Origin of the sequence: Pedobacter caeni (assembly GCF_900129215.1) — a bacterium.
Taxonomy (GTDB): domain Bacteria; phylum Bacteroidota; class Bacteroidia; order Sphingobacteriales; family Sphingobacteriaceae; genus Pedobacter; species Pedobacter caeni.
The window spans coordinates 1-57,671 of the sequence record NZ_FQUQ01000008.1 but is presented as its reverse complement, the minus strand read 5'-3'; the positions used below and the strand labels follow the sequence as shown (position 1 = coordinate 57,671).

The window sequence follows — 57,671 nt, the reverse complement described above, 5'->3', positions numbered from 1 at the left end:
TTTTCATTGCCGTGGTATAGTCTTTTATGTGTTCAACGTTTCTTCCTCTTTCCAGAAGTAAAACTTTTAACCCTTTTTCTGTCAATTCTTTTGCAGCCCAGCCGCCACTGATTCCTGATCCTACAACAATCGCATCATAAGTATTCTGCGCCGTTGCCTTTGTATTTAAATTGCTCATTGTCTAAATTTATAAAAGATTTATGCCCAAACTTTTTGACCCGGTTTTAAGTCCACACAACCGTCGTAACGGCCAGGGATTTCTACATAGGCCAGGGCCTTGGTAGCACCGATCTCTGAAGTGAAATAACCCAGTAAGGTTAAATCCCTGATGATTGCAAAGAACTGAGGAGTTGTTTTTGGCTTGTCCTTAGGGGTCATTGCATTTCCTGGAGCTTCTTTTTCAGACTTTTTCTCAATAACGTTTTCTTTTTGTTTTTCTAAAGCATCTTTTTCCACTTTATTTGCTGCAATGGTCGCTTCGCGAACTTTGTTTAAAAGCTCCTGACGCTGTGCTACAGAAATTTCAAGGAATGATTTTTTAAAGGTGTCTTTGGATTGTTTTTCAAGATCTTCCAGACCCTTGGTGAATGCTTTTTGAGCATCTGAAGGGTAGCAATCTTTGACCATCATGGCGATGAATGGTCCTACTCCAGCTTCTTTAGCCCCTGGTGTACTTGTGGTGGGGATAATGATGTCTGCTACTTCGGTAATTAGTTTTTCCTGATCTGCGGAAAATAAACTACCGGCAGTTGATGTGGATGGTGAATTGCAACTCTCTAAAAATACTCCGATCGTAGTTGCAGATAATGCGGCCCCCATTAAAAAGGCAACACTCTTCACTGCTTCTCTTCTGTCCATATTAGGCGGTTTAGGTGTTTATATGTGGTTAAAGTGTGTTTTGTTTTGTAATAATAAGCAAAAATTAACGGTTAGTGTCATAAATACACAGTATTTATAAATATATAATGTTTTTGTTACTTAATCAATTTTTCCTGTTATTCTTTCAGGGCTTGAAGAGGAGGTTCTGAATAATTGTGCAGGAGTGTATTTACTTTATACGCAGATAAAAAGCAGATAGGTTCTTATAAATCATAAACATTTTATATAGGTTTGTTACGTTTTTTTAACTTTGTCAAAATCCAAATAATTCATGATTGAGAAAATATTAGTATTGGGCTCTAACGGTCAGATCGGGACTGAACTCGTAACCGCCTTACGTAAGAGCTACGGTGAAAATAATGTGGTTGCCTGTGACATTCGCAGACCTGATTATGACATCAAGAACTCAGGACCATTTGAGTTTGTGAATGTGCTTGAAAAAGACATTCTGAACAACATTTTTCAGAAATATAAACCTACACAGGTTTATTTACTTGCGGCATTGTTGTCGGCCACAGGAGAACAGAATCCTAAACTGGCCTGGGATCTGAACATGAATGGTTTGCTTAATATTTTAGACCTTGCCATCACTTACAAAACGGCTAAAGTATACTGGCCAAGTTCTATCGCTGTATTCGGACCGAATTCACCTAAAGATGCTACGCCTCAATATTGTGTGATGGACCCTAATACCGTATATGGTATCAGTAAACTTGCCGGCGAGCGCTGGTGCGAATATTATAACCAGAAATTTGGTTTGGATGTGCGCAGCATCCGTTATCCGGGATTGATCAGCTGGAAAGCTGCTCCGGGTGGAGGAACAACAGATTACGCCATTCATATTTTCCATGATGCGTTAACTAAAGGAAGTTATGCTTCTTTCTTAAATGCAGAAACGGAATTGCCAATGATGTATATGGACGATGCGATCCGTGGAACCATTCAGTTAATGGATGCGCCGTCAGATAAAATTTCTATCCGTTCGAGTTATAATTTTGGCGGGGTGAGCTTTACTCCGGAGGTTTTGGCAGCAGAAATCAGGAAACATATTCCGGATTTTACCTTAACTTACAAGGATAATGATCCACGTCAGGCGATTGCAAACAGCTGGCCACGTTCTATCGATGATAGTTTTGCTCAGAAGGACTGGGGATGGAAGCCGGAGTTTGACTTGTCGAAAATGACGGAAGACATGTTGAAAAACTTACAGAATAAATCATAAATAAGGGAAATCCTTAAATAGCATATACAATGGGAAGAGCATTTGAATTTAGAAAAGAAAGGAAATTTAAGCGTTGGGCTAAAATGGCCGTACAATTTACCAGGATAGGTAAAGAGATTGTAATGGCCGTTAAAGATGGTGGTCCTTCGCCAGATACGAACTCCCGCTTACGTACCGCAATCCAGAATGCGAAGGCAGTAAATATGCCTAAGGACAGGGTTGATGCTGCGATAAAAAGGGCATCGAACAAGGATGAAAACGGTTATGAGGAGTTTGTTTACGAAGGGTACGCACAACATGGTGTGGCGATTCTGATCGAAACAGCTACAGACAATACGAACAGAACGGTAGCCAATGTGCGCAGTTATTTCAATAAAACAGGTGGTACTTTAGGGAAGACAGGATCTTTGGATTTCATTTTCAGCCGTAAGTCTATCTTCCGTTTCTTACCGGGAGAGAAAGATCTGGAAGAACTGGAGTTTGAACTGATCGATGCCGGTCTGGAAGAATTATACCTGGAAGCAGATGAAGAAGGAAATGATATTGCAGTGGTTCAAACTGCTTTTGAAGACTTTGGAAAGATGCAAAAAGCTTTAGAAGATACAGGTGTGGAAATGAAGAGTGCAAAGTTAGAACGCATTTCTCAGTCTACCACCCCAATCACTGAAGAGCAGGCAGTAGATGTATTTAAATTAATTGATAAACTGGAAGAGGACGATGATGTTCAGGCCGTTTATCACAATATGGCAGAATAGTTAACGCTGTTTCTGATTAGAAAATAACCAGGGCAATAGTTTGGGATCTGCAAATGCAGCGTCCCAACTGTTGTGGTTGGCATTCGGATACAAAGTGAGCTTCGGTGTTTTTCCCAATACCTTTAGCTGATCGGAAATGATGGTAGAAAATACTACCGGCACCACATCGTCTTTCTCTCCATGAAAGATCCACAAGGGAACTTCTTTATATTTCTGAACATTGGCTACATGGTCGCCGCCGCAAATGGCAAAGGCTGCAGCAAAAAGTTTCTTTTTACGTCTCAGTAATTCATAGGTTCCCATTGCACCCATGGATAAGCCCCCAACGTATACCCGTTTCTCATCTACAAAAGGTTTATCCATAAAATTGTCAATCATGCCTAGTAATGCATGCATTGCCTTGGTGGGTTTTCCTCTCTTCTGAAAATTAAATGAACGCTTTCCCTGTGGATCGGTACTGATTTCTACATTGGCCCAATAGCTGCTTTCTGCACATTGTGGAAAAACGACAATCGCAGGGAACTGTTTGCGGAAATCGTCTTTAAGGAATTGTTTTGCCCCATGGGTCAATTGTTTCTGGTTGTCATTGCCGCTTTCTCCTCTTCCATGTAGAAAGAACAGGATCGGGTATTTCTTTGTGGCATCAAAATTCTCCGGGAAGAGGATGCGGTAATAAATACTGTCCTTGCCTTTGATAAAGCTTCCTTTATCATATTTCTTTAAATCCTGGGCTTGAGTGCCCATGCTACCAGTCAGCAGGAGCATTGAAATGAGTATTGTCAGGCGGTTCATTTGCCAAAATTAAACAATTTAAGAATCATTTAAAAAAAATAAACCCTGACGGCATTTCTGCGGTCAGGGTTTATAGGGAGTAGAAAGGATTATAAGGTCAGCTGGAAAGGAGCTTGCGCATTATCTCTCGAGTTGGTTCCAATGAAAATGGTAAAATCACCAGGTTCTGCAACAAACTTTAAATCTGCATTATAGAACTTCAGGTCATTTTCAGAAATTTTGAAACTGATCTCTTTACTTTCTCCGGCTTTCAGGTTGATCTTTTGAAAACCTTTTAATTCTTTCACCGGGCGGGTGATGCTGCCTACCAGGTCTCTGATGTACATCTGAACCACTTCTTTACCCTCCATTGCACCCGTATTTTTAACAGTGATGGTTGCAGTGATGGATTCGCCTGCTTTGAACTTCGCTTTGCTCAGTTTAAGGTTGCTGTATTCAAAAGTAGTATAGCTCAGGCCATATCCGAAGGGATACAAAGGCTCATTGCTGACATCCAGGTAATTGGAACGGAATTTAGAAAACCATTTTCCTGCTTCCAAAGGACGTCCGGTACTTTTCTGACTGTAATAAAGGGGAATCTGACCTACATTTTGAGGGAAAGTAGCCGTTAATTTTCCGGATGGGTTAACTTTTCCGAACAGCACATCGGAAATGGCATTTGCTGCTTCTGTTCCACCAAACCAGACATTTAAGATGGCCGGAACATTTTCATCTTCCCATTTCAGGGTTAATGGTCTGCCGGTGAATAACACCAGTACCACTGGTTTTCCCGTTTTTAACAAAGCTTGTAATAGTCTTTTTTGAGGTTCAGGAATGTCCAGATTGGTACGGCTGGAACTTTCTCCGCTCATTTCAGAGCTTTCGCCAAGGGCAGCAACCACCACATCAGATTTCTGAGCCGTTGCAACCGCTTCATTGATCATTTCTTCTTCAGAGCGGTTGTCTCTTGGGATATCACGGCCAAACATGGTCGCTCTTTTCTGATATTCAGGGTCTGTCAATAAATTGGCACCCATGCTGTGTAAGATTTTAAGATCAGCACCTGCATTGGCTTTTAGTCCTTCCAAAAGAGAAATGGTGTTTTTTAAATCACTGTTTACACTCCATGTTCCCGGCATATTGCTGCCGCTATTTGCCAATGGGCCAATCAGGGCTACGGTGCCGGTTTTTTTAAGTGGCAGAATTTGTCCCTGATTTTTTAACAGTACAAAACTTTGAGTAGCAGTTTCGCGGGCTGCTTTCAGGTGTTCCGGAGTCAGGATTTCGTTCTTTGCGCGTTCCTCACTGCAATAACGGAAAGGGTCTTCAAACAGTCCCAGTTTGTATTTTGCTTCCAGTACCAGGCGACAGGCATTGGTGATTTGTTGTTCTTTAACTTTTCCTTCCTGAACTGATTTTTTCAGGGTGGTTAAGAAACCTTCACCAACCATGTCCATTTCTACTCCTGCATTTAGTGAAAGTGCAGAAACGGCTTGTAAATCGCCTAATCCATGGTCTATCAATTCATTTACGGCAGTATAATCGGTCACTACAAAGCCGTCAAATCCCCATTGTTTGCGCAACAAGTCGGTCATTAACCATTTGTTAGCAGTAGCTGGAACACCATTGATGTCATTGAAAGAAGTCATCACACTTCCGGCACCGGCATCAACCGCTGCTTTATAAGGAGGCAGGTATTCGTTATACATCCTGTGCAGACTCATGTCGGTGGTATTGTAATCTCTCCCTGATTCCGCAGCACCATATAAAGCAAAGTGTTTTACACAGGCCATCATGGTATTGTATTTTGACAAGTCATCGCCCTGAAATCCTTTTACCATTGCTTTTGCAATTTCTGAACCCAGGTAAGTGTCTTCTCCTGAGCCTTCAGAAATCCTGCCCCAGCGCGGATCTCTCGAAATATCCACCATAGGAGAGAAGGTCCAGTTCAGACCATCAGCCGTGGCTTCAATGGCTGCAATTCTGGCTGTTTTCTCGATGAGTGCCATATCCCAGCTGCAGGATAGAGCCAATGGAATTGGAAAAGTGGTTTTATATCCGTGAATGACATCCTGGCCAAAGATGATCGGAATTTTTAAGCGGGTTTGATTTACGGCAATTTCCTGTGCTTTACGGATTCTGGCTGGGGTGGTCAGGGAGAAAATTCCGCCTACCTGTCCGTTTTTAATTTTGCTTTCTACACCTGTGCTTACTACAGAACCGGTAGTCGCTTCTCCACCTGTCAGCAGGTTGAGCTGTCCGATTTTTTCATCCAGTGTCATTTTTGACAGGAGGTTTTTAATAAAGGTATTCATCTTTTGATCGGTCGCTGTTACCGCTTTCTTTTGTTGTGCAAAGCCGGAGCTCAGACTAAAAAGGGCGGCCAGAAAAAATAAGTAAGTCGCTTTTCTCATTATATGTTGTTTTTTTATGTGTTTCAATCTATTTAACCAGGTAAGGAGTGATGGCTTTGATCCAGATGGCATAACCTTCCTGGTTCATGTGTAGCATATCTTCCAGAAAAAGCTCCGGGCGAAGTGCATTGTTTTTTAACATTTTGCTGTTGACATCAAGGAACTGAGCATGATGATAATGACTCAGGTATTCTTTAATCAAGGCATTGGCATGGGTATTTGTTGCAGCGAATCTGGTTCTCGACGGACTGTTTTTAATCGAGAGGTACAATACCGGAACATCAGGGAATTTATTTCTGATGCTGCTGAAAAAGCGGGCAAAGCGGTTTAAGGTTTCCAACGCGCTTACGCCATCCATGGCAATGTCATTCTCGCCACTGTAAATCACGACCTGACGTGGCTGGTAAGGGAAAACCAGGTCAGCCACATAATAGTTGGCCTGGGCAAGTGTAGAACCGCCAAAACCCCTGTTGATGGCATGGTAATTTTTAAAGACTGTTTCCAGGTCTTTCCATTTTTCGAATGAAGAACTGCCTACAAATAAAATCCCGTTTTTTGGAGGCATGGAAATGCTGTCTTTATGCTTGAACTCCTGGATTTCTTTCCAGAAAGCGGGTTTTTCCTGTGCTGTAGCTGTTCCGTAGCCAAGTGTTAATAAAATCAGGAAGTAATAAAATCGCTTCATGCTGTATTGTTTTTTATTGATCTGTGGTATTCTTTATTTAATTAACTGCCTGCACTTTTGTCCGCTCCGAAACGCCGCTCTCATTGATGGCTTCGATGCTGTAGTAATAGGTTTTTTCTTTGTCCATTCCTTTGAACCAGTATTCGTTCGCATTGTGAACCATGATGCAATTGTATAATTTATCAGGGTCTGTTCCCAGGTAAATGTTGTACGCATAAGCATCTTCAGACATTTGCCATCTGATCCAGGCGCTGCGTTTGTCTTTTTCTGTTCTCAGGATGATAAAATCTTTGACCGGTGCTGGTTTGGAAAGATTGCTGTTTCCAAAAACACGCAGTCCGCTGATGGCAAATTTACCAGTAGGCATGTGGACGTTTTCCAGTTTAATAAACCTTGCTTTTACCGGGTTCTGCAGTTCGACATAATCATGCGGCACATCTTTTTTATTGCTGCTTTTATCCGCAAGGATTTTCCAGTTGCGGCCATCCGCAGAATACCAGAGTTTATATTGATGGTAGGTATCTTGTTGTTTTCCTAAAAAGGCAGCATCCTGATCTGCATAATTAATCTGTACTGCGTTTACGGTAGAAAGTGTCCCGAGGTCTGACTGGATCCACTCTCCTTTTTTATCAGAAGCGGCACTCCAATAGGTCCTGATGCTTTCATCAACCGCATTATTGGCATTGTAATTTCCCAAAGTTGAGGATACGCTAACCGGTTTATTGTAGTTGAGTAACATCCAGCCTGTAAAGCCGCTTTTTAAATGATCTGAAGCTTTATTGGGCAGGTAATGGGGGTAATCTCCAAAAGCCGCATCCATGTACATCACATCGTCTTTATCAAAGCCAGCCGGCCAGATACCAATTCGTCTTTCAAAATTGTTTTTAATGCCCAGCACCATGGTAGAAACATGCCAGTAATTTTTCCAGTTGTCCTGGAAAGTAGCCCCATGTCCGGCACCACGGGCGAAACCTCCGGGTTTGTAAGAGAAGGGGAGCGACTGGTGTTCAAACGGTCCGAGTGGGGTTTTTCCAATTGCTACACCATCGGCATAGCCGCTGAATTCTGTTGCCGGGGCACCATATTGCAGGTAATATTTCCCATTGTATTTGGTCATCCAGGCACCTTCCATAAAAGGGTCGAGGAAAGTATTGTCCAGATTTTCCCCGAAGCGTTGCCAGCCAAAACGGTCTGGGTTGAGTAGTAAAAGTTCTTTTCTTGTGCCAATGGGCTGGAAAGTTTTGCGATTGAGCTCTATACCATAGAGTGGGTAAACATTGCTGCTGCCATTGTACATGTACAGTTTTCCATCGTCATCCACAAAATGCGCAGGGTCCCATCCGCCAATGTCGAAGTCATGAACGGCTTCTTTCCATTCGTTTCCTTTAGGATTGGTGCTCATCCAGATAGGGAAATTACGGGAATAGGTAGAGCCGAAAACGAGCATGGTATCCCCCTGGATCCATACAGAAGGAGCGCAAAGGTCGTCGTATACTTTATGTTCGGGTCTTAAGAATGATTTGGATACAAAGTTCCAGTTGCTGAGGTCGGGGCTCCACCAATAGCCCCATTGGTTGGTGGAAAATAAATAATAATCTCCTTTATAATTGACGATTACCGGATCAGCTGTTGCCCGGTGTTTCCCCTGGGTGGCAAAGTTGGGGATAGGGGTATAGCCGTAATCCAGGTTGACCGGATTGCAATAAGTGGTTTGCTTTTGCTGTGCAAATGTCATTAAGCTTTGTAACAAACAAAGTAGGAAAATCGTAATAAGCTTTTTATCAGACATAAGGTGTAGTTAAATGTTTAGCCAGTATCAGTTTAGTTAAAGATTCTTATATCGGCGCAGCTGACACAGGCAAGTGCCATTCCGTTGGCAACTAATCCGGTAACGTTTGTCTTATGCTCCCAGTAGATCCACATGTCATGAGCTCCTCCGGTGGAGGATAGGCTGACGTTATAGATGTCATTATTTTGTTGCAAATATCCAAGTACAATTGGGTTTGGCGTGTTGGGTGGAAGAAAATAAGTGACATGGCCTCCGGAGGTGGTATTCCACAACTGTACATACACGCCATCTACAGTGCTGTTTCTAGCCATCAATGGAATCATTGTCTGTGATTTTTTAACCTTTTTCTCTGACTTTATATTTGTTTTAGACTCGGTTTTTTTATTTGTTTTTGCAAAAGAGTGATTAGAAGGTCCAATCAGTACCACTGCTAGTAAGAGTACTGTTAAAACGGTGAGGGTTCTTTTCATAATTTTAGATTTAGTGTTTAAAGGATATGATATGGCTAAACATTTATAAATTGAATCCCCCGATTCTATAAACTATTTAATTGTGGGCGTGCTAAAACCTAGTTTTTTCAAGCCGATCTGTACTTCCGGGCTACTCATGAACAATTTCCACAATAAGCCGCTTCTATAATTTTCTATCATGACGATGATGGGGCCCTGGTCAATGGCCAGGTGGGATTTCGCCACCCATTTATGCTGTTCACTAAAGGCATCCGCAAACCCGTATTCGGTCCAGAGCTGGTCTCCCATATCCTCGTAAAAATGTCTTAATGCCTGCATGGAGTATTCCGGTGTATAAGGAAATGCAGATAAGGCTGCGGTAGGGGTGATGACGCCCAGATCTTCTGCAGGAGAGTGAGCAGCATAACCCTGCCAGCTGTCGCTCGCCGTTAAACCCCAGCTTTTTGCACTATATCCTTTATAATTTTTAGGATTTTCGATGCAATATGCCCTGTTGATCAGGGTATGGTTTTTATTTTGCTCCCAATAATCTGCGTATTTATCTTTTAATCCTCTTGGATCTAAGCCCAGGTAGGAATAATGAGAAAAGAATAAAGGACCACCACCATCAAAGCCTAGTGGAAGGGTAATGTCATTGAATTTCTTGCCATTGAAGAAGGTATTGCTCATAGCCCATCCTTCGTGGTATACTTTTTTATCAATGGCATATTTTGGTGCGGAAGCAGCAAGAATATAAGTGATCAGGCATTCGTTATATCCCCTGATCTGGTGGTTCATGCTCCAGCCATTATTTGGGCTCCAGTGCCAGTAAAGGACATTCTGGTTTTGAGTGAACCAATTCCATTCTATACCTTCCCACATCCATAATATTTTATTTCTGATGTCTCTTTCTGTGGCATTGTCTGCGGTATAATACTGACGTGCAGTTAATAGTCCCTGGAAGAGAAAAGAAGTTTCTACGATATCGGCTCCGTCGTCTTTAGGACTGAAACGGATGGTTTTTCCGGTTTCTCCGTTAAGCCAGTGTGGGAATGCGCCATGAAACATATCGGCTTTCCAAAGGAAGTCTACGATCTTTTTTGTTCTGGCGGCTGCTTGTTCCCGGGTAATAAATTTACGTTCTGATGCTACGATGGTAGCCATGATGCCAAATCCGGTTCCTCCGGTGGTCACTACTTCATTTCCGTATTCAAAGGCTACATTGCTGCGCTCACGTGCCATTCCGCTTACCGGATGTGCAAAATCCCAGAAATAACGGAAGGTTTGCTTTTGTACGAGATCCAGTAACTGATCGTCGGTTAAATTCTTTTGTATTTTTAGTTCTGGTTTGATACCTTCTGCGGTTTTCTTTTGTGCATTAACAGTTGTAGCCATGCCTGAAATCAGGACAAGCAGCGTTGGAATCAGGAAGTAAAATTTTGATTTTAACATGAAGAAGGGATTGAAAAAAAGGCTGCCGGCCTAACCCCGGCAACCTTTCGATATTGATGTTTTATTATGATTAGTAACCCAGGTTTTGTTTCAATAAACCGCTACTTTGTTCGATTTCTGTTTCCGGGATAGGCCACACTTCATTTTTGTTGGCTTTCCATCCTTTTATACCAAAAACTTCAGTACCTCTGCCTTGGCGGATGACGTCAAAATAACGGTCATTCTCCATCGCAAGCTCTACTTGTCTTTCTTTATAAATAGCATTGCGTAAAGCTGTCTGATCTGTGGTGGTTACATCGGGAAGAACGGTTGGATTACCTCCTCTTGCTCTTGCACGAACTTTGTTTAATGAAATCAGTGCCTGAGAAGGAGTCCCCAATTCATTTGCTGCTTCTGCATTCATTAATAGAATATCGGCGAATCTCAATACCCTGATATTTTGTTGTGCCCCTTCATTGTATCCGGATACTTTGGTGTTAAAAGGAACATAGGATTTTTGGTTGTACCTGTCGTTTGGTACAGTTGCCGGGATAAAATCTCCCTGAGGAGTAGTTTCTCCTTTAAAAATAATGGTTGCATCCCTTCTTGGATCTCCAGGCTCGAATGCTGCAGCCAATGCTGCTGATGGCGTATTAAAGCCCCAGCCCATATGTCCTGCCACACCTTGCACCTGGCTATATTGAGAGTTCGAAGCATCTTTATTGTCAAGAAGTAAAGCGGCCTGAATTTCAAACAGAGATTCTGAGTTGTTCTCGTTTTCTACTCGGAAACCTTTTTCAAAATCAGGGAACAGGGTGTAGCCCATTCCGATCACCTCATTGGTTAGTGAAAGTACTTCAGCCCATTTTTTCTGATAAAGAGCTGCTTTTGCACGCATACCTATGGCAGCACCTTTAGTTGCACGGCCAACATTTTCCGCATTGTAAGATGCAGGGAGAACAGCAGCAGCCTCTGTCAGGTCTTTTTCAATCTGGGCATAAACAGTTTCTTTTGGAGATTGAGGTAGATTTCTTTCTGCTTCATTTTTTGGAATAGTGAGTCTTAAAGGAACATTTCCATAAGCTCTTACTAACCTGAAGTAAGAGAAAGCACGCACAAATTTTGCTTCTGCGAGGAAACGGGCTTTTAAAGCCTCATCCATAGTGATGCCTGGCACGTTTTCTAAGACCTGATTGCAGAGTTGAATATTTTGATATTGTCCAGTCCAGAAGTCCAGGATAGTTCCATGAGTAGAAGTTACCGTAAACGTGTCGTAGAGGTTGAAAAAAGTAGCATCTGTGGGAGTACTTCCTTTGTCGGCCTCATCTGAGCCTGTACTTTCAATTGCTATTGCATTAAAGGCGACGTTATTCCAGCTGCGTAGGTTTGCATACACTGAATTGACTGCTTTGGCCGCATCTTCCGGTGTTTTCCAGAACTGAGTCTCGGGTTGTACACCCTGAGGATCTACATTTAAAAAATCTTTCTTACACGAAGAGACAAGAGTAGCCGCGAGTATTGCTGCGGTAACACACCAGGTTTGTATATTTTTATTTATTAATGTTTTCATCTTCAAATCAATTAAAAAGTAAGGTTTAGACCGAAATTATAGGTTGCATACAATGGATATACATTGATGTCAACACCTGTATTGGTTGGTGTACCTCCAACTTCAGGGCTAAAGCCTCTATAACCAAAAAGATTGACTGCATTTTGCGCATTGGCAAAGAAACGTAACTTCTGAATTTTCCATTTTGAAGTTATCGCCTGAGGCAAAGAATAACCCAATTGGATATTTCTTAATCGAACATAGGCTCCACTTTCTACGTAGAAAGAGTTGGTTGCTGTATTTCTACGGCCAGCTAAATCTGCAGAAGGGTATTCATTTGAAGTCCCGGCGCCATTCCAACGGTTATCATACATTTTTTTAGTGTAGTTCTCATTTCCAAATCTCGCACTGAGGTTTCCATTATAAACGTCCACTCCGGCAACACCCTGGATATCTACGGTCAGGTCGAAATTCCGGTAAGCAAAGTTAGTATTCAGACCATAACTGAATTTAGGATTTGGATTTCCCAGAGCAATTTTGTCTTTTCTGTCGATTGCACCATCACCGTTCTGATCTACATACTTAAAGTCACCTGGTCTTGCATCCTGAGATTGTGCAGAAGCGTTTACTTCTTCCTGAGTCTGGAATATTCCTGCAACCTGATATCCAAAGAACTCGCCAATTGGTCTGCCTTCAATTGTTCTTGTAGCCAGCTCACCACTTGTTAAACCTGCACCTCCCTTATAAATAGGATTTGCACCTGAACTTACATTTAATACCTTGTTTGTGTTGTATCCAACATTTCCACTGATCGTGTATTTTAGTCCACTGCTGGTTTGATCAGCCCAGGAAGCCACTAATTCAAATCCACGGTTTCTAAAATCTGCCTGATTTGCTATAATTGTACTTGTCTCTAGTCCCAGGGATCCGAAAACAGGAATATCAAAGATGGCCTTTTCTGTTGTTCTGTTATAATAATCGGCTTCGATGTTTAATTTATTATCAAGGAAACCCATTTCTAATCCAATGTCTGTTCCTGCACTACGTTCCCAGAAAAGGGCCGGAGGAACAATCATTCTGATATTTGCACCAGTTTGAGTGAAATCTTTTCCAAATACAGCCAGGAGTTGTGCTGCTTGAGATACGGTGAGTGTGCTTGGGTTAATTGGTACGCCTGCGTTACCTACTTTACCCCAGCTTCCGCGTAATTTTAAATTGCTGAAAAGTTTTTGATCCTTCATGAAGTCCTCATTGCTGATTACCCATCCCGCACCTATTGAAGGGAAATAACCCCAAAGATCGTTTCCACCATAGAACTGAGAAGCCGCATCGGCTCTCATGGAAGCATTTAAAAGGTATTTGTTTTTAAAGGAGTAATTAGCCCTGCCAAAATAAGAGGTAGCGGTATTTAACTTACCCGTATTGATAATCGACCTGCCATCACCAAGACTTAAATATAAATCACCTTCACTGCTGTACGGAACATTAAGTGCAGTTCCCTTTAAAGTATTTTCTTTGTAACGTTGTGCAGTCTGACCAGCTAAAACGGTTAGGTTATGGTCACCCCATTTGTTGTCATAGGTTAAGGTGTTTTCCAAAATCCAGTTTCTGGTTTCAATTCGATCAACTGCCAGGAGGCTGTTCGTAGCGCGTTGTGCTAACGTTGCTTCATATTTAGGAGTATAAGCTCTTTTCTCTTCCTGTCCGAAATCACCACCGGCGCTGGTTTTAAAAGTGAAATGTTTAGCGAATTTTAGTTCTGCAAAAACGTTTCCAGTAACCCTGTATTTTGTAGTCCTCTGGTTGAAGAAGTCCAAAGTAGCTTGCGGATTGATATCACTACCGTTACCAAGTTGGAAATCTGCAGGTTCTCCATAGGCTCCATTTGCTTTAAATACCGGAACAACCGGTGAGGCGGCGTATAGATTTCTGAAAATTGCATCGGGAACATCTTTTGAATTGCTGGCTGATCCGGTTACATTGTATCCTATTTTAAGGCCTTTTACAACCTGGAAGTCATTAGCCAGACGGGCAGTGTATCTTTTATAATTGTTGTTCTTTACAATCCCATCCTGGTTCAAATAACCCAGAGAGAAGTTATAGCTTGATTTTTCTGTTGCACCATTTACGGAAAGCTGATGGTTGGTCACCACTGCATCTCTTAATGCCTGTTTGTACCAATCTGTACCAGCGCCTAAATTAGTGTTTGCGAATAAAAATTCTTTTCCAGGCTGTGCCTGAATTTTATAGGCTTCATTTACTGCTGTAGCATATTCGCTGGCATTGGTCATTTTTACTGCATCGGTAATTTTTTGAAAACCCATGGTACCATTGTAATTGATCGTGGCATCTCCATTTTTGCCACGCACTGTAGTTACTAAAACTACTCCGTTTGCAGCCCGGATTCCATAAATAGACTGACTGGATGCATCTTTCAAAATACTGATGTTTGCAATATCAGCAGGATTTAGAAAGTTGATATCATCATACCATACCCCATCAACAACATACAATACATTGGTGTTTCCGTAAATTGTTCCGGTACCACGAATTGTAATCTGAGGTGAAGCTCCTGGTTTTCCAACATTGCTGATCGATACCCCTGCAACTTTACCTTGTAATGCACTTACCGGGTTTACGGAAGCTTGTTTTGAAATATCTTCCCCTTTTACAGAAGTTACAGCACCAGTCACATCAATTTTTCTTTGTGTACCATAACCTATCACCACTACCTGATCCAATTGCTGAGAGGATGAGGCGAGTACTACGTTTACTGTAGTTCTATTGTTTACGGCGATCTCCTGTGTGGTATAACCTATATAGGTAAATACCAGTGTCGCGTTCGCCGGGGCGCTGATGGAATAGTTTCCGTTGACGTCTGTTTGCGCTCCTGTTGTTGTACCTTTTACCTGTACACTTACTGCCGGGATGGTGGTTTTATCCCCCCCGTCGGTAACCGTTCCTTTCACAGTAATGTTCTGTGCGAAGGCTGTGTAATTAAAAAGAAAACAGAGAAATGTTAAAACAGAAAATTTTGTAAAGATTCTTTTCATGCTCGTTTAAGTTTTGTTTAATTGTTTGTTAAATTTCTGTGACTAGAACCGCTATTACAAAAAAATGGCCTATACATTAATACATCAAACCAGAATGTGTAGTGTTTTAAACAGCTTGTCCAAATCAGTTTTTGGACTAAAAACGCGGTTATATGACTTATTAGGCAAAATTATGTATGGTTTTGCAAGCCTTTGGTAAAATGCAGAAATGTGGGGGTAGAATCAGCGTGTGTGTGGTAATGATGTAGTCCTAAAGTTCCATTAAGAACTCAACGAGGTTCTTGTCGTGAGGAATTTCGAGCTTTTTGCGTAGTCTGTAGCGTCTGATTTCTACACCGCGAAGGGAGATGTTAAGTAATGATGCCATTTCCTTACTGCTCATATTCATGTGCAGATAGGCACATAACTTCAGGTCATTGGGTACCAGGTCAGGATGGTTTGCTTTTAACTTTTTGAAGAAACTTTCATGTGCTTCGTTGAAGCTGCTCTCGAATAAATTCCAGTCCCGTTCATCGTTCATTCCTTCATCAATTACCTTCTGAATTTTTCTCAACTGGTCCTCTGCCAATGGTTTTCCATTGCCGTCTTTCAGCTTCAGAATTTCCTGACTTAGCTTTTGCAAGAGCTCGTTTTTATATACCAGGCTCATGGCTGAGTTTGCCAGTTCCCTGTTCTTGCCCGCCAGCTCTACCTGTAGCTTTTCGGTCTGAAGTTTGATGATTTGTCTTTCCGTTGCTTCGGCTTCTTTTTTAAGGTAAGCTTCTTTTTCTGCCTGCAATTTTTTAGAGATGGATTGCTGGTCTTTTTTTAGTTTTTTCTCATAAAGACGCTTGGAAGAGATGAGTAAGACAATGATACATAAGATGTAAAAAGCAATTGCCCAGTTTGTTGCGTAAAAAGGAGGGAGGATGCTGAATTCAAACACCGTCTCTTTGCTCACAAGCTCATCGTTAAGCTTTGCACGTACTTTAAATACATAACTTCCCCGGCTTAAATTGGTGAAATCCTTTTGCGAGGCTGTACTCCAGTCTGACCATTGTTTGGAATATCCTTCCAGGTAGTATTGAAACTTCACTTTTGCCTGCCTGTAGTAGGGAAGGGCGTAGGAAATCCGGATGTTATTCCTGCTAAAAGGGATCTCCACCTCTGCTCCATTGTTTCCAATCTCACTAAGGGTATGGTAAGTGTCGGTAATGTCTTCTATCCTGCGAATGAGCACCGAAGGCAAAGTCGCTTTTTTATTCCCGCTCTGCCCATCTGTTCCATTGTAAATGACGAAACCATCATCTACACTAATCAGATAGATGTCATTGCTGATTTTACTGATGTTTTCATAATACTGAACCATTCTCCCATCAAGAATGCTAAACCTGTTGGAGTCGATGTTGAGCTTCCCTGGTTGGGTGAAGTGGGCCAGTCCCATCTTTCCCCGGTTAATGAACCAATATTTGTTGGGGCCGGCACTAATGATTTTGTTGGAAGTGGAAAATCCTTTTAAACCCTTGTTGAGTTCTTCGTAGTTCTTAAAACGGTTACTGATCTCATCATAAATGAAAAATCCCTGATCAGAAGAAAAGACAAGCTTGTTCGCGATTTTAAAGATATTGATGTTGTAATCATCAGGAAGGCCATTTTTTTCGTTGTAAGGCCAGGAAGAAATGACTCTGGAAAGGTCCGGGCTGAGGGTCAGTTTGTAGAGACCTTTATAAGCATGACTTACCCATATGTCTCCTTTTGCATCTCTCTCCACATATCTGGAGGGCTCATCAAAGCCGGCAATTTTATGGTGAAACCGCCAGATTCCTTTCGCATCTTTCTTATAAATGAGAAGCCCATTGTAAGTTCCCTGGATGAGGCAGTCCTGCCCATCGTCGAGCTTTTTGATGGTCCAGCCACCGTTGGCATTGGATATCTTTTCGAGTTTATTTCCGTCCACCTTAAAAGTGCCGTTATTGTGCCCGCAGATCAATTGCCCATCAATAATGGTCAGGTCCCAGACCTGCCCCTGAGAGCCGGGAATCAATTTAAAATCAAAAGAACTAAAGAGGTCCTGTCCGGATGTCCATGGGCTGTAGAATAAGCCCTGGTTGGTGCCCAGGTAAATGGTATTGTTGTAAATCAGACTAGAATAAACGGTCCCAAATTGCCCGGTTTTATCAAAATAGAAATATAATGGGGAGTTGAGTTCCACACGGTCTATCCCATTGTCCAGACCTGCCCACAGGTTCTGGTCATCATCGGCATAAAGGCTGAGGACGGTATTGTTCTGTAAACCACTTGATTTATTGATGCGCTGAACGATATTTCCCTGTTCATCAATGATGATCAGCCCATTTAATATCGTTCCGTAAGCGTAGTATTTGTTTAATATTTTTACCCCGTTATTTAACTGATATACTTTCAGAAAAGCATTGGCAGGTGTATTTAAAGGGCTGAAGCTATTTCCATCATAGGTAAACAGACCATCTTTACTGGTTCCGATCAGTAAACTTCCGTTTTTGTAAGGAAGAATAGACAGTACATCGGTGGAATTTGCAGGTGTACTTCCTTTTAGTGGGACCAGTTGATCATTAATCAGTTCGGAGAGCCCCTGACTGAGCACTTCCACAAAGAAACGTTTGCCCACCTGATGGAGAAACAAAAAAGGATGTGCCGCTTTGACGACCTTTATCTTGTTGTTTTCGTAGATATAGATCGCGTTAAAAGACTGAAAGATGACCTTTTTTCCTTCCGAACAGATCTTCCAGATCTCATCTTTCAGGGTGTTTGTCTGAGGAACAAGCTTCGTTAAAGAGGTATAGGTTAATTTTCTGTTCTTATTTGACCAATAACCAAGTTCTCCGAAGCCTCCGGTGTAAATGATACCTGAAGGGTCTGCAAGCACTGAACGTACAATCTGCCGGTTGGGCATTTTGTACTGCTGCCAGTATTTACCATCATAGCTGAGCAGGCCCTGTGCATTTCCGAAATACATAATGCCATTCTTATCCTTGGTAATTGACCAGTTTTGATTTCCGGAGAGGTATACCGACTTGGGATAATTCTGCACATAAGGAACCCCAATACTTTTAATGTTTTCTGCTTTGGCGGAAATTGAAATAAACGCAAACAGAAGGTAACATAAAAAGTATTTAAGGTATCCGCTCTTCATTAACGACTAAGGTAGTTATTTTGAAGTAAGGTTTACAGGTTGAGGTACTTTTACATAATATCCGGTTCCATCGTAAGCACGTTTTCGAGGGTTCGTGGTACAGGCTACAGAGCAGCATCCCTGTAGTTCTTCTCCACAGGCATCACATTGCGTAATGTGCTCATTACATTCCGGATTGGCACAATTGATCATTTTCGGTGTAGTCGTTCCACAGTTAAAGCATTTGGAAACGATAGTTGGATTTACGGAATTGACATCAACAGCGATACGGTTGTCAAATACATAACATTTACCTTCAAAATCTTCTCCGCCCGCTTCCTTACCGTATTTGATAATTCCTCCATGAAGCTGGTATACGTCATTGAAACCGTGATGTAGCAATAAAGCAGAAGCTTTTTCGCATTTGATACCACCAGTACAATAAGTGAGTACTTTTTTATCTTTATACTTGGCCAGCTCATTGATTTTATCCGGGAAATCCCTGAAGTTTTCAATGTCCAGCGTAACTGCATTCTTAAATTTACCGAGGTTATGTTCGTAATTAGAACGGACATCAAGAATCACTACATCCTCATCATCGATCATTTTTTGAAAATCAGCGGGTTCAAGGTGCTTTCCTGTGCGCTCATTTGGATTGATGATGCTGGTATCCCTTAATCCTGAATGCACAATTTCCGCTTTATAGCGACAGTGCATTTTGATGAAAGAAGGCTCTTCCACCTCATCAATTTTAAAATCAGTTTTAGCGAACCGTTCATCAGCCTTAATGGCTGCCATATAAGCTTCACATGCTTCTTTAGTTCCGGAAACTGTTCCGTTAAGGCCCTCATTGGCGACAATAATGCGTCCGACAAGGCCCAGAGATTTACAAAAAGTAAGATGATCAGCAGCAAATTGTTCTGCCTCTGCTATGTAACTATAGCAATAGTAAAGTAGGGTCTGGAATTTTTTCATATATTCATTGATACTGTTGCATACAGCGTTTAATGCAGGCGCAAAGTTAAGAAAGATAAATGAGATAGGAAAAAACTAAATGGAGGGTGTGCGCCCGCCATCTACCCTGATACTCGTCCCGGTTACATAGGATGCTGCCGGTGAAGCAAGGAAAGCAATTACATTAGCGATTTCTTCTGCTTTTCCAAACCTGGCCATTGGAATGGTCTTGACCATGTTTTTCTCCACATCGCTGACTTCGGATTGCTGATTTTTTGCCGTCTGCTCCATTAAACTGGTTAGTCTTGCTGTTTCGGTTAGCCCTGGTAGCACATTGTTCACCGTGATGTTGAATTTACCAACTTCGTTGGATAGTGTCTTTGCCCATGAGGCAACTGCAGCTCTGATGGTATTGGAAACACCCAGGTTTGGTAAAGGGGTTTTGACGGAGGTGGAGATGATATTGATGATCCTTCCATATCCCAATTCCTTCATTCCCGGAAGAACTGCCGTAACCAGGATCTGGTTGCCAATGAGGTGCTGTCCGAATGCGGATTCAAAATCAGAAGGAAGGGCTTCGGTAATCGGGCCGGATTTAGGACCGCCGGTATTGTTGACAAGTATGGCAATCTTTAGGGTTGAAGTCAATTGATGTATTGCGGTCTCTATTTGTTGCTTTTCAGAGAAGTCAGCCACCTGATAGCGATGTTGCTGATCCTGATCACAAGCCAGCTGCTGAACCACAGTTTTCAGGGATTCTTCGTTCCTGGCCATGAGAATACAATTTGCGCCCATGCCTGCCAACACTTTTGCTGTTGCCAATCCAATACCTTGTGTACTGCCACAAATTAATGCGTATTTTCCTTTTAGTGAGATGTCCATAGTATGATTTAAGGTTAAAATTATGGAAAATTTTCGCAAAGCTATTCGGTAACAATGTTTTTAAGCTGTTGTTGACTGGAAGGAATATTGTTAAGTTTGCCTCCGTCATTATAAATCATATCCTGATTTGTGAGGCGGATTAAATTTAAACACATAAAATGACTAAAATTTCTTTTAAACCGGTATTGCTGGCTGCAGGCCTTCTATTTACTGCCGGTAGTGGATTTGCACAAGATGATCTTGTGAATTCACTAAAAAACAACCAAAGTACAGACAGTAAAAATAGTTTTGTTTTTACTCCGGTAATCAATGCAGAAGCAACTTCTGTTAAAAATCAAAAATCTTCAGGTACCTGCTGGAGCTATAGCACGAACTCTTTCTTAGAATCAGAAATGATCCGTGCAGGTAAAAAGCCAGTCGACCTTGCAGATATCTTTACCGCACGTAATGCGTATATCGAAAAAGGAATCAACTATGTACGTATGCATGGTGCCTTAACACTTGGTGATGGGGGTGCATGTCATGACGTAATCAATATGTTTGCTTTGTATGGTGCCTTACCTCAGGAAGTTTATAATGGCAGGGATTACGGAACAGCGGCAAACAAGTCTGACGATATGAATAAGCTGACTAAAGCTATTCTTGAAGAAGCGGTTAAAGCGCCTAACGGAAAGCTTGATCCGAACTGGAAAAAGAAATACATCGCTACAATAGATTCATGTCTTGGTGCGGTTCCTGAAAACTTTACGTTTGAAGGCAAAAATTATACTCCTAAAACTTTTGCTAAAGAAGTGGTAGGCATCAACCCGGCTGACTATGTAGAGCTTTCTTCTTTCAATACTGCTCCATATTATACAAAAACGGTATTAATGGTTCCTGATAACTGGTCTTACGATCAGGTGTACAATGTACAGATGGACGACATTACCAAAGTAATTGACAATGCATTGAAAAAAGGATTTACAGTTGCCTGGGCAACAGATGTAAGCGAAAAAGGCTTTAGCTGGAAAAACGGGGTTGCTTTTGTTCCTGAGAAGGATTTCGATGCAATGTCTAAAGAAGAGAAAGCGACAATGTTCAATGGCCCTAAACCAGAGAAAGAAATTACTACTGAATTGCGTCAGGAAGCATTCGACAATTATCAGACTACTGATGATCATGGAATGCAGATTACTGGTATTGCAAAAGATCAGAATGGTAAAGAATATTATATCGTTAAAAATTCATGGGGTGCAACCAACGATTATAAAGGATACCTGTATGTAACAAAGAATTTTGTGAAATATAAAACCACAGCTTTCCTGTTAAATAAAAAAGGTCTTCCATCTGACATTCGTAAAAAGCTTAGTCTTTAATTAGTTACCTTGTCAATAAAGAAGGCGGTATCCAGATTTTGGAGCCGCCTTCTTTATTTTACAGAACATTTGACCCAAAAGGGTTGTTGATTTTTATATATAACAGTATTTATGAAAGTATTTGTAACCAGAGTTATTCCGGAAGAAGGACGAAAATTGATGATTGATGCAGGTATTGAAGTGGAAGAATGGAAAGAAAAGAGAGGGTTGAGCCAGGAAGAGTTAATCGCGCATACCAGAGACTGTGATGCTTTGTTGAGCGTAAGTACCCGGCTGGACAAAGACTTTCTTGAGGCTTCCTCTCATTTAAAAGTGATTGCCCTGCATTCTGTCGGTTATGATCATGTGGATGTAACTGCGGCTACTGCAGTTAAGATTCCAATTGGGAATACGCCTGGTGTGTTGAGTGCCGCAACTGCTGATACTGCTTTTTTGCTGATGCTGGCAACTTCCAGAAAAGCTTTTTATATGCATAAAAGTATTATTAAAGGAGAATGGGGCTTTTTTGATCCTACAGAAAACCTGGGAATAGAATTGAGAGGTAAAACATTGGGTGTTTTTGGCCTGGGGAAAATCGGATTGGAAATGGCAAAATGTTGTGTCGGAGCATTTGATATGAAAATCATCTATCACAACAGAAGCAGAAATGAACCTGCCGAAAAAGAATTAAATGCACACTGGGTTTCTTTTGATGAGTTATTGGAACAAAGTGATGTCCTTACCGTTCATACCGCTTTAACCCCGGAAACTGAAGGAAAGTTTGATTGGTTTGCTTTTGAGAAGATGAAACCCCATGCGATTTTTATCAATACCGCAAGGGGGGCCATTCATAAGGAGGGAGACTTGTTAAAGGCATTACAGGAACAGCAGATTTGGGGAGCAGGATTAGATGTAACCAATCCTGAACCCATGCGTCCGGACCATCCGCTGCTCAATATGCCGAATGTATCTGTTCTTCCTCATATCGGTTCTGCTACAGAAGAAACCCGCGCGGCAATGTCTGTTCTGGCTGCCAGAAATATTATTGCAGGTTTGAAAGGGGAACGGATTCCATTTGTAGTCAACCCGGAGGTTTATAAGTGATTCCCGATTACAAGTGATTCCTGGTTACTTTTCCCTTGACCAGGAACATTCTCTTGATGACTGCCCTTTGAAGCACGGTATCTCCTTTATAATCGGGGTTTAGCGATCGCAAGACAATCTGCTCTGAATTCGGATGTTCAAATAATAATTTTACGGTCGTGATGTTATTCGCCCGTTCATCGGTTACGATCAGGTAGGCTTCGCCCCATTGAATGACATCGCGGTTCCTGATTTCTTTTACAATAATGATCTCCCCACTTGTAAATTTAGGATACATGCTATCTCCATATATAGGAAGGTAAGCGTCACAATCATTGAAAGGGCGGTAATTTACATAGTATTCAGGTGGCTCCTGAAATACCTGAAGTTCTCCAAAAGTCATTTCACTAAAGTTAATGTTAAAATAAGGGACACCTTCTTCCAGATGGGGAAGCTGTTCATTGGGATCATCAGATTTCAGGAACATTTCTCCCATACCTGTATTAAGGTACCTGGGGTTGATTCTGTGGTGTTCCAGAATTTCTTTTGATAATCGTTTTCCGATTCTTCTTCTTCCACTTTCAATGGAAGAGCAATTCCCTATATGTTTAGTAATAGGAGTATAAAACTCAGATAGGGTCATCTGTTTGGCCAGTCTGGCTTCTTTAAGCCTGGCGCCTGTTTTTTCGGTCTCTAAATAAATGTTTTTCCTCATAGTTTTATTTATTTTCTTAATTGATTTGTCTTTTGATTAATAATGCGTAAGATTGCATTAATTATTTAGCTAATATAATGTTTTAAACTATAATTGTTATACTGTTAATTAAAAATCATTATTATGAAAAAACGTCACGAGGGATTAGAAAATCCCACATTCAGGTATTTAGGAAAAGAAGAAATAGAAAACCCTTTATTGGTGGTGGAAGAGTTTTTTGATGTAACTGACCTGGAATTGTTCAGGCAGGAACTCCGGTTGTTGTTAACCCTGTCCTTTACCAATTCGGATTATGGAAAAGAAAAAGTATATGACCGTTCCAGACTAATGTGTGTGCATCAACATATTACCAGGTTTCTTGAGATGGCCTGGTTAATGTTAAATAATGAGTTTGTGGAATTGTATATCGTAGAAGGTGATCCACTTTTCCAGAGTAGGGGGATGTGGAGAGAAACTTCTTTTATAGAGCTGAGGAAAAGATTGTCGAATGATGTAATGAAGTCCTGCCGTGTGCTGGAAGACCAGGAAATCAATAATGTAAAACTTGTATTTGATGATATCTTTCAATACCAAAGTCTTACGGAATGGCAGGATGAACTGGATCTGATTCTGTTCTATAGTGTCCGTTCAACTCCAATGTCTGAGGAACGGGATAACGGACATCTTTCTTTTCCCATGTATGAACTACTGGAGAAACTATTGGAATGTATTCATGTAGTCCATGAATTTAAAATTAAAGGAGATGAGGGCTGGAATGTATTGCCTTTCGAAGCCGAGATTAAAAATAAGGATTACAGTTATTTTCCGGCAGAGCTCATCATGAGTATTTATCACCGGATGATGAGTATGGAGAATTGATTGAGAAGGATCAACAAGGCAACACCTGATTGCCTTGTTGATCCTTTTTTAAAAACCGTAAGAAAGTCTGAAGCCATGATTTACCCTTTTATTGCCATCATAGGCAAAGCCGTATGCTGCCCGGAAGATCAAACGTTGCAGACCAAAATAGAACTCCGTGTAGTTTCTTTTTAAAGGCTGGCTAAGATAGCTGACACCGGCAAGCTCCTCCAGTTTCAATTTTCGGAGCAATGGCACCTTGTTTGTGAAAAATCCGGAAAAGTTATGTTCAAAATGTGCTTCAAAGTATGCTCTGTCTGTGCTGTATAAGTAAAAATCAAGGAAAAGGAATTTTCTCAATTCAGGTAAGCCAAACAAGGAGTTGTTTCCTCTGAAGTGTTGAAATTCGGGGTAGTATACCTGTGCGTTGTTCAGGAATTTCCCTGCACCCACTACAAAGGAGGAATAACCCCATAATCCGGAATTGATCTTATTTTGATAGACCTCAGCAGAGATCAGATCATAGTCGACATCACTGCTCAGGATACCTTTAAAGGCCTTTTTGTAAGATACGCGAATGCTTGGATATTTTGACTCCTGATAAATCTTCCGTTCAGGGCGGGTAATATAGCTTTGTCCGACGGTATAAGTAAGGGAAGCATTCAGTATAAAGGCTTCATAGGTGGGGAACAATGGGCTTTCTACCTCCGGACTAAAAGGGTTATTAGAGCTGAAAGTTTCTCCCTTTAGATCTTTGATCTTATAAGTGGTGGTATTTACCAGATTGGTATTCCGGTTAAATTCAGCAGATATGGTGGCCTGTAATCCATTGGTCAGTTCTCTGCTGGTTTCAATATTTGCAAATTCCTTTTTATAGAATTTAGAGAAGTTGGTTTCGAAGAATAAAGAGTTGAAGGAGTTGGATAGTAAACTCATACTTCCATAATTGTTGAGGTCATAGATTCCGGAGCCGGCGCTGGCACTAATGCTCGCACGTTTTATAGGATCATAAAAATAATTTCCACTTAAGGATCCGGTGAGCAGCTTGTTGGAAAACCCGTACCTGACCTCCGGACGGATGCTATAGAAAGCACCGTATTCCAGGTCTTTGGTATAAGTAACACCGTATCTTGCTCCAAACCCCTCTACTGTGTTGTAAAATAGAGCAGGGAGGATGGGGTCAAGCCTCAGTCGTTTGTGTTCATAGCGGTTATTAATGGTATATCCGGTAATCAGCATTTTAGCAATCCCAAATTTATTATTTGCCTTTTCCAGGGAATCCAGGTAGCGCTTAGAAGTCTTTAAAGCAGCAATGCTATCTTTTCTGATATAATCACGGCTCTCTTCGGGCGTGAGTGGGATGGGTCTGTTGTTCAGCCAGAAAAGAGAATCCTTTTTATTTACGGCTTTGGTGATTTTTAAGATCTCACCATTAAAATAATTCCTGGGGAAGTTGGGATGGATGTTGTAATTGCTATAAACCCCTGCATAGTATCCTTCAAACTTAAAACCAAAAACATTTCCGTTAAACTGGAAGTTCATATTGGAAGGCATATACGTGTCTTCCACTTTCAGAAATTGCTGGGAGATCTTTAACGTATCTATTAGGTTGATTCCTGAGTTTGCGGTAAGGTAAACATTGGCATTTACCAGGTGCCAGCTGTCCTCTTTAATATAGATGATTCCCCTGAATACAGGGTCATGCTCCCTTCTGGGAATGATTTGGATCTTATTAATGGTTGCTCCGTTTTCAATACTCGTACCCAATAATTTATATCGGTAATAACGCAATGCATGATCAGAAATAGGAGACACAAATCCCCGCGCACTCATCGAATTATCTAACAGGATGTTGTCATAGAAGTTAATAATCAGGTCGGAGGCTTTGTTAAAGCTAAACGCATTGTTCCGTCCGGAAATTTTCGAGGAAATCATTTCTTCATGGATTTTCCCCGGGCGTTCAAAGGCAAAAGTAGAGGTGGATTCAGATAAGTATAATATTCCTTTCCTGTTGGTATCCAGGTCCAGGGTTTTTCGAACATCTCTTCCGAAGAATTTCTTCGGGGCACCCACCAGTTTTTGTACACCTTTAATATAAACATCAGTGGTATATGCTTTTACTTCTGTTAAGTGTTCTTTCCTTTTTTTTATGGCCTGGCGGATAATCTCATAGGCAGGGTCTTCTGCATTGCCATCGATGGTTACTCCCGAAAGAGTGTATGCCTCGGCAGTCAGTACGACATCTTCTGTGGTGTTTTCAGCAATGCTGATCTCCTTTTCTATGGCTTTATAACCAATGGCCTTGAACACAATATTAAAGGTGCCCTTGTCTAATGCCAGGGAGTAGACCCCATCAACATTGGCTGAGGTTCCTTTAGTGGTATTCTTAATGTATATTGAAACAAAAGGAACTGCTGTTCCATCGGTGTCTTTAATACTTCCTTTCAATTTAAATTCCTGTGCAAATAGGGCGCCGATACTGCTGAATATGATTAAAAACGTTAGATGGATTCTCTTCATGTGTATATTAAGGCCTAAATATCGTTATGTTAATGTTAGTTAACACAATAATCTTGTTAAAGTTTGTTATTGATGATTAAATAAGGTTATCACTGGAAGACGATATTTTTATAACTTTGGTTGCAACAAGCAAATAATAGTATGTATAAAACATTACAACCCGTTCTGCAACAAGAACTGGAGCAAATAGAAAAAGACGGTTTATTTAAACGTGAACGTGTAATTGTTACACCACAAGGTGCAGACATTAAAGTGAGTACAGGACAGGAAGTGATCAACTTCTGTGCAAACAACTATCTGGGGCTATCCTCTGATCCACGTGTAACTGAAGCGGCTAAAAAAGCAATTGATAAATACGGCTACGGCATGTCATCGGTACGCTTTATCTGTGGTACTCAGGATGTGCATAAAGAGTTGGAAGCAAAGCTTTCTCAATTCTTAGGTACAGAAGATACCATTTTATATGCTGCGGCTTTTGATGCAAACGGTGGGGTGTTTGAGCCTTTATTTAACGATCAGGATGCCATCATTTCAGATGAACTGAACCATGCTTCTATTATTGACGGGGTACGTCTGTGTAAAGCAAAACGTTTCAGGTATAAAAATGCAGATATGGCAGATCTGGAGCAGCAATTGATTGCCGCTAAAGATGCCAGACACCGTATTATTGTTACTGATGGTGCTTTTTCAATGGATGGGGTGGTTGCGCCATTGGATCAGATCTGTGACCTTGCTGATAAATATGAAGCATTGGTGATGATCGATGAGTCGCACTGTACCGGTTTCATCGGAAAGACAGGCCGCGGAACCCATGAGCATTTTAATGTGATGGATAGGGTAGACATCATTACCGGTACTTTAGGTAAAGCATTGGGTGGTGCTTCCGGAGGTTTTACTGCGGGTAAAAAAGAAATTATTGACATGTTACGTCAGCGCTCACGTCCTTATTTATTCTCTAATACCTTAGCTCCAGCGATTGCCGGTGCTTCTGTTGCGGTGTTGGATATGCTGAGTGAGACCACTGATTTAAGAGATAAGCTGGAAAGCAATACAGTTTATTTTCGTAAGAAAATGACTGAAGCAGGTTTTGACATTAAAGAAGGCGTTCATCCGATTGTTCCGGTGATGCTGTATGATGCAAAATTAGCACAGGAGTTTGCGGCACAAATGCTGGAAGAAGGTATTTATGTTATTGGATTCTACTATCCTGTAGTTGGACAAGGTAAAGCGAGGATTCGTGTACAGTTGTCTGCAGCTCATGAACAACACCATTTAGACAAAGCAATCGCTGCATTTACCAAAGTTGGTAAAGCGCTTGGCGTGATTTAAAATATAGCGCTGAGTCCATTTTCCTGTTGGAGATCATCTTCAAGTTGATTTTTGGACTCAGCGATTATAAAAATATTGTATAAATAGCTGTATATTTGGCCTCATGTTACAAGAGAAGATAACACAATATACCGCCGAAATAAATGCATTTTCTACTGATCATGCAGATGAATTAGAACAATTCCGTATTAAGTTCCTTGGTACAAAAGGAATTATCAAAGATATTTTTGATGAATTTAAAGCTGTTTCTCCTGAGGAAAAAAGAACCTTAGGCAAGGTTTTAAATGAATTTAAGCAATTGGCAGAGGCTAAATATCAATCGCTTAAAGACCTGACTGAAGTGGCTGATACTGCTAAAGACTCAGGTCTGGATCTGACTTTACCAGGTGAAGGTTTTGAGGTTGGTGCACGCCATCCTTTGGCTCTGGTAAGAAGAGAAATTGTAGAAATATTTAATAAACTAGGTTTTATTGTTGCTGAAGGTCCCGAAATTGAGGACGACTGGCATAACTTCTCTGCGCTCAATTTCCCTGAAGAACATCCGGCACGTGATATGCAGGATACCTTCTTCATCAAAAAAGGTGGAGAAAAGGGTGACATCGCTTTGCGTACCCATACTTCTTCCGTCCAGGTAAGAATGATGGAAGCAGGAAAACCACCATTCAGGGCAATTATGCCGGGACGTGTTTATCGTAATGAAGCCATATCCGCAAGGGCACATTGTTTCTTCCATCAGGTGGAAGGATTGTATGTGGATGAAAATGTTTCTTTTGCAGATCTGAAACAGACCTTATTCTATTTTGTACAGGAATTGTATGGAGAAGGAACTAAAGTTCGTTTCCGTCCTTCTTATTTCCCTTTCACAGAACCTTCTGCGGAGATGGATATTTCCTGTACCATTTGTAAAGGAGCAGGATGCCAGATGTGTAAATACAGTGGATGGGTTGAGATTCTGGGTTGTGGAATGGTAGATCCTAATGTATTGGAGAATTGCGGTATTGATTCAAAAAAATACAGTGGTTTTGCATTCGGAATGGGAATTGAAAGAATTGCGAATCTTAAGTTTGAAATTAAAGATTTGAGATTATTCTCTGAGAATGATGCAAGATTCCTGAAACAATATAAAACCTCATTGATATAATAATGATCAAAAGGATAACCGGAGCACTGATGCTGTTGTTACTTTTTGCCGGTTGTGGCAAGGATGAAGGGAGCTATATTCCTAATATTCTTGTGAATTATCGTATTTCTATACAACAATTCAAGATTGAGTCTGCTAAGACGACAAATGGTATTCTAACTGTAGATAATTATGGGGTTGCCGGTTTAATTATTATTGAGGTCGCTCCCCGTAGTTATGTCGCATTTGACCGTTGTAGTTCTGTCAATCCTGAACAACGTTGTCAAGTAGTTGCAGATAACAGATTTACTGCTACCGATCCTTGTTCAGGGGCTAAATTTTCACTTATTGATGGTAGCCCTTCGAAGGCACCAGCAGTACGTTATTTAAAATCATATCGTGTCCATATAGGGAGCGATGACATGATAAATGTATCTAATTGATGGAACCAGAGAAAATTAAAGAAAGTATAATTAGAGCAGCTAAAGAGTTATTCAGGAAATACGGGTATCACAAAACAAGTGTAAACGAGATTGCGAAGAAAGCACGTATAGCCAAAGCAACGATATATAAGTATTTTGAGAGTAAGGAGCAGGTATTGGATGCCATTCTAATGGATTATCTGGATTTGAACCTACACGAAATCCTTAAAAACAAAGCTCAGTTTGCAAATGAAGAAGAGCATTTGAAAGCCCTTGTTATGAAAACCTGCAGGCTGACTTATACGGTTTGTAATGAATTTATAGGTTGGGATTTTGTAAGGGAGAATGCCAACTCTCAGGAGTTTTTAAAACACCTTTCAGATCAGCTGGAGTCTCTGTTGCTTTCTGCTTACCTTGAACTGGATCACTTTAAGAATAATCCTTCCAGAAAAGAAGGATTGGCTTTTTTATTGAAAGCAAGTAAGAGCATTGTATTTTCATTCGCCTTTACTTCTGTGAGTGATTCTGATGTACGGAAAAACTTCGTGAGCTTCCAGAAGGAACTATTGCCTTTTCTCGTTAAAGCTGCTTTATAAGCTATTTTTCCTTCCATCCCCAGGGAGCGGAAGGCGTATCTACGGTTTTAGATAAGTCAAACTTCACTGTAAATAGTCTGTCTGAGCCTATTCTTCTCAGGTTATAAGAAAAAACATCTTTATCCAGTGTGATCCACCATACATTGGTTGAAGCATTGGGCAGCAGGCTTGCAGTTTGTTGATCTGCAGGAAAAACCTGAATTTCCGGCAATCCGGAATTGGAAGCTGTTCCACCATATTGTGTTACTTTATCTTCTGAACCATCCTCATGGCGATGGTCATGTTTGAGCGTAATCCGGTCATTGGCAAAAGTCAGCACCCAGGTTCTGGATTTGTTTTCCCCTACAAAAAATGGAATTCTGATCGTATTGTCTTCACAGGAACGGACATGCATAATCAACGTTTTATTGCTGAAATCATCGTTTCCCACACCTGCAGAGATACTGCCTTCATAAGATTTTCCACAATGTTTCTTCAGGTTTTCCCAAAACTGTTTTGCCCCGGTTTTTTCCTGCGCATAAGTCATCGTGCTTATGCTGAAAAGCATTAAAAAAAACATTTTCTTCATGATTTGAAGGTACATAATTATAAATGTGTTTAAAATTATTTGACATAAACTTAACGTATACCGTTTTGGTATTTGGTATAAATAGCTTTATATTAGCGTCATTATCAATGAATAAGACAATGAGTAAAGAAGTTTTAGAGATTTCTGTTTTAGTTGATGAGAAGTTTGATATGAGCTTTAACCTCGTTGAAGGCATTTTTGGTTTAATCCTAAGTGTTTTTGATAAGTAGAAACTGATATCCCGATTTCTTGTTTAAAAGGCGTTAAACTGCCGGCAGGAAATCCTTATGTCTTAAAATTCGGATTCCCCTTTTTTTCTCCTATTGTCGCTGCCAACTGCTTATGATCAGCTCATCGCTGCTAAAAGTAATTACATTCCATTGAAACCATCGTAGGCCTGGCGTTTACAAACCGTGATAAGCTGAGCTGGTAAGCACATAAAGGCCATTGAAAAACAAGTATATATTCCAATGAAAAAAATCTTAAATTTGCGGCATAATGAGTAGAAATAGAAAATCCGGAACGGTAACCATTATTCCCAATTTAAGAATTATTGATATTGCCGAAGAAGGCAAAGGGGTAGGTAAAGCAGATGAATTGGTGGTATTTGTGGATAAGGCTGTCCCGGGCGACGTTGTGGACGTTCGTGTAGTAAAGAAAAAGAAGAATTTTGCTGAAGCGGTAATTGAATCATTACACGAAAGCTCGGAATTGAGAACTGATCCTTTTTGTCAGCATTTCGGAACCTGTGGTGGCTGTAAATGGCAACACATGGGATACGACGCACAATTGACATTCAAGCACAAGAATGTTGAGGCTGCTTTGCAAAGACTCGCCAAGATTGATACTTCTGCTATGGAGCCGATATTAGGCTCCGCAGAGAATAAATATTACCGTAATAAACTGGAATATACTTTTTCTAATAAACGCTGGCTGAATAAACAGGACATGCCAGCAGCAGATGCGGTTACAGAAAATGAAGATGAAGCTTCGGCGGAGAAAGCAGAACTGGAAATGAATGCCCTTGGCTTTCATGTTCCTTTGCGTTTTGATAAAATCCTTGATATTGAGCATTGTTATTTACAGGCAGAGCCTTCAAATACTTTGAGAAATACGGTGAGAAGCTATGCGCTGGAAAATGGCCTGAGCTTTTACGATCTTCGCAATCATGAAGGAAGCCTGAGGAACCTGATCATCAGGACTTCTTCCACAGGAGAGGTCATGGTAGTGGTGGTGTTTGCTTATGTATCGCAGGAGCAGGCAGAAGGATTGATGGAGCACCTGAAAGTTAATTTTCCTGAAATCACTTCGCTTTTATACATCATCAATCAAAAGAAAAACGATACGATCTTCGATCAGGAAGTGCTGACCTATGCAGGTAGAGATCACATCTTTGAGGAAATGAACGGACTGAAATTTAAGATCGGTGCAAAATCATTCTATCAGACAAATTCTGCACAGGCACATGAACTTTATAAGATCACCAAAGAGTTTGCGGGTTTTTCCGGAGATGAACTGGTTTATGATTTATATACAGGGGCAGGAACGATTGCCAACTTTGTAGCTTCAAGCGTAAAACAGGTGATTGGTGTGGAATATGTACCTACTGCGATTGAAGATGCTAAATTCAACTCTGAGTTGAACGGCATTGACAATACTGTTTTTTATGCCGGTGATATGAAAGATATCCTGACCACTCAGTTTATTGCAGAACACGGTAAGCCGGATGTGGTCATTACTGATCCGCCGAGAGCAGGAATGCATGCCGATGTGGTTGCGCGATTATTGGAGATGGAAGCGGAGAAGATCGTTTATGTAAGCTGTAATGCAGCTACACAGGCAAGGGATCTGGCTTTGTTAAAAGAGAAATATGAAGTGGTTCGCATTAAGCCCGTTGATATGTTCCCTCATACACAGCATGTTGAAAATGTAGTTTTGTTAAAATTTACAGGAAGCACTTCCCAGGAAGTCCTTTAAGCAAATAAGATATATTAGAATGGATATTGAAGAGTTATTGCCACAGCAGCCGGAGGGTTCAAAAGAAGAGCCAAAGAAACAGAGTCCGCTGGTGAGTTTAGAAAAAGACCTTGAGCTATATTCAGACTCTGTTAAAGAAGTTTCTGTAGCCATCATGTCGGAAGGAATTTCTACACATCCGATCTTTGTTGCCCATCAGCACACGGTGAGCATTGGGGAAGTGATCCTGGACAGGAAAGAACTGAATACCGACTGGACGATCCAGGCTTCTACAATGGATGAGTTTGTTGAAAAAGGAATCATCAATCCTGAAAAGAAAGCTTTGTTTCTGAGAAGCTACAAAAAGCCGGAAGATTATATGTGTGTATTTGTCATCGTTCCTGAAGGAGCCAATTTCATTTATTATCCATATAAAAAACAGATATAAAAAAATCCCTGCCAGGAATTCCTGTGCAGGGATAAACTAAAAACTAATATCTAAATTTATTTTATTCTCCTTACGTCTCCGCTTTTCGAAGATGATGTTTTATTTACTGCAGGATCTCCTTTGTAATTGACATCACTTCCGCCACTTGCACTGGCTTCCAGTCCTTTTGTCACATGTACGTTCGCATCAGAACCACCACTCGCAGATACTTTAGCATATTCGGATACCAAACCGAGGGCATTCACATCGGAACCACCGCTTGACTGGATGTTCATATTGGTTGCTGTTCCTTTTAAATCGGCATCAGAACCACCACTCACAGTTACTTCCAGGTCTTTTGCGGCGATATCCAGTTTGATATCAGAACCTCCTGAAGCCCGTATTTTAAGGGAAGCTGCTTTTAAAGTGTTTTGCCCATAAACGTCACTTCCTCCACTGGCGGTAATGGCCTGAAGGTTTTTATAATTGATGTATACTTTTAAAGTCTGACCTTTAAACATTCTCTGCCAGCTGATATTCTTCTTATACCTGATGTTCAGTGCAGATCCGCTCTTCTCTATTTCTACATTTTTAACCAGCTCTTCATGTCCGGTGATTTTGATGTTTTCTGAATTGCTTTGTGTCAGGTAAAGGTCTATTCCACTGGCCACATTGACTTCATTGAAGTTGGTCAGGGCAACATCTTTGTTCTGCTGTGCCGTTGCTGTTAATGTATTTATGGAAAATGCCAGAAGTACAGGGAGGGCGTATTTGAATATGGGTGTACTTTTCATGGTGGTTTTTTGTTAAGGTTTATATAGATTAGACGCAGGGATACCCGAAACGTTGCAACATTTAGAAATTATTTTTCAAATATTTGAATATGCCCCTTAAAATCGTTCTTTTTGTAGTATAAACAATGAAATAACAAATGGCAGAATCTCAATTGCTTGTTCTTGATAAGAAGCAGATACAACAGAAGATTAACAGGATTGCTTACCAGGTGTTGGAAGATAACCTGAATGAGAAGGAAATTGTACTCGCCGGGATATGGGATAGGGGCTATAAAATAGCTTTACGCTTAAAGAAAGTGCTGTCTAAGATTTCCGATCTTAAGATCATCATGCTTAAGATCGACCTCGACCGTTTAAATACCAAGCTCGTTGCCAATACAGATTTAGACGAAAGTCACTGGAAAAATAAGGTGATCATTTTAGTGGATGATGTGTTGAATAGTGGAAAAACACTGGCTTATGGTCTGGGCGTGTTTCTTAATACCCCTCATAAAAAGATCAGAACGGTTGTATTGGTGGATAGAAGTCACAAAATATTCCCCATTGCTACAGACTTTGTAGGACTGCAAATGTCGACTGTTTTAAAAGAACATGTTGATGTGGTGATCGATGTTGAAGGAGAAGAAGATCGGGTTTATTTGAGTTAGGTTTGCTTTTAAGGCTTATTTTTCTCATTTTAGAGGGATGTACCGGTCCCGTAAAAGCCCAATAATTTTTCAATTCTTTTCCTGGTATATTGCTTATATCATAAAGAAGGACTTTTCCAGTTATACTTACAACAGACTTCAGCTTAAGGAAGATGAAGCCATACTGCTCTTGTCTAATCATTTCAGCTGGTGGGATGGTTTTCTGATGTTCCAACTGAATAAGGTGGTTTTTAAAAGAGAATTTCATGTATTGGTAACGGATGAAGATTACCGGAAACAATGGTTTCTAAAATATCTGGGTGCCTTTGCTGCTGAAAACAAGGGCAAAGATGTGCTGGAAACATTAATGTATGCGGGAGCATTATTAGATCATCCCAAAAATCTGGTGCTTTTATTCCCTCAGGGCAAACTACATACCAGCTATATCAACAGCATTTCTTTTGAAAGGGGCGTAATGCAACTCATCAATGCTTCCAAAAAGAAGTTTCAGATCATTTTCTCTGCTACCCTCATAGATTATTTTGATAAAAGGAAGCCCAAAGCCGAAAGTCACCTTCTGCATTGGGAAGCTGAGGAATACATGAGCCTGCAGTTGTTGAAAAGAGAATATAACAAGCATTATAGCAATGCCATCAGCAAACAAAGTAAAGAAGTGGCATGATCATTTTTATTTATGCTGTCCTTGTTTTTTTAGTATTGCGTTTTTCAGTCACCCTGTTTAATTTCCTGTCCAACCCGAAAATGGGGAATTACGGAAGGAAATTTACAGATTTGGTTTCCATCATCGTCAGGATAGAGAAAGACGAAGCTGAAGCCGCAGGATTATTAGCTTCAATAGCAGCACAGGATTATAAAAATGTACAAATCATCATTCAGTCTGTTGAAGATACTGACTTTCTAAAACGAGCTAAGGGAGACTATTTTTTATTTTTGGAGGCGAATACAAACCTGAAGAATGGATTTATTCATAGTCTGATTTATCGGACAAAAGTGTTTAACCTGGCTTTGCTCAACGTGATTCCTACACAAAGAAATATTGGGTTTTTAGCAAACTGTATTTACCCTGTAAGTGACTTTGTACTGTTGAACTTATTCCCATTGAGATTGGTCAGGCTCATTAATCACCCGGTATTTGCGACAGCAAATGAATCCTGTTTGTTTTTCGATGCCGGAATTTACAGAGACTTTGAATGGGGTACAAGCGTTAAAGGTCTAACCTTCCGGGCACTGGAAATTGTTAAAAGGATTAAACAGGAGCGGTTAAAGGCAGATGTTTTGCTGGGAAACCGGTTGATTTACCTCGAAGAACAGCGGTTGATGCCCGATTTCCATCTTTTTTCTGAGCGTCTGATGATGAACTTCAATAATAATGTCTTTGTGGCGTTGATTTATCTGACTCTTGTGATTGCAGGGCCTATTGTAATGGTGATGGAGCTGGAGCCCGCACTTTTAGTTCTGCCGGCTGGCCTCATCTTTTTGTCGAGAGTAATGACCTCATTCCTGTCTTCACAAAACCCTGTCCCAAATATTTTGCTCCATCCCCTGCAAATGCTGGCCTTACTATTGTTATTGCTTAAGAACGCCTGGACCAGGGTATTCTTAGGTGTTGGTGAGAAGAAATAGCATATCAAACTCTTTTTGTGTAATTTTGTAGCCTCATTGATTTCTATATAATTGATTTATGAAATACGATTTAGCCGTAACTATAGATAAAGCATCAGGTTTTTGTTTCGGAGTGGTGTATGCGATTGACATGGCAGAGGATATTCTGGATGAAGACGAATATCTGTATTGCCTGGGCGATATTGTACACAACGACGAGGAAGTAAAACGCTTAACTGCTAAAGGCTTGCGCATCATTGACCATGAGCAGTTGAAAGGATTGAAAAATGAGAAAGTATTGATTCGTGCACATGGTGAGGCACCTTCTACTTATCAGCTTGCATTAGAGAATAACCTGATCTTAATTGATGCTTCCTGTCCGGTAGTGTTAAAACTGCAGAACAGAATTAAAAACTCTCATGATGAGGATGAACAGATTCTTATTTTTGGTAAACACGGGCATGCTGAGGTCATCGGTTTGCAAGGTCAGACGGATGGGAAAGCCATCGTCTTTCAGGACCTTTCGGAATTGGACGAAGTAGAATTACCTTCAAAATTTACGCTGTATAGCCAGACCACTAAGAGTACTGACAAGTTTTACCACATTAAAGAACAACTGATCGGCAGGGGGTATGAGGTAAAAGCAAATGACACCATCTGCAGACAAGTTTCTAACCGCTATGGTGATTTAGAGAAGTTTGTAGTTGATTTCGATAAGATCCTCTTCGTATCTGGTAAAAAATCCTCCAACGGAAAGGTCTTATATGACGTATGCAAAAAATATAACCCCAATGCTTACTTTATCTCCAATATAGAAGAGATTGAACTGGAGTGGTTCTCTCAGCATGATAAAGTTGGAATCTGTGGGGCTACTTCGACGCCAATGTGGCTGATGGAACAGGTTAAAGCAAAGTTGGAATCTTATTAAAACAGTTAAACATCATAAAAAAGTAATTATTGGTTTTCCCTTAGAAGATACAGGGTTATAATCAATTGATTAGTTATTTTTGCTCAAATTATGGGAAAAAAGGGCGTATTATTAGTGAATTTGGGAACTCCGGACAGTCCGGAAGTGAGTGATGTACGAAGATATCTGGATGAATTCCTGATGGACGAAAGGGTAATTGACATCAATGCCTTCAAAAGAACATTACTGGTAAAGGGTATCATTGTTCCTTTCCGTAGTCCAAAAACAGCTAAACTATATAAAGAAATCTGGGACGAGAATGGCTCTCCATTATTGTATTACAGCAAAATTCAGGTGGCTATGGTACAGGAGAAACTTGGTGACGAGTACCAGGTAGAACTGGCTATGCGCTATCAGAATCCTTCTATCGCTGCTGCTTTGGATAAGCTGAAAGCAGGATTGGTAGAAAGCATACAGGTGATCCCATTATTCCCTCAATACGCTTCGGCCAGTACAGGTTCAGTGATCCAGAAGGTGATGGAACTGGTGGGTAAATGGCAAACGGTGCCACCGATAAGTTTCATTAATTCCTTTCATGATAATGAATTGATGATAGATACTTTCGCGGAACACGCAGAAAAGTATCAACCGGAAAGCTATGATCAGATTTTATTCAGCTTCCATGGGTTGCCGGAACGTCAGTTGAAAAAATGTGACCATACCGGACAACATTGCCTGAAGAAAAATGATTGCTGTGCTACATTAACTGATGTCAATAAGTTTTGTTATTCTGCACAATGCCATGATACGGCAAGGCTGATTGCCAAACGTTTAAATATTCCTTCAGAAAAGTATTCTGTATGTTTCCAATCGAGGTTGGGAAAAGAACCCTGGGTACAACCTTACACCAGTGATGTTTTAAAGGAACTGGCTGAAAAGGGTAAAAAGAGACTATTGGTATTTTGCCCTGCATTCGTGGCCGATTGTCTGGAGACCTTGTATGAGGTGAGTGTCGAATACCATGAAGAATTCAGAGCACTTGGAGGAGAAGAAGTTCAGCTGGTTGCCAGTCTGAATGATAACCCTAAATTTATTGAGGCATTGGTAGCCATGATTAAAAACTAAAACTCCTTTTCTATAAATTCCAGAATCTGACGGGTTGATCCCGTTTTTTCGTTTACATATTTTGCAGCGGTCTTTCCAGCTTCTTCATTGTCCTTAAAGTGGATAAAGGCAGCGGAAAGATCGTTTTCTGTTTCAATACTCTTTGCTGCGTTCAATGCAATAAGGTCCTTTGCCTCCTGAAATTTATCGTATTTAGGACCGAATATCACCGGTGTTCCAAATGCGGCAGCTTCCAGTGTATTGTGAATTCCTACACCAAAACCTCCTCCGATATAAGAGATGCGGGCATATTGATACAGGGAAGAGAGCAGACCTATATTGTCTATAATTAAGGTTTGGGTAACATTGGTACCCTTAAGCAGATTGGAATAACGGACTGCCCCGGGGATGAGCTTTTCAATTTCCTGAATGTGGGCCTCATCAATTTCATGTGGGGCAATGATGAACTTCCAATCGGGTTGTTGCTGGATTAAGGTGGCAATTAAACGTTCATCTGATGGCCATGTGGATCCGGCAACGAACACCTTGTCCTTTGCCCATATGTTTTCCACAAGTGTTACCTTTTTAGGCGATAACGCATTTTCTGCAACCCGGTCAAAACGGGTATCCCCGCTCAAACTCACATTTTCCAGTTTCAGACTGTTCAGCAAGTCCACACTTTCTCTGTTTTGTACAAAGAAATGATCTGCGAAGCTCAGGATTTTACGATGAAAGGAGCCATACCAGCGGAAGAAAATCTGATCCGGCCGGAATATTCCTGAAATCAGGTATAAAGGGATCTGTTGCTCATTCAGTGTCCTGAAATAATGGTACCAGAATTCGTACTTGGTGAAGATGGCCATTTCCGGATTAACGAGGGCTATGAATCTTTTTGCATTGCCTGCGGTATCCAATGGTAAGTAGAAAACGCCTGCTGCAAGGGCATAGTTTTTTCTGATCTCATATCCGGATGGGGAGAAAAATGTGATCACTATTCTTTTTTGGGGATGTAATTCCTTGATTTTCTCCAGCACAGGTCTTCCCTGTTCGAATTCCCCTAATGAAGCAAAATGAAACCAAATGTGCCTTTGTGTGGTATCTATCGTTTTTTCTATATGGTCAAAGATGTTTTTTCGACCCTGACTAAATAGTTTGGCCTTGGAATTGAATATAGAAAATGCGCTAACGATTAATCCATAAAATGAGATTCCTATATTATAAAGCCAAAGCATTTTGTGTGTTTATTTATTATCTTAGCCGAAGATACTCCATTAAAATTAAAACGTAATTAATATATGAAAATAGCTGTTATTGGAACAGGATATGTGGGTTTGGTTACTGGTACCTGTTTGGCAGAAACAGGAAATAAAGTGATTTGTGTAGATATAGATGAAGCCAAAGTACAGAAAATGCAAGCTGGTGAAGTACCTATCTATGAACCGGGTCTTGATGTATTATTTCACAGAAATATTGCCCAGGGAAGGTTGACTTTTACCACCGATCTTGCTCATGGAATTAAGGATGCACAGATCATCTTCATGGCATTACCAACTCCTCCGGGAGGAGATGGGGCAGCAGATTTATCTTATATCCTTGGCGCAGCAAAAGACATTTCTAAATTAGTTACCGAATATAAAGTCATTGTTAATAAATCGACGGTTCCTGTAGGAACAGCGGATAAAGTACAGGCGGTTTTTAAAGCGCATACTGATATCGAAATTGATGTGGTATCTAACCCTGAGTTTTTGCGTGAAGGTGTAGCGGTGGAAGATTTTATGAAACCAGACCGCGTGGTGATTGGAACAGGAAGTGAGAAAGCCCAGAAGCTGATGGCCGAATTGTACGGCCCCTATGTCAGACAAGGAAATCCGATCTTATTCATGGATGAACGCTCTTCAGAGCTGACAAAATATGCTGCAAATTCCTTTCTGGCTACAAAAATCACGTTCATGAACGAAATTGCAAATCTTTGTGAGATTGTTGGTGCTGATGTAGATGCAGTACGTAAAGGGATTGGTTCTGATGCAAGGATTGGGAAACGGTTCCTTTTCCCGGGAATCGGATATGGGGGAAGTTGCTTTCCTAAAGATGTCCAGGCCCTGGCGAAGTCAGCCGATGAAAATGAGTATAATTTCCAGATCCTGAAAGCGGTAATGGATGTAAATGAAAAACAAAAGACGGTACTGGTAGATAAACTGCTGAAATACTATAAAGGTGACCTGAAAGGCAAGCATTTTGCCTTATGGGGATTGGCGTTTAAACCGGAAACCGATGATATCCGTGAAGCTCCGGCTTTGTACATCATTGATGAATTGGTTAAACATGGTGCAACAGTAACGGCTTTTGATCCGGAAGCAATGCCTAATGTGAAACGTCTTATCGGTGAAAAGATTAATTACGTAGAGGATCAGTATGAAGCATTACAACATGCAGATGCTTTATTGATTGCTACAGAATGGTCGGTTTTCAGAAACCCTGATTTTGAGAGAATGGAAGAAGTGCTGAGTAATAAAGTGATTTTCGACGGACGTAATCTGTACGATCTGGAGAAAATGATCGACTTAGGCTATTATTATAACAGTGTTGGCCGTAAACTTATAGACTAATGGGACGTAAAAGAGTATTGATTACCGGAGCCGCAGGGTTCTTAGGATCGCATTTATGTGATAGGTTCATTAAAGAAGATTACCATGTTATTGCAATGGATAACCTGATTACCGGTGACCTCAGGAATATTGAACATCTTTTCAAACTGGAGAACTTTGAGTTCGCACACCATGATGTGTCTAAGTTCGTATATGTAGCAGGTGAACTGGATTATATCCTTCATTTCGCTTCTCCGGCAAGCCCTATTGATTATTTAAAAATCCCTATTCAGACCTTAAAAGTAGGTTCATTAGGAACACATAATTTATTAGGTCTGGCAAAAAGTAAAAATGCCAGGATGCTGATTGCTTCTACTTCAGAAGTGTATGGCGATCCGAATGTAAACCCTCAGCCGGAAGAATATTGGGGAAATGTAAACCCGGTAGGTCCCAGAGGTGTATATGATGAAGCTAAGCGTTTTCAGGAAGCGATGACCATGGCTTACCATACTTTCCATGGTTTAGAAACCAGGATTGTAAGGATCTTCAATACTTATGGACCAAGAATGCGTCTGAATGATGGCCGTGTTTTACCTGCCTTCATCGGACAGGCATTACGTGGAGAAGACCTGACCGTATTTGGTGATGGTTCTCAAACACGTTCTTTCTGTTATGTGGATGATTTGGTAGAGGGCATCTACCGGTTGTTACTGAGTGATTACGCGATGCCGGTGAATATTGGCAATCCGGATGAGATCACGATTAAACAATTTGGTGAAGAAATCATCAAGCTTACCGGAACCACTCAGAAGCTGGTATTGAGAGACCTGCCTGTTGACGATCCTAAACAAAGACGTCCGGATATTACCAAAGCAAGGGAAATCCTCGGCTGGGAGCCTAAAGTGAGCAGGGCAGAAGGACTGAAAATTACTTATGAGTATTTCAAGTCTTTACCTCCGGAAGCACTGATTAATAAAGAACACAAAGATTTTACAACCTATAACCGTTAATAAAAAATGTCTAAAATACTAGTAACAGGTGGTACGGGATTTATCGGATCACACACCGTTGTAGAGCTCTACAATGCAGGATATGATGTGGTGATTGTTGATGACTTTTCGAACTCCAATCCTAAAATCCTTAACCAGATAGAAGCCATCACAGGAAAGAAACCTGAGTTTGTAGAACTCGATTTATGTGATGAGCTGAAAGTGAAAGAATTTGTAACTAAACATAAAGACATTACTGGTGTCATTCATTTTGCCGCATTTAAGGCGGTGGGTGAATCTGTGCAACAACCACTCAAATATTATAGAAATAACTTTTACTCTCTGATCAATATCATCAATGGATTTGACAGTAAGGTGAACCTGGTATTCTCTTCTTCATGTACGGTATATGGACAACCGGATGTTTTACCGGTAACAGAAAGTGCACCGGTTAAAAAAGCAGAATCTCCTTATGGAAATACCAAACAGATTGCAGAAGAGATCCTGCAGGAAACCTGTGCAGTTACTCCTGAATTAAGGGTCACTTCTCTGCGTTATTTTAATCCGGTTGGTGCACACCATACTGCGTTAATCGGAGAGCTGCCGATAGGAGTTCCACAAAACCTGGTTCCTTTTATTACCCAGTCTGCCATTGGAAAACGTGGTCCGATTACGGTTTATGGAAATGATTATGATACTCCGGATGGAAGTGCAATCAGAGATTATATCCATGTGGTTGATCTGGCTAAAGCACATGTTGCCGCAATCAGAAGAATGGAAAGTGATAAGGCGGAGTCGAATTATGAGGTCTTCAATTTAGGTACAGGTACCGGATCTACCGTATTACAGGTGATTGAGGCTTTTGAAAAAGCAACAGGCGAAAAATTAAGTTATACCATCGGTGCAAGAAGAGAAGGTGATATTGAAAAAGTTTGGGGAGATGTAACTAAATCCGCACGTGATTTAGGATGGAAGGCTGAGCTGGATATCAATGTCATGATGTCTTCTGCATGGAACTGGGAAAAATATTTAAAAGACAACCCTTTCTAGATGTTATTAAGCGAGCATAAAGACCTTAAGCTGGAAATAAAATCCCTTCCTGAAAAGGAAAAGGACAAGCTTTTGCTCAGGTTGATCGCCAAAGACAAGATCTTAACGGAACATTTGCATTTTAAATTGCTGGAAGATGAGCATGATCTGGTAGACAGGCAGGAGAAGTTGAGAGATCGTATTGATCTGGAAATTGCCGAACTGTTGTCGAACAGAAAGATGAATGCAAAAGATGCTTTGTTGAAAATGAGAAAGCTAAATGGAAGCATTACCCATCATTTTAAAGTGACAAAAGATCTGAACACTGAGATGGAGTTAAGGATACATCTTTTCAGAGGAGTACCAATTGATTTTAATGAGGGTGTTTTTTCTCCTTTGCATAAATTCAATGAAAAGCTCATGATCTATTTTGCAAAATCTGTTCTTTCGGTGTTTAATAAATATCAAAAGATGCATGAAGATATTCAATTTGATCTGAAAGCCGGTTTCAATGAGGTGCTGACAAAGTTATATACTTACAAAACAGCTGCTGTAGCAGCAGAATTAGGCTTGCCTAAGGAAATTTAATAATGAAATGAACCGGGTTTGCGAGCTCATGAATACCATTGAAAACAATAAATGTCAGTGAATAATACAAGGTCGTGATTGCTTCATAACCCTTGAAAAACAATTATATTCCAATGAAAAAGAAAATACTGATAACGGGTGGCGCGGGATTTATTGGCTCGCATGTCGTTCGTCGCTTTGTAAACAATTACCCGGAATACGAAATACTGAACCTGGATAAGTTAACCTATGCAGGAAACCTGGCTAATTTAACAGATATAGAGCATCAACCTAACTATCGCTTTGTAAAAGCAGACATCACCGATGCTGTTGCCATGAGTGAATTGTTTGAACAGGAAAACTTTGATGCAGTGATTCATTTGGCTGCAGAATCGCATGTAGACAGATCTATCTCAGATCCAACTGCTTTTGTGATGACCAATGTAATTGGTACAGTGAACCTTTTAAATGCGGCCAGAGAGCACTGGAAAGGAGCTTATGACCTGAAACGTTTTTACCATGTTTCTACGGATGAGGTATACGGTGCATTAGGTGAAACAGGGATGTTTACTGAAGCTACAGCTTATGATCCACACAGCCCATACTCGGCATCGAAAGCGTCTTCAGATCATTTTGTAAGGGCATATCATGACACTTATGGATTGGATGTAGTGATCTCTAATTGTTCCAACAATTATGGATCTCATCATTTTCCGGAGAAATTGATCCCCCTTGCTATTAACAACATTAAAAACAATCAGCCTGTTCCGGTTTATGGAAAAGGGGAGAATGTCAGGGACTGGCTTTGGGTGGAAGATCATGCAAGGGCAATAGATGTTATTTTTCATCAGGCGAAAACCGGAGAGACTTATAATATCGGTGGGCATAATGAATGGAAGAACATCGACCTGATTCATCTGTTGTGTAAGATTATGGACCAGAAGCTGGGCAGAAATGAAGGGGATTCGGCAAAACTGATTTCCTTTGTAACGGATAGGGCAGGACATGATTTGCGTTATGCGATTGATTCTTCTAAATTACAAAATGTATTGAACTGGGTACCCAGCTTGCAATTTGAAGAAGGACTGGCAAAAACGGTCGATTGGTATCTGGAGAATGAAGAATGGTTATCGAATGTTACTTCAGGAAACTATAAAGCTTATTACGACACTCAATACGAGGGTAGGTAATCTCGTTTGGATATACAAAAGGGCATCTTTTTTAGAAAAGATGCCCTTTTTTTATGGGAATGTGTTTCGTGTTATTCGTATCGGAGTGCTTCAACAGGATCTAATTTGGATGCTTTTTTTGCAGGATAATATCCGGACAGGATACCCACCAGAACGCAGAGGACAAAGCCACCAAAGATCCACAGCCATGGAATAATAAACGCACCACCCATGGCCAGGGATATGATGTTGCCTATCGATATTCCGAGAAAGATTCCAAATGCCCCCCCCATCAGGCAGATCATCACGGCTTCAATCAAAAATTGTTTTCTGATGACGGCAGGATTTGCACCGATTGCTTTCCTGATCCCGATTTCCCGGGTACGCTCTGTTACAGAAACGAGCATGATGTTCATCAGACCAATAGAAGCTCCTATAAGCGTTATCCCGCCAATTGCTATTCCACCCCAGACTACATATTTTAGATTTTCAAACAGTGTCTGCGCAATGGCATCACTTTTTGTGATCTCGAAATTGTTCGGATCTGTAATTTTAACTTTTCTGATCTTCCTGAATTCAGCTGTCGCTTCTCCGATAATCGTTTCCTGAAGGTCATTGCTAGGAACCATTACCGTAATGGTATAGGAAGGGTTGGCATTAGAGTTAATGAGCTTTGCTTTCAGCAAGGGAACGTACACCGCTCTATCGCCGCTAAAGCCCATACTCTGGCCTTTTGACGACAACAGTCCGATTACTCTGAGCCGGTTGTTACCAACGTTTATCACCTTATCAATTGGAGACTGTCCCTTAAATAACTTCTCACTTACTTCACTACCCACAATACAGACGTTACTGCCCTGGAGGGTTTCTGTCTGACTGAAATTTCTTCCCAGCGCGAGCTGAAGGCCCTGAGAATTCAGTCCATTCTCATCCACTCCCTGTATATTAATGTTTGGATTGGTCTTTTCTGTTCCGTATTTGATGGTTGAGCCAAAGCTGGCGCTTACACTGATGGCTACAGTGGCTGGAGTCTTTAGGCGTTCTTTAAAAGAAATGGCATCTTCGTAACGGATAGTTTTAAAAGGCTTGGGTCTTTTTCCACCTCCACCTATCCGGATGCCTATACCACGGTTTCTGATGGTGAATGAATTGGCCCCCATACTCGAAAAGGCTTCGGTCATACTTTTCTTAACCGCGTCAAGAGTGGTTAAAATTCCTACTAAAGCAGATAAGCCTATCGCAATGATCAATGCCGTAAGCATCGTACGTAATCTGTTACTCTTTATGGATTGGATGGCAATTCTTACGTTCTCTGTATAGGTCATTCTTTAGGAAATATAATGCTTTATAGGGTAAAAATAAAAAGTCCCGTTGTTAAGACAACGAGACCTCTTATAATGTTACAAAGGAACTCTAAATAAAGTTCATCAGAACGAATACTATCTATGCAGAGAAACTGGTTCCACAACCACAGGTACTGGCTGCATTTGGATTGTTAAAGGTAAATCCTCTCGAATTTAAACCATCCTGCCAATCTACCTGCATTCCCATTAAATACATCTGATGGGCTTTGTGCATAAACACTTTAATTCCATCAATTATAAATTCCTGATCTCCTTCTTTTTTTTGATCGAAACCTAAAACATAACTCATTCCAGAGCAACCGCCACCTTCTACTCCTACACGTAAGCCGAAGTCTTCAGCGATTTCTTGTTGGTCTTTTAACTTAAAAAGTTCTTTTACAGCAGTTTCTGTAAAGGTAACTGGTGCAAATGCCGTATCAACTGTATTACTCATGTTATTTAAAATTAGGAAGAACAAATATAAATAAAATGTACATTTTTGTCGGTGTTATTCGCTAATTATTACGGAATTCAAACAAAGAAATGAACATAGAATCTTTATTAACCGAAACGGCAGCACTGTCGATCGCCGGAGTAGTTACCGTTTCTGTTGGTTATTATCTGGTTAAAGGTGATATTCAGACCTGGTTCAGGTTAAAATCTGCAGGTCAGCCACAAAACGAAAAAGCACAGCTTTTGCCTTTACGTTTGCAGGCGCATGAACGTTTGATAGTATTTATTGAGCGTATTAATCCCTCGAATTTGTTTCTCCGCCTCCACCATCAGGGCATTGCAGTGAAAGATTTACAGTCGCTGGCCTTAAATGAAATCAGGGCCGAGTATCAGCATAATGTAACGCAGCAGCTTTATGTGACTGAAAGTACCTGGAATGTGATCCGGAAATTAAAGGACGATACTTTGGCGATGGTGAGTAATGCCGCGAAAGACCTGCCGGAGCATTCGACAGGAATAGACCTGAGCAGAAAAGTGCTGCAACACATGGCCGGGATTGCCGACAATCCTTACGAATTGACCCTTGATCTGATTAAAAAGGATATTCATCAGTTATTTTAATTATGGAAGATAAAAAGTTTACGACTACCTCAGGTATCGAAATCAAAGAAATATATACCAATGCTAAACCGGTAACAGAACTGCCGGGAGAATTTCCATATACACGTGGAATTCAAAAAGACATGTACAGGGGGCGTTTATGGACCATGCGTCAGTATGCGGGATTTTCCACTGCCGAGGAATCCAATAAGCGGTACCACTATCTCCTTAAACAGGGAACAATGGGTTTATCGGTTGCATTTGACCTTCCTACACAGATCGGATACGATTCAGATCATGAAATGTCTGAAGGTGAAGTAGGGAAGGTTGGGGTAGCGATCGATTCTTTAAAAGACATTGAAATATTATTTGACGGAATAGAACTTCAGAAGATCACCACTTCAATGACGATCAATGCAACTGCCTCGATTTTACTGGCGATGTATATTGCATTGGCCAGAAAACAGGGGGCAGATATCAGACAGATTTCGGGAACAATTCAGAATGACATCCTGAAGGAGTATGCGGCTAGGGGAACCTATATCTATCCGCCAAAAGCCTCGATGAGGATCATCACGGATATCTTTGAGTATTGCAGTAAAGAGGTTCCTAAATGGAATACCATCTCTATATCCGGGTACCATATCCGTGAAGCGGGTTCTACGGCAGTTCAGGAACTTGCTTTTACATTGGCCAATGGAAAAGCTTATTTAAATGCAGCTTTGGAAAAGGGGCTGGATATCAACGTCTTCGCAAAACGTTTGTCGTTCTTCTTTAATTGCCATAACAATTTCTTTGAAGAGATTGCTAAATTCAGGGCAGCGAGAAGAATGTGGGCAAAAATCACAAAAGAACTTGGTGCAACTGATGAGAAGGCGCAAATGCTGCGTTTTCATACACAAACCGGAGGCTCTACGTTAACGGCACAGCAACCTTTGAACAATGTCATCAGGGTGACCAACCAGGCAATGGCTGCGGTGCTTGGAGGGACACAGTCGCTCCATACCAATGGTTACGATGAAGCACTTTCTTTGCCTACTGAAGCAGCTGCCAAAATCGCTTTAAGGACACAGCAGGTGATTGCCTTTGAGAGTGGGGTAACTGAAACGGTTGATCCCCTTGCCGGATCTTATTTTGTGGAAAACCTGACGGACGAAATCGAAGCTGCAGCTCAGTTGTATATTGATAAGATTGATGCCATGGGCGGATCAGTGAACGCGATAGAAAACGGCTACATTCAGAACGAGATCGGAGATGCTGCCTACCAGTATCAGGTGGAGATCGAAGCAGGGACAAGGGTGATTGTTGGGGTGAATAAATTCACTCAGGAAAAGGAAGGAATCAATGATGTTTTTACCATCGATGAATCCATCCGGACGATACAAACTGACAAGCTGAAAAAGCTCAGATCTGAGCGGGATAATGCGGCTGTGGAAAAAGCTTTGAAGGATCTGGAGCTTGCTGCAAAAGGAACGGAAAATCTGATGCCCTATATTCTGGTCGCTGTAGAGGCTTATGCCAGCCTTGGAGAGATCGCTGATGTCTTGCGTAGTGTTTTTGGAGAGTATTAAAAAGAATGTTAAAAAATAGTTATCCACACAATAAATTCAGGTTAACTATGGTATGTTACTGATGTTTAGGTGCTTGCCAATTAAATTCAAATTAAGTTTTTTTTGTTGATAATTTTTTGAATATTCGATATCTCGAATCAGCATGAGTTTTGTGTTGTTCTCGTCGCAATAAACCAACAAATTATATTATGACAATGGAAAAAACTTGTACCGAAGTATGGAAAAACTGTCTCCAAATCATAAAGGATAATATACCGAATCAAAGTTTCAAAACCTGGTTCGAGCCAATATCCGCTCTCAAGTTGGATGGCAAAGTTTTAACGATACAGGTACCTAGTTTATTCTTCTATGAATGGCTGGAAGAGCATTATGTTGGTTTGCTCCGAAAGACAGTCAAAAAGCAGTTGGGGGACGAGGGAAGATTGGAGTATAATATTGTGGTGGATAAGTCTTCAAACAGCGGTTCTCCCTATACCACCAATATGCCCAGCAATGGGAACGGGGCAGAGGCCAAATTTCAGTCCATGCCCATTCCGGTGTCCATAAATAAAGACATTAAAAATCCCTTCATCATTCCCGGATTAAAAAAACTCACCGTTGATCCTCAACTGAATTCCAATTATACTTTTGAAAACTATATTGAAGGAGATTGTAACCGTCTGGCGCGCTCTGCGGGCTATGCTGTGGCAGCGAAACCAGGTGGGACATCATTTAATCCCTTGATGATTTATGGGGGCGTAGGATTAGGTAAAACGCATCTGGCACAGGCGATTGGAAATGAGATCAAAAGAAACATGCCTGATAAACTGGTCATTTATGTTTCCTGCGAAAAGTTCTGTCAGCAGTTTGTGGATTCACTGAAAAATAATACAATTAACGATTTTGTTAATTTTTACCAGGCTATGGATGTGATCATCATGGATGATGTACATAATTTTGCAGGTAAAGAAAAGACTCAGGATATCTTTTTCCATATTTTTAATCACTTACACCAATCTGGTAAACAGGTAATTTTATCTTCAGATAAAGCACCCAAGGATTTGGCCGGATTGGAAGAGCGCTTGCTGAGCCGTTTTAAATGGGGGCTTTCTGCAGACCTTCAGATTCCTGATCTGGAGACCAGAATCGCCATCCTGAGAAAGAAGATGTATGCCGATGGGATTGAACTTCCTAACGAGGTGGTAGAATATGTAGCCCATAATATTGATAACAACGTGAGAGAGCTGGAGGGAGCAATGGTTTCTTTACTGGCCCAGTCGACCTTAAATAAAAAAGATATTGACCTGAACCTGGCGAAGCAAATGTTGAAAAACTTCATTAAAAATACTTCCAAGGAGATTTCAATGGAATACATTCAGAAACTGGTTTGTGAATACTTTGAGGTCCCTGTAGATATGGTGAAATCACCAACGCGGAAACGGGAGATCGTGCAGGCGAGACAAATTTCAATGTATCTTTCAAAAAGTCATACCAAATCATCTTTAAAGACCATTGGTGCTTTCTTTGGCGGAAGAGACCATTCTACGGTCATCTATGCTTGTCAGACGGTCGAAGACCTGATTGATACGGATAAAAAGTTTAAGGGTTACGTTCACGACATTCAGAAGAAATTAAAAATGAGTTAGCTGCACCTGTCTCATTTAAACATAAAAACCGGGTAAGTTCTGCTTACCCGGTTTTTTATTTTTTGTTAACGCTGTTGCTTGCTAAATCTACCGGATAGCTTCCAGTTTCAGTAATCCGTAGAATAGCGCTGAAGCGTGTAACGACTGGTCAATTTTATTGTCTATGAGCAGTTGTTTAACTTCCGGGATGCTATATTTCTCTACATTGAGGATCTCATGTTCATCTAAATGTTGTTCCTGAGTTTTAACTCCCCCGGTTAACAGGTAGGTGTAAGTCACATTGTTTGCTGTTGCCGGATTGGGATAAAGGGTTGCGATGAGTTCTAAAGTTTGAAAAGAATAGCCTGTTTCTTCCAGTAACTCTCTTCTGACTGCATCTTCTGGTTTTTCATCGCCATCAATCACCCCACCTGGAATTTCAAGAGAAATGATGTCTCCTGCATGTCGGTATTGCCGGACCATGATGACTTCGTTGTCTGCGGTCAGTGCTACTGCATTCACCCAGTTTGGGTATTCCAGTACAAAATAGTCGTCTTTTACAATTCCATTTTGAAGGTCACAGGTATCTACACGTAAGGTTGCCCATTGTTCTTTAACCAGATATCTTGAGGATAGCTTTTGCCACTTTAATATTTCCATGTTAGGAGTTCAGGTATTGTTGAACCTTTTTTTGACGGTCCAGATTGATCATGCTGACGATGCGATGTTTCACCTCGAGCGTTTGATAGATTAATATAAGTTTTTCTGCCAGGGCATCATTTCTCTCCGAAGGCAGGGAAGGATTGAATTCTGCATATAGAAACTGACTCAGCATCTCCAGCTTTTCTGCCGGAAGTGCGGAATCAGTAATTAAAGGTTCAAATTCATCGTTCTGTTTTGAAAACAATTGTGCTTCAGTGATTCCAAATTCTTTTAATAAAGATTCCAGGAATAGTTCTTCTGCTTCTTCTTGTTTTCCTTCCAGCTTGAGTCCCATTATGCGGGCAAGTACCTGAGCAAGCTTTTGAATTTCCGCTGTGATTAAGTCTTTTCTATACATATGATTTACCAGCTACCGCTACTACCGCCACCACCAAAACTACCACCACCGAATCCGCCAAAGCCTCCGCCGCCGCTGCTGCCTCCGCCTCCCCAGCCTCCGCCACCACCGGAACTTCTTCCTCCGCCAAGTAACATACTCCAGAAAAGTGCATCTGCGACACCACGGCCACCAATGACCTGGCCTCCGCCGCCGCCGCCGCCACCTCTTTTAAGGATAATGATCACGACAACCACAATGATGATGATAATTAATATTCCTGAGGCTCCGCCTCCTGACTCTCCCTTTTTAGGTTTGTCATTTTTATACTCTCCTTTGGTATAACGGATAATGGCATCGGTCCCCGCTTCTAATCCTGCATAATAATCGCCGGTTTTGAAGTGTGGTTTAATGTCATTGTCTATGATTCTTCTTGCATATAAATCTGGGAGTGCACCTTCTACACCATATCCGGTTTGAATAGAAATTTTTCTATCACCGAGGGCCACAACAATCAATACTCCATTGTTTTTTCCTTTGTTTCCAACTCCCCATTTTCTACCCAGTTCCAATGCATATTCACTGATATCGTATTCTCCAACTGATTTGAGAATGGCAATGGCAATCTGTGTAGAGCTGGAATCATCAAAAGCAACGAGTTTTTGTTCCAATTGCTGCACTTCAGTGGCACTTAGTGTCCCGGTATAGTCATTAACGAGCTTGTTGGGTTTCTCAGGAAAGTCCTGTGCAAATCCAATGGTAGAAATTAAGGTAAATAGTAAAGCTATGATGGATTGCTTCATGGCTTTACCGCTTTATATTGATCCATAAAAATGATTTCATTCGGTAGCTCATTGATATCCCCACCTTGAAAAGGAAAGAATGAAGCTAGTTTTTCGCCAGCAAGGACGATGCCTGCAATGATTCCCTGAACCAGGTTGCCACCAGAAAAATGAGCTTTCATGGCTACTTTTGTCGTTTCCCAGAAGTCGGGTGGTACAACTTTATTGATACCGCTATCGCCAATGATGGCAAACTTATGGTCCACATAAGCGAGGTAAATAAGAACCCCGTTGTGTTTAGACGTTTTTTCCATTCCCAGTTTTGAGAAATAAGACGTTGCTTTTTCAAATGCATCGCCTTCGCAGTGCTTGTCTACTGCAATTCTGATTTCGCCGGAAGTTGCTTTTTCAGCTTCTGAAATTGCGTTGGCGATTAATTCTTGTTCTTGTTCTGTGAATATTCCCATGATAGGATTATTTGATAAAGATAAGGGTAATACATGTTTGTTATTTAAACACGCATTACCCTTAAATGTTGTGATGGTATTCTAGAATTCTACTTTTGGTGCTTTCTCAGCACCGGCTTCAGCTTTGAAACCTGCTTTTTGACTGAATCCAAACAAACCTGCAGTGATGTTATTTGGGAAAGACCTTACTTTGGTATTGTAAACCTGTACAGATTCATTGAAATCTTTACGGGCAACACCAATTCTGTTTTCTGTTCCTGCAAGTTCAGCAGAAACATCTCTGAATTGTTCTGTGGCTTTTAATTCAGGGTAGTTTTCAGTAACCATTAGTAAACGTCCTAAGGCCTGGCTTATTTGCCCTTGTGCAGCCTGATATTTTTCTATATTCTCCGGAGTCAGTTTATCTGGGTCAATAGTTATTTGTGTTGCTTTAGCACGGGCTTCTGTAACCTGTGTTAAGGTAGATTGCTCGAACTTTGCAGCACCTTTAACAGTATTTACAAGATTCGGGATTAAATCCGCACGTCTCTGGTATTGAGTCTCTACCTGGTTCCATTTTGCCTTAACATCTTCATCTAGTTTTACCAAACCGTTGTAACCGCATCCGCTGATGGCTACAAATACGACCAAGATGGCAACTATTGCTAATACTGTTTTTTTCATAATTTCTGTTTTTAGTTGAACTGAAATTTGCCTGTTGCTGGTTTCAGTTTTTACGTTCTGTTTTTCTAAGTGTTAATTTACACATTAGAACTCAATTTCCGTTCCTTTGTTACGAATACGTATAAAAACCTGACAGCTTTTTACAAAAAGTCACCAAAAGTACGTTTTTATCCCTTGGAACGGCCCTTTTGTCAGTCGCTAAAAAGATGATGATCAATAATTGTCCTAATAAAAAAGGATCCGAACGGGGGTCCGGATCCTTTTAAAAGTGCTAATTTTGTTGTTAATTACAATCGAGGCATCTCCATTCTACGATACCATCACCAGAGCCAAAGCGCCACATGGTGTATTTTTCGATATCAATAAGAAAGTTAAGCCCATTTTGTGTTGCGTTGACAGTACAGCAATTGTCTTCGCAGTCATTGTCAGAACATCTATCATAGACTTTGGCGTCGATCGTCTTGTTTCCTTGTCTGATTCTAAGTGTTTTTAGTTTGTATTTTGCAGCATCTTTAGAATGGATAGAGATGATGTTGTTGGCTTTTACCCAGCTTTCCGGTTTAACCCCGGAAATAAAGGCGAATTGCCCGGCCCATAAGCAACCATTGTATTTTATACACTCCTCACTTCCCGGGTCAGGGTAAGATTCGTAATTGGTTAGATTGGCTTTGTTCCATACTTCTGCTTTTGCGGAAACATTTTGTGCTGAATTCTTTTGAAGTCCTGATTCTACGCTTTCAGGGGTAGCGGAATCCGAGTTTTGTTTGCAGGAAGTGGCGACGAACATTGCAGCCACGACGATGAAAAGCAGCTTTGCTTTTACATAGATTTGATTTTGGTAAGTTTTCATAAATTTTGTTTTGGGATGATTTATTTTATGTTTATTACTTATTTAGCACTTTTAATAAACATATTTAAATATACCAATAATTCAGTTTCATGAAGCCCGTTTGCTTTTGGGCGGTTTGGATAAGTACTTTTAAATCAACTTAATAATCGCCCTGAGAAATGGAGTGTTTTTAATAAAATTCAGGTTGGATTTTGTGCCATTTAAAGGAAGGATCAGATTTGAAACCAGCTTGTAATAATGGTGTTACATAGCTGAGGCGCCTCATTTTTGGAGTTAGGGTTTTGTTGGAGCAATTGATCCTGTGTAATTATTAAAGGACTGAACTCTGTTTCTTTTCTACACCCAAATGCATATTTATGGGGTAATCGGGGAGACATTTATGCCAATATGATAGAGTACTTTTTTCGCCATTGATCAGAGTCGGAACGCTATTTTTCAGGTTGGCCTGCTTCTGAAATCCTTCAGGATTTGCGTACCTTTGTTGCAGTTCAGGATAAAAACCTGACATATTTTATGCAAAAGGAAATAGAAATTACCCTTGCTCCGGAAGATGTGGGGCAGGAATCTGTGCTAAAGAAAAGTCTTTCTGTAGCTTTAAATATAGACATCTCAAAAATAAAAGGGCATCAGATTCTTAAAAGATCTATTGATGCCCGTTCCAGAAAGGTAATTTATCGTTTGCAGGTCCGGGTCTTTATCGAAGAAGAACCGGTAACTGAAGTTTTTGCTGTAAATTATCCAAATGTCAGCAACAATAAGCATGTAATTATTGTTGGTGCAGGACCGGCAGGTCTTTTTGCTGCTTTGCAATGCATAGAAAACGGATTAAAGCCGATTGTGCTGGAGCGTGGTAAAGATGTAAAACAAAGGAGAAGGGATCTGGCGGCAATCAATAAGGAAGGCATCGTAAATACGGAATCTAATTATTGTTATGGAGAAGGAGGGGCAGGGACCTATTCTGATGGTAAACTGTATACCCGTTCTAATAAGCGTGGTGATATCAATAAGGTCTTACAGATCTTTGTGGAGCATGGTGCTACAGATGATATATTAGTCGACGCCCGCCCGCATATTGGTACAAATAAACTTCCACACATCATTACTGCGATCAGGGAACGCATCCTGAGTGCCGGTGGTGAGGTTCGCTTTGATCAGAAGGTCACAGATATCCTGGTTGACTTTGGCAAAATAAAAGGAGTGGTGGTGAATGGGGAAGATCAGCTACTGGCTGATTCAGTGATCCTGGCGACGGGGCATTCGGCAAGGGACATCTATGAATTGCTGCACCAGAAAAATATTTTGGTGGAAGCTAAGCCATTTGCATTAGGGGTAAGAATCGAACATCCCCAGGCGATTATAGATGCAGCACAATACCATTGCGACATTAGAAGTGAATTTCTGCCTCCGGCTTATTATAGTTTGGTGGAGCAGGTAGGTAGCAGAGGGGTGTTTTCTTTTTGTATGTGCCCGGGTGGAATTATTGCGCCTTGTGCGACTTATGAGAATGAAATTGTAGTGAATGGCTGGTCTCCATCCAAAAGAAATAACCCTTTTGCAAACTCCGGTACAGTGGTGCAGATTACGCTGGAAGATGTCAAAGGGGAGGATCCTTTGAGGATGATGCATTTTCAGGCAGAGATCGAAAAGACTGCTTTTCAGCTTGGTGGTGGTAATTTGGTAGCTCCGGGGCAACGAATGGTAGATTTTGTGGAGAATAGGATTTCAGTAGATCTCCCAAAGAATTCTTATTTGCCTGGTACTAAAAGTGTGATGCTTAAAGAAACACTTCCTGATTTTGTGGCCTCAAGCCTAAGAAACGCCTTGCCGCTTTTTGGGAAGAAGATGCGGGGCTATTATACGAATGAAGCTATTCTTGTTGGTGTGGAAAGCAGAAGTTCATCGCCGGTGCGTATTCCAAGAGATAAAGAAACCTTTCAGCACCCTCAGGTAGCAGGTTTATTCCCTTGTGCGGAAGGTGCAGGTTATGCTGGTGGAATTGTTTCCGCTGCAATTGATGGGGTAAATTGTGCGAATGCTGTTCTAAAATACATTTAGTAGAAACAGATTTAAAATTAGTTTGTTTATCATATCATATGATCGATTTTGCTAAGGAATTAAGAAAGGCATATGATGGTGATGCCTGGCATGGTAATAACATCTCTACTGTTGTTGCTTCAGTGAAAGTAGCACAAGCTTTTACGCATCCGATCCCTGATGCGCATTCTATTGCGGAATTAGTGTTGCACCTGAGTTCCTGGACGGAAGAAGTGATTTCGAGGTTATCAGGGAATTTACCTAAAGAACCATTGAAAGGGGATTGGCCGGTTCCGGCGCATCAGACTGATGAATACTGGGAAGTCATTGTGAATGATTTTGACCGTATAAATGAAGATCTGTTGGCTTTGGTAAATCAATTTTCTGAAGAACAATGGTCTGCTGAATTGTTTACCGGCCCAATGCCAACAAGGACCTTGAGTCATTTTGAATTGTTAAACGGTTTAATCCAGCACCATGCTTATCATGCAGGGCAAATCGCCTTGCTGTCGAAATTTAAAAATCATGAGTAATACCTTAATTATTGGGGCTTCCCCGAATCCGATGCGCTATGCCTATAAGGCTGCTCATATGTTGAAAGCAAAAGGACATCATATTATAAATGTTGGAATCAAAAAGGGGGAGGTTGCCGGAGTTGCTATAGAGCAACCTGGAATCCTTCATCAGGATATAGATACCATTACCTTATATGTAGGAGAAGAAATACAGCATTCTTATTACGATTATATCCTTCAGACAAAGCCAAGAAGAGTGATTTTTAATCCGGGAACAGAAAATCCGGAACTGGAAGAACTGTTAAGTAAAAATGGAATAGAGCCGGTGGAGGCCTGTACCTTGGTTTTACTGTCTACAGGACAATACTGATCGGCTTTAATTGTTGCAGGATTATATTTTATTTTTATACTCATTCAGGTTGATGATTCTGTTTCCTGAGGGGTTGCTTCCTGAATTTATTCTTTAGCTGCTGTTTAACTGTCTTTATTAAACTACTTGCTGTGTTTACACTTTAATATTAACATTCTACCTGCTTGCGGGAAGCCTTGTTTTATGCTCCACATTTACTCGGTGCTTACCCGTCTTTAACACGCTTCTGACCGAGTCTGCACCGAGTATAGACCGAGGTTAGAGCTGGTATCGGTAAAACCTTTCCCGAAGCCATCTCGAAATGAGATTTTCCGATTGTCTCCCTGACTGGCCGTTGTCATATTACGGATATAGGTTTACATCATGTCTGATCCTGAGAAGAGTTTGTAACAAATATTCCTGAATGACCTTTACATAGTCTATATACAATGGCTATACGCTCCGTAGATTCTCCGGGGTTGGAAGGTAATTGAGAGGTATCTGAGTAGTTGTTGGAAGGCTGTTTAACCTTTCAACTACCTCTCAATTACCTTCCAACTCCCTCTCAACTACCTCCCAACCTCGGGCTATATATAGATAGTATATATACTGTCTTATACTACAATAAGTTTTTACTGTTTTCGGAAGGTTAATTTGTGGCCTGCGCCTTTCCGCTATGTTATATATGATCTATTTCTTCCCGAATCAGGTTCTTTGCTGGCGTTTACCCTTCCTTTTTCATTGATTTGACCTTGGTGTATATTTTACGTTAAGTTCGGGTGAAGTTTTTGTGCTTGTAAATCATGTAGTTAGCGGTACGATACAATTATAATGGTAAGATTGTTTTGAGAACGGTTAAATTTTCCTACTTTTGCATCCCGCTTCGGAGGAAGAGAAAGATTGAGAGTGATAAAGAGAGAAGGATTTGAAAGATTGCAGTAGAGATAAGTCAGACGTTGTTTTGGCGGTTTAAAGACCAAGAAAAACAAAATAAAAAAGTTTCAAAAAAAGCTTGACAATAACAAAAAGATTTCTACCTTTGCAGTCCCAACAAAAACGGGAGTTACCAAACGGAGTTTAGTAACAGAAACAAAAGACTGAAACGATCAGCAATTCAAAACTGAAACCAGGAACATTA

The 57,671-nt window shown here is 40.8% G+C and carries 53 protein-coding genes (1 of these 53 running past the window's edge); 27 read left to right on the top strand and 26 right to left on the bottom strand.

Annotation, left to right across the window (positions count from 1 at the left end; genetic code table 11):
* Together BUC20_RS30805 and BUC20_RS30800 are read right to left on the bottom strand one after the other, a co-directional pair.
* On the bottom strand, positions 1-178 hold the start of the coding sequence (locus BUC20_RS30805) for a GMC oxidoreductase (protein WP_073237823.1). Its footprint begins 1,526 nt before the window's first position; only the first 178 of its 1,704 coding nucleotides appear in the window; the start codon lies at positions 176-178; its stop codon lies beyond the left edge, outside the window.
* Between the two features lie 20 nt (positions 179-198).
* Positions 199-858 (bottom strand): gluconate 2-dehydrogenase subunit 3 family protein, encoded by a 660-nt coding sequence (locus tag BUC20_RS30800; RefSeq protein WP_073237820.1) that lies wholly within the window; start codon positions 856-858, stop codon positions 199-201.
* Positions 859-1,150: 292 nt separating this feature from the next.
* Here BUC20_RS30800 and BUC20_RS30795 point away from each other — a divergent pair, with 292 nt between their 5' ends.
* The gene (locus BUC20_RS30795; protein WP_073237818.1) at positions 1,151-2,101 is read left to right on the top strand and encodes an NAD-dependent epimerase/dehydratase family protein; all 951 of its coding nucleotides are present in this window, start codon (positions 1,151-1,153) and stop codon (positions 2,099-2,101) included.
* Between the two features lie 29 nt (positions 2,102-2,130).
* On the top strand, positions 2,131-2,856 hold the full coding sequence (locus BUC20_RS30790; RefSeq protein WP_073237815.1) for a YebC/PmpR family DNA-binding transcriptional regulator: 726 nt from the start codon (positions 2,131-2,133) through the stop codon (positions 2,854-2,856).
* Here the strand turns inward: BUC20_RS30790 and BUC20_RS30785 are convergent, their stop codons facing one another.
* The 11 genes from BUC20_RS30785 to BUC20_RS30735 all read right to left on the bottom strand — a co-directional run bounded on the left by BUC20_RS30785 (position 2,857) and on the right by BUC20_RS30735 (position 19,963).
* Positions 2,857-3,648, bottom strand: coding sequence for a carboxylesterase family protein (locus tag BUC20_RS30785; RefSeq protein ID WP_073237812.1), 792 nt, complete (start codon positions 3,646-3,648; stop codon positions 2,857-2,859).
* Between the two features lie 89 nt (positions 3,649-3,737).
* Positions 3,738-6,041: a beta-glucosidase BglX gene (gene bglX, locus BUC20_RS30780; RefSeq protein WP_073237809.1), complete on the bottom strand. Its 2,304-nt coding sequence runs from the start codon at positions 6,039-6,041 to the stop codon at positions 3,738-3,740.
* Between the two features lie 28 nt (positions 6,042-6,069).
* A complete protein-coding gene (locus BUC20_RS30775) occupies positions 6,070-6,726 on the bottom strand; it encodes a GDSL-type esterase/lipase family protein (protein ID WP_073237807.1) in 657 nt (218 codons plus the stop codon).
* Between the two features lie 37 nt (positions 6,727-6,763).
* Positions 6,764-8,461, bottom strand: coding sequence for a family 43 glycosylhydrolase (locus BUC20_RS30770; protein ID WP_084529442.1), 1,698 nt, complete (start codon positions 8,459-8,461; stop codon positions 6,764-6,766).
* Positions 8,462-8,547: 86 nt separating this feature from the next.
* Positions 8,548-8,985 (bottom strand): hypothetical protein, encoded by a 438-nt coding sequence (locus BUC20_RS30765; RefSeq protein ID WP_073237801.1) that lies wholly within the window; start codon positions 8,983-8,985, stop codon positions 8,548-8,550.
* Between the two features lie 72 nt (positions 8,986-9,057).
* Positions 9,058-10,416, bottom strand: coding sequence for a glucoamylase family protein (locus tag BUC20_RS30760; protein ID WP_073237798.1), 1,359 nt, complete (start codon positions 10,414-10,416; stop codon positions 9,058-9,060).
* A 70-nt stretch (positions 10,417-10,486) separates the two neighbouring features.
* Entirely contained in the window at positions 10,487-11,965 is a 1,479-nt protein-coding gene (locus tag BUC20_RS30755) for a RagB/SusD family nutrient uptake outer membrane protein (RefSeq protein ID WP_073237795.1), read from the bottom strand.
* 11 nt (positions 11,966-11,976) lie between these two features.
* On the bottom strand, positions 11,977-14,997 hold the full coding sequence (locus BUC20_RS30750) for a SusC/RagA family TonB-linked outer membrane protein (protein ID WP_073237792.1): 3,021 nt from the start codon (positions 14,995-14,997) through the stop codon (positions 11,977-11,979).
* Between the two features lie 250 nt (positions 14,998-15,247).
* Positions 15,248-18,148, bottom strand: coding sequence for a ligand-binding sensor domain-containing protein (locus BUC20_RS30745; protein ID WP_073237789.1), 2,901 nt, complete (start codon positions 18,146-18,148; stop codon positions 15,248-15,250).
* 15 nt (positions 18,149-18,163) lie between these two features.
* Entirely contained in the window at positions 18,164-19,102 is a 939-nt protein-coding gene (gene trhO, locus BUC20_RS30740) for an oxygen-dependent tRNA uridine(34) hydroxylase TrhO (protein ID WP_073237786.1), read from the bottom strand.
* A 75-nt stretch (positions 19,103-19,177) separates the two neighbouring features.
* Positions 19,178-19,963, bottom strand: a complete 786-nt coding sequence (locus BUC20_RS30735; RefSeq protein ID WP_073237784.1) for an SDR family oxidoreductase — start codon at positions 19,961-19,963, stop codon at positions 19,178-19,180.
* Positions 19,964-20,121: 158 nt separating this feature from the next.
* Here BUC20_RS30735 and BUC20_RS30730 point away from each other — a divergent pair, with 158 nt between their 5' ends.
* Both BUC20_RS30730 and BUC20_RS30725 read left to right on the top strand, forming a co-directional pair.
* Positions 20,122-21,318: a C1 family peptidase gene (locus BUC20_RS30730; RefSeq protein ID WP_073237781.1), complete on the top strand. Its 1,197-nt coding sequence runs from the start codon at positions 20,122-20,124 to the stop codon at positions 21,316-21,318.
* A gap of 111 nt (positions 21,319-21,429) precedes the next feature.
* On the top strand, positions 21,430-22,401 hold the full coding sequence (locus BUC20_RS30725; protein WP_073237778.1) for a 2-hydroxyacid dehydrogenase: 972 nt from the start codon (positions 21,430-21,432) through the stop codon (positions 22,399-22,401).
* A 7-nt stretch (positions 22,402-22,408) separates the two neighbouring features.
* Here the strand turns inward: BUC20_RS30725 and BUC20_RS30720 are convergent, their stop codons facing one another.
* On the bottom strand, positions 22,409-23,095 hold the full coding sequence (locus BUC20_RS30720; protein WP_073237775.1) for a LexA family transcriptional regulator: 687 nt from the start codon (positions 23,093-23,095) through the stop codon (positions 22,409-22,411).
* Between the two features lie 123 nt (positions 23,096-23,218).
* Between BUC20_RS30720 and BUC20_RS30715 the strand changes: the two genes are divergently transcribed.
* The gene (locus BUC20_RS30715) at positions 23,219-23,953 is read left to right on the top strand and encodes a hypothetical protein (RefSeq protein ID WP_073237772.1); all 735 of its coding nucleotides are present in this window, start codon (positions 23,219-23,221) and stop codon (positions 23,951-23,953) included.
* Between the two features lie 48 nt (positions 23,954-24,001).
* On the opposite strand, the gene BUC20_RS30710 is transcribed toward BUC20_RS30715, so the two are convergent.
* Entirely contained in the window at positions 24,002-26,452 is a 2,451-nt protein-coding gene (locus tag BUC20_RS30710) for a DUF5686 and carboxypeptidase regulatory-like domain-containing protein (protein ID WP_073237769.1), read from the bottom strand.
* A gap of 141 nt (positions 26,453-26,593) precedes the next feature.
* On the opposite strand from BUC20_RS30710, the gene kbl reads away from it, so the two are divergent.
* The 4 genes from kbl to BUC20_RS30690 all read left to right on the top strand — a co-directional run bounded on the left by kbl (position 26,594) and on the right by BUC20_RS30690 (position 29,919).
* Entirely contained in the window at positions 26,594-27,781 is a 1,188-nt protein-coding gene (kbl, locus tag BUC20_RS30705) for a glycine C-acetyltransferase (protein ID WP_073237767.1), read from the top strand.
* Between the two features lie 103 nt (positions 27,782-27,884).
* The gene (gene pheS, locus BUC20_RS30700; protein WP_073237764.1) at positions 27,885-28,922 is read left to right on the top strand and encodes a phenylalanine--tRNA ligase subunit alpha; all 1,038 of its coding nucleotides are present in this window, start codon (positions 27,885-27,887) and stop codon (positions 28,920-28,922) included.
* Between the two features lie 2 nt (positions 28,923-28,924).
* Positions 28,925-29,344 (top strand): Rieske (2Fe-2S) protein, encoded by a 420-nt coding sequence (locus BUC20_RS30695; protein WP_073237761.1) that lies wholly within the window; start codon positions 28,925-28,927, stop codon positions 29,342-29,344.
* Complete coding sequence (locus tag BUC20_RS30690) at positions 29,344-29,919, top strand: TetR/AcrR family transcriptional regulator (protein WP_073237758.1); 576 nt, start codon at positions 29,344-29,346, stop codon at positions 29,917-29,919. Before BUC20_RS30695 ends, BUC20_RS30690 begins: the two co-directional genes overlap by 1 nt.
* Before the next feature lies 1 nt (position 29,920).
* Here BUC20_RS30690 and BUC20_RS30685 read toward each other — a convergent pair whose 3' ends face one another.
* Positions 29,921-30,487, bottom strand: a complete 567-nt coding sequence (locus BUC20_RS30685; RefSeq protein ID WP_073238397.1) for a hypothetical protein — start codon at positions 30,485-30,487, stop codon at positions 29,921-29,923.
* 498 nt (positions 30,488-30,985) lie between these two features.
* Between BUC20_RS30685 and rlmD the strand changes: the two genes are divergently transcribed.
* Together rlmD and BUC20_RS30670 are read left to right on the top strand one after the other, a co-directional pair.
* Positions 30,986-32,464, top strand: coding sequence for a 23S rRNA (uracil(1939)-C(5))-methyltransferase RlmD (gene rlmD, locus BUC20_RS30675; RefSeq protein ID WP_073237756.1), 1,479 nt, complete (start codon positions 30,986-30,988; stop codon positions 32,462-32,464).
* Between the two features lie 19 nt (positions 32,465-32,483).
* Positions 32,484-32,891, top strand: coding sequence for a hypothetical protein (locus BUC20_RS30670; protein WP_073237753.1), 408 nt, complete (start codon positions 32,484-32,486; stop codon positions 32,889-32,891).
* 56 nt (positions 32,892-32,947) lie between these two features.
* Here the strand turns inward: BUC20_RS30670 and BUC20_RS30665 are convergent, their stop codons facing one another.
* A complete protein-coding gene (locus BUC20_RS30665) occupies positions 32,948-33,664 on the bottom strand; it encodes a head GIN domain-containing protein (RefSeq protein WP_073237750.1) in 717 nt (238 codons plus the stop codon).
* A 137-nt stretch (positions 33,665-33,801) separates the two neighbouring features.
* On the opposite strand from BUC20_RS30665, the gene BUC20_RS30660 reads away from it, so the two are divergent.
* The 5 genes from BUC20_RS30660 to hemH all read left to right on the top strand — a co-directional run bounded on the left by BUC20_RS30660 (position 33,802) and on the right by hemH (position 37,945).
* Positions 33,802-34,311 carry a phosphoribosyltransferase family protein gene (locus tag BUC20_RS30660; RefSeq protein ID WP_073237747.1) on the top strand — a complete coding sequence of 170 codons (510 nt, stop codon included), beginning with the start codon at positions 33,802-33,804 and terminating at the stop codon, positions 34,309-34,311.
* A 37-nt stretch (positions 34,312-34,348) separates the two neighbouring features.
* Positions 34,349-34,972 carry a 1-acyl-sn-glycerol-3-phosphate acyltransferase gene (locus BUC20_RS30655; protein WP_073237745.1) on the top strand — a complete coding sequence of 208 codons (624 nt, stop codon included), beginning with the start codon at positions 34,349-34,351 and terminating at the stop codon, positions 34,970-34,972.
* Positions 34,969-35,934 (top strand): hypothetical protein, encoded by a 966-nt coding sequence (locus BUC20_RS30650; RefSeq protein WP_073237743.1) that lies wholly within the window; start codon positions 34,969-34,971, stop codon positions 35,932-35,934. The genes BUC20_RS30655 and BUC20_RS30650 overlap by 4 nt, the downstream gene beginning before the upstream one ends.
* Before the next feature lie 58 nt (positions 35,935-35,992).
* Entirely contained in the window at positions 35,993-36,841 is an 849-nt protein-coding gene (locus BUC20_RS30645; RefSeq protein WP_073237740.1) for a 4-hydroxy-3-methylbut-2-enyl diphosphate reductase, read from the top strand.
* 90 nt (positions 36,842-36,931) lie between these two features.
* Positions 36,932-37,945 (top strand): ferrochelatase, encoded by a 1,014-nt coding sequence (hemH, locus tag BUC20_RS30640; RefSeq protein ID WP_073237737.1) that lies wholly within the window; start codon positions 36,932-36,934, stop codon positions 37,943-37,945.
* Here the strand turns inward: hemH and BUC20_RS30635 are convergent.
* The gene (locus BUC20_RS30635) at positions 37,942-39,156 is read right to left on the bottom strand and encodes a 3-deoxy-D-manno-octulosonic acid transferase (RefSeq protein WP_073237734.1); all 1,215 of its coding nucleotides are present in this window, start codon (positions 39,154-39,156) and stop codon (positions 37,942-37,944) included. The two genes, hemH and BUC20_RS30635, sit on opposite strands and share 4 nt — an antisense overlap.
* A gap of 63 nt (positions 39,157-39,219) precedes the next feature.
* Here BUC20_RS30635 and BUC20_RS30630 point away from each other — a divergent pair, with 63 nt between their 5' ends.
* From BUC20_RS30630 to rfbB, 5 genes are all read left to right on the top strand, one after another.
* Entirely contained in the window at positions 39,220-40,530 is a 1,311-nt protein-coding gene (locus BUC20_RS30630; RefSeq protein WP_073237731.1) for a UDP-glucose dehydrogenase family protein, read from the top strand.
* Positions 40,530-41,519: a UDP-glucuronic acid decarboxylase family protein gene (locus BUC20_RS30625; protein WP_073237728.1), complete on the top strand. Its 990-nt coding sequence runs from the start codon at positions 40,530-40,532 to the stop codon at positions 41,517-41,519. Before BUC20_RS30630 ends, BUC20_RS30625 begins: the two co-directional genes overlap by 1 nt.
* 6 nt (positions 41,520-41,525) lie before the next feature.
* Entirely contained in the window at positions 41,526-42,548 is a 1,023-nt protein-coding gene (galE, locus tag BUC20_RS30620; protein ID WP_073237725.1) for a UDP-glucose 4-epimerase GalE, read from the top strand.
* Positions 42,549-43,115 (top strand): hypothetical protein, encoded by a 567-nt coding sequence (locus BUC20_RS30615; RefSeq protein ID WP_073237722.1) that lies wholly within the window; start codon positions 42,549-42,551, stop codon positions 43,113-43,115.
* A 113-nt stretch (positions 43,116-43,228) separates the two neighbouring features.
* Complete coding sequence (gene rfbB / locus BUC20_RS30610) at positions 43,229-44,284, top strand: dTDP-glucose 4,6-dehydratase (protein ID WP_073237720.1); 1,056 nt, start codon at positions 43,229-43,231, stop codon at positions 44,282-44,284.
* A 71-nt stretch (positions 44,285-44,355) separates the two neighbouring features.
* On the opposite strand, the gene BUC20_RS30605 is transcribed toward rfbB, so the two are convergent.
* Together BUC20_RS30605 and BUC20_RS30600 are read right to left on the bottom strand one after the other, a co-directional pair.
* Complete coding sequence (locus BUC20_RS30605) at positions 44,356-45,588, bottom strand: ABC transporter permease (RefSeq protein ID WP_073237717.1); 1,233 nt, start codon at positions 45,586-45,588, stop codon at positions 44,356-44,358.
* A 118-nt stretch (positions 45,589-45,706) separates the two neighbouring features.
* Positions 45,707-46,060, bottom strand: a complete 354-nt coding sequence (locus BUC20_RS30600) for a HesB/IscA family protein (RefSeq protein WP_073237714.1) — start codon at positions 46,058-46,060, stop codon at positions 45,707-45,709.
* Positions 46,061-46,149: 89 nt separating this feature from the next.
* Between BUC20_RS30600 and BUC20_RS30595 the strand changes: the two genes are divergently transcribed.
* The 3 genes from BUC20_RS30595 to dnaA all read left to right on the top strand — a co-directional run bounded on the left by BUC20_RS30595 (position 46,150) and on the right by dnaA (position 49,855).
* A complete protein-coding gene (locus BUC20_RS30595) occupies positions 46,150-46,680 on the top strand; it encodes a DUF7935 family protein (protein ID WP_073237711.1) in 531 nt (176 codons plus the stop codon).
* Positions 46,681-46,682: 2 nt separating this feature from the next.
* Positions 46,683-48,230, top strand: a complete 1,548-nt coding sequence (locus BUC20_RS30590) for an acyl-CoA mutase large subunit family protein (protein WP_073237707.1) — start codon at positions 46,683-46,685, stop codon at positions 48,228-48,230.
* Positions 48,231-48,424: 194 nt separating this feature from the next.
* Positions 48,425-49,855: a chromosomal replication initiator protein DnaA gene (gene dnaA, locus BUC20_RS30585; protein WP_073238390.1), complete on the top strand. Its 1,431-nt coding sequence runs from the start codon at positions 48,425-48,427 to the stop codon at positions 49,853-49,855.
* 87 nt (positions 49,856-49,942) lie between these two features.
* Here the strand turns inward: dnaA and BUC20_RS30580 are convergent, their stop codons facing one another.
* The 6 genes from BUC20_RS30580 to BUC20_RS30555 form a co-directional block, all read right to left on the bottom strand.
* Positions 49,943-50,494, bottom strand: coding sequence for an NUDIX hydrolase (locus BUC20_RS30580; RefSeq protein ID WP_084529440.1), 552 nt, complete (start codon positions 50,492-50,494; stop codon positions 49,943-49,945).
* Position 50,495: 1 nt separating this feature from the next.
* Positions 50,496-50,894: a hypothetical protein gene (locus BUC20_RS30575; RefSeq protein WP_073237704.1), complete on the bottom strand. Its 399-nt coding sequence runs from the start codon at positions 50,892-50,894 to the stop codon at positions 50,496-50,498.
* 5 nt (positions 50,895-50,899) lie between these two features.
* Positions 50,900-51,676: a TPM domain-containing protein gene (locus tag BUC20_RS30570; protein WP_073237701.1), complete on the bottom strand. Its 777-nt coding sequence runs from the start codon at positions 51,674-51,676 to the stop codon at positions 50,900-50,902.
* Positions 51,673-52,122, bottom strand: coding sequence for a TPM domain-containing protein (locus BUC20_RS30565; protein ID WP_073237698.1), 450 nt, complete (start codon positions 52,120-52,122; stop codon positions 51,673-51,675). The genes BUC20_RS30570 and BUC20_RS30565 overlap by 4 nt, the downstream gene beginning before the upstream one ends.
* Before the next feature lie 81 nt (positions 52,123-52,203).
* Positions 52,204-52,785, bottom strand: a complete 582-nt coding sequence (locus BUC20_RS30560; RefSeq protein ID WP_073237695.1) for a LemA family protein — start codon at positions 52,783-52,785, stop codon at positions 52,204-52,206.
* Between the two features lie 283 nt (positions 52,786-53,068).
* A complete protein-coding gene (locus BUC20_RS30555) occupies positions 53,069-53,635 on the bottom strand; it encodes a hypothetical protein (protein ID WP_143166980.1) in 567 nt (188 codons plus the stop codon).
* A gap of 513 nt (positions 53,636-54,148) precedes the next feature.
* Between BUC20_RS30555 and BUC20_RS30545 the strand changes: the two genes are divergently transcribed.
* Genes BUC20_RS30545 through BUC20_RS30535 form a run of 3 tightly spaced genes read left to right on the top strand, consistent with a single transcriptional unit; the run spans position 54,149 to position 56,554 of the window.
* Positions 54,149-55,690 carry an NAD(P)/FAD-dependent oxidoreductase gene (locus BUC20_RS30545; RefSeq protein WP_073237689.1) on the top strand — a complete coding sequence of 514 codons (1,542 nt, stop codon included), beginning with the start codon at positions 54,149-54,151 and terminating at the stop codon, positions 55,688-55,690.
* 38 nt (positions 55,691-55,728) lie between these two features.
* Complete coding sequence (locus BUC20_RS30540; RefSeq protein ID WP_073237686.1) at positions 55,729-56,202, top strand: DinB family protein; 474 nt, start codon at positions 55,729-55,731, stop codon at positions 56,200-56,202.
* The gene (locus BUC20_RS30535) at positions 56,195-56,554 is read left to right on the top strand and encodes a CoA-binding protein (protein ID WP_073237684.1); all 360 of its coding nucleotides are present in this window, start codon (positions 56,195-56,197) and stop codon (positions 56,552-56,554) included. The genes BUC20_RS30540 and BUC20_RS30535 overlap by 8 nt, the downstream gene beginning before the upstream one ends.
* The last annotated feature ends 1,117 nt before the right edge of the window (positions 56,555-57,671 follow it).

Coding starts and splice junctions, on each gene's coding strand:
- BUC20_RS30760 (WP_073237798.1), bottom strand. CDS start 10,416: ATGTTAAAATCAAAATTTTACTTCCTGATTCCAACGCTGCTTGTCCTG.
- BUC20_RS30645 (WP_073237740.1), top strand. CDS start 35,993: ATGAAATACGATTTAGCCGTAACTATAGATAAAGCATCAGGTTTTTGT.
- rfbB (WP_073237720.1), top strand. CDS start 43,229: ATGAAAAAGAAAATACTGATAACGGGTGGCGCGGGATTTATTGGCTCG.
- BUC20_RS30595 (WP_073237711.1), top strand. CDS start 46,150: ATGAACATAGAATCTTTATTAACCGAAACGGCAGCACTGTCGATCGCC.
- BUC20_RS30535 (WP_073237684.1), top strand. CDS start 56,195: ATGAGTAATACCTTAATTATTGGGGCTTCCCCGAATCCGATGCGCTAT.
- BUC20_RS30685 (WP_073238397.1), bottom strand. CDS start 30,487: ATGAAGAAAATGTTTTTTTTAATGCTTTTCAGCATAAGCACGATGACT.
- BUC20_RS30630 (WP_073237731.1), top strand. CDS start 39,220: ATGAAAATAGCTGTTATTGGAACAGGATATGTGGGTTTGGTTACTGGT.
- trhO (WP_073237786.1), bottom strand. CDS start 19,102: ATGAAAAAATTCCAGACCCTACTTTACTATTGCTATAGTTACATAGCA.
- BUC20_RS30600 (WP_073237714.1), bottom strand. CDS start 46,060: ATGAGTAATACAGTTGATACGGCATTTGCACCAGTTACCTTTACAGAA.
- BUC20_RS30775 (WP_073237807.1), bottom strand. CDS start 6,726: ATGAAGCGATTTTATTACTTCCTGATTTTATTAACACTTGGCTACGGA.
- BUC20_RS30570 (WP_073237701.1), bottom strand. CDS start 51,676: ATGAAGCAATCCATCATAGCTTTACTATTTACCTTAATTTCTACCATT.
- pheS (WP_073237764.1), top strand. CDS start 27,885: ATGTTACAAGAGAAGATAACACAATATACCGCCGAAATAAATGCATTT.
- BUC20_RS30670 (WP_073237753.1), top strand. CDS start 32,484: ATGGATATTGAAGAGTTATTGCCACAGCAGCCGGAGGGTTCAAAAGAA.
- BUC20_RS30575 (WP_073237704.1), bottom strand. CDS start 50,894: ATGTATAGAAAAGACTTAATCACAGCGGAAATTCAAAAGCTTGCTCAG.
- kbl (WP_073237767.1), top strand. CDS start 26,594: ATGTATAAAACATTACAACCCGTTCTGCAACAAGAACTGGAGCAAATA.
- BUC20_RS30695 (WP_073237761.1), top strand. CDS start 28,925: ATGATCAAAAGGATAACCGGAGCACTGATGCTGTTGTTACTTTTTGCC.
- BUC20_RS30750 (WP_073237792.1), bottom strand. CDS start 14,997: ATGAAAAGAATCTTTACAAAATTTTCTGTTTTAACATTTCTCTGTTTT.
- BUC20_RS30745 (WP_073237789.1), bottom strand. CDS start 18,148: ATGAAGAGCGGATACCTTAAATACTTTTTATGTTACCTTCTGTTTGCG.
- galE (WP_073237725.1), top strand. CDS start 41,526: ATGTCTAAAATACTAGTAACAGGTGGTACGGGATTTATCGGATCACAC.
- BUC20_RS30655 (WP_073237745.1), top strand. CDS start 34,349: ATGTACCGGTCCCGTAAAAGCCCAATAATTTTTCAATTCTTTTCCTGG.
- BUC20_RS30660 (WP_073237747.1), top strand. CDS start 33,802: ATGGCAGAATCTCAATTGCTTGTTCTTGATAAGAAGCAGATACAACAG.
- BUC20_RS30785 (WP_073237812.1), bottom strand. CDS start 3,648: ATGAACCGCCTGACAATACTCATTTCAATGCTCCTGCTGACTGGTAGC.
- BUC20_RS30730 (WP_073237781.1), top strand. CDS start 20,122: ATGACTAAAATTTCTTTTAAACCGGTATTGCTGGCTGCAGGCCTTCTA.
- BUC20_RS30565 (WP_073237698.1), bottom strand. CDS start 52,122: ATGGGAATATTCACAGAACAAGAACAAGAATTAATCGCCAACGCAATT.
- BUC20_RS30800 (WP_073237820.1), bottom strand. CDS start 858: ATGGACAGAAGAGAAGCAGTGAAGAGTGTTGCCTTTTTAATGGGGGCC.
- BUC20_RS30615 (WP_073237722.1), top strand. CDS start 42,549: ATGTTATTAAGCGAGCATAAAGACCTTAAGCTGGAAATAAAATCCCTT.
- BUC20_RS30795 (WP_073237818.1), top strand. CDS start 1,151: ATGATTGAGAAAATATTAGTATTGGGCTCTAACGGTCAGATCGGGACT.
- BUC20_RS30710 (WP_073237769.1), bottom strand. CDS start 26,452: ATGAAGAGAATCCATCTAACGTTTTTAATCATATTCAGCAGTATCGGC.
- BUC20_RS30720 (WP_073237775.1), bottom strand. CDS start 23,095: ATGAGGAAAAACATTTATTTAGAGACCGAAAAAACAGGCGCCAGGCTT.
- BUC20_RS30690 (WP_073237758.1), top strand. CDS start 29,344: ATGGAACCAGAGAAAATTAAAGAAAGTATAATTAGAGCAGCTAAAGAG.
- BUC20_RS30560 (WP_073237695.1), bottom strand. CDS start 52,785: ATGAAAAAAACAGTATTAGCAATAGTTGCCATCTTGGTCGTATTTGTA.
- BUC20_RS30790 (WP_073237815.1), top strand. CDS start 2,131: ATGGGAAGAGCATTTGAATTTAGAAAAGAAAGGAAATTTAAGCGTTGG.
- BUC20_RS30735 (WP_073237784.1), bottom strand. CDS start 19,963: ATGGACATCTCACTAAAAGGAAAATACGCATTAATTTGTGGCAGTACA.
- hemH (WP_073237737.1), top strand. CDS start 36,932: ATGGGAAAAAAGGGCGTATTATTAGTGAATTTGGGAACTCCGGACAGT.
- dnaA (WP_073238390.1), top strand. CDS start 48,425: ATGGAAAAAACTTGTACCGAAGTATGGAAAAACTGTCTCCAAATCATA.
- BUC20_RS30580 (WP_084529440.1), bottom strand. CDS start 50,494: ATGGAAATATTAAAGTGGCAAAAGCTATCCTCAAGATATCTGGTTAAA.
- BUC20_RS30540 (WP_073237686.1), top strand. CDS start 55,729: ATGATCGATTTTGCTAAGGAATTAAGAAAGGCATATGATGGTGATGCC.
- rlmD (WP_073237756.1), top strand. CDS start 30,986: ATGAGTAGAAATAGAAAATCCGGAACGGTAACCATTATTCCCAATTTA.
- BUC20_RS30715 (WP_073237772.1), top strand. CDS start 23,219: ATGAAAAAACGTCACGAGGGATTAGAAAATCCCACATTCAGGTATTTA.
- BUC20_RS30770 (WP_084529442.1), bottom strand. CDS start 8,461: ATGACATTTGCACAGCAAAAGCAAACCACTTATTGCAATCCGGTCAAC.
- bglX (WP_073237809.1), bottom strand. CDS start 6,041: ATGAGAAAAGCGACTTACTTATTTTTTCTGGCCGCCCTTTTTAGTCTG.
- BUC20_RS30590 (WP_073237707.1), top strand. CDS start 46,683: ATGGAAGATAAAAAGTTTACGACTACCTCAGGTATCGAAATCAAAGAA.
- BUC20_RS30555 (WP_143166980.1), bottom strand. CDS start 53,635: ATGAAAACTTACCAAAATCAAATCTATGTAAAAGCAAAGCTGCTTTTC.
- BUC20_RS30755 (WP_073237795.1), bottom strand. CDS start 11,965: ATGAAAACATTAATAAATAAAAATATACAAACCTGGTGTGTTACCGCA.
- BUC20_RS30665 (WP_073237750.1), bottom strand. CDS start 33,664: ATGAAAAGTACACCCATATTCAAATACGCCCTCCCTGTACTTCTGGCA.
- BUC20_RS30545 (WP_073237689.1), top strand. CDS start 54,149: ATGCAAAAGGAAATAGAAATTACCCTTGCTCCGGAAGATGTGGGGCAG.
- BUC20_RS30625 (WP_073237728.1), top strand. CDS start 40,530: ATGGGACGTAAAAGAGTATTGATTACCGGAGCCGCAGGGTTCTTAGGA.
- BUC20_RS30725 (WP_073237778.1), top strand. CDS start 21,430: ATGAAAGTATTTGTAACCAGAGTTATTCCGGAAGAAGGACGAAAATTG.
- BUC20_RS30635 (WP_073237734.1), bottom strand. CDS start 39,156: ATGCTTTGGCTTTATAATATAGGAATCTCATTTTATGGATTAATCGTT.
- BUC20_RS30650 (WP_073237743.1), top strand. CDS start 34,969: ATGATCATTTTTATTTATGCTGTCCTTGTTTTTTTAGTATTGCGTTTT.
- BUC20_RS30765 (WP_073237801.1), bottom strand. CDS start 8,985: ATGAAAAGAACCCTCACCGTTTTAACAGTACTCTTACTAGCAGTGGTA.
- BUC20_RS30605 (WP_073237717.1), bottom strand. CDS start 45,588: ATGACCTATACAGAGAACGTAAGAATTGCCATCCAATCCATAAAGAGT.